This window comes from Pseudarthrobacter sp. NPDC092202 (assembly GCF_044755505.1).
Lineage (GTDB): Bacteria > Actinomycetota > Actinomycetes > Actinomycetales > Micrococcaceae > Arthrobacter.
On the sequence record NZ_JBIVRG010000006.1, the window covers coordinates 110,397 to 163,435 of the forward strand.

The following is a 53,039-nucleotide window of genomic DNA, read 5'->3' on the forward strand; positions in this document are numbered from 1 at the left end:
TGCCGGTCGCCTACGTGATCGGCTTGGCGATGCTGTCGATGAGCCTGGTGCTCATGGTCGGCGACATCGTCGTGCCGCTGAAGTCGGGGCTCTGACGGGACCCGCACCAGCCCTCGACGAGACCATCCACCGCCCAGTACCAGACCACACACCGATCAGAAGGGATGGAGACCCATGACCGACCACGACGAGACCCGGAAGAGTCCAGCAGGAGACCCGAACAAGACCAGTAAGAAGCCACAGAGCCTCGTCTCCCGGCTGCGGCAGATCTACGAGGACCGGCCGGTGGCTTTCGCCGTTGGCCTCATCGGCGTCTCGGCACTGCTGTTCCTGTGCGGCGGGATCCTCTCCGGTGACGTGCGCTTGCCCTTCAGCTCCGGCTGGTAGCCGGAGTATCCGGTCCGCTGGAGAAAGGAGTGACCAGAGAAAAAAAGAGACCCCGCCGCCGGAGCTGATGCTCCTGACAGTGGGGTCTCTGCTGTAGTGCTGGTTCTCTGGTTCAGGCACGGTCGGGCCTGCGGATCACTTTGACCGGCAGCACTGCTTCCATGGCCATGAATTTGAGGAAGGCCTTCACGCAATCGGGACAGAGGAAGAACCACGGCTGGATGTAGTGGAATTTCAATGTCCGCCATACGTGGGCGGCCGGGTCGTAGTTGTCTGAATTTTCATGGGCAACATCCGACTCCGTCTCAATTCCACAGCGATCACATGAGGTGAGAGTTACCTGCCTGCTTCCCATCAGGTTCCTTTCTGAATTTTGCGACATGCGGCATGCTGATCAGTCGATGCCATGCTCGGCCGACAGGGCTGCAAGATCGTGGCTGAGATCTTCCATCGCGGCGATGGCGGCCCTGGTGCACTGCTGGGTCGCAGGGCAGCAGAGCGAACGGCGCAGACCTGCTCCGACGATCTCGACGGCCGGCATGTACTTGAAGAGCATGCGGTACATGCGCGAATCCTGGCCGTGGCCGAGCTGGTGCCGGATCGAACCGGCGTTGTCCTTCAGGTCGCTGGCCTTGATGAGCAGCGCCCGGGAACCGGAGTTGGCAAGCCGCGTGAGGTGCTCCTCGTAGGAGGTGCTGCCGTTAGGGGTGGTCACCGCCCCAACGAGCACCGAGACGCGCCGGCCGTACAGCCGCGCCAGACAGCCCAGGGGATCCTCACCCGGCTGGCCGAAAGCAGCAAGCAGCTCTTTGCCGCAGTCCTCGACGACATCATGCAGCAGTGCTGCGGCAATCAGTTCAGCGTCGGTGACGCCCCAGCGCAGGAGGCGCAACGCCACGCGCAGCGGATGCTCGATGTACGGCACGCGAGGCATGTCTCCCCTGATGAAGCGGGTCTGCTTCCGGTGCAGGAACGAGGCCGTCGCAGCTGCGCGGGTCACGAGCTCCGTGTTCGTGGTGCCGGGCATGAGGTGTTGGATCTCCCGCTCGAGTTCGAACACGAGCATCGCAGGGTCCATTTGCTTGAGCGGGACACGCGTCGTGGTCAGGGTGGTCATGGCTCTTCCTTTGTTCGGGATGGTTCTCTTGCTGTTGCAAAACACCAGGCGCTGCCCCGCAGCGCGTGAACCCGCCTCAGAGACAGAGCGAGAGCCCCGGCCCCGCGCCGGAGCGCAGGAGCCGGGGCTCTGGTGGGATCAGGCAGGGCGACTGGTCATTGGTGCTGGCTGGGCTGGGTGTCGTTGTGACGGCGTAGCCGGGCAGCCCAGGTCTTCAGGCCCAGAAGTCCAGCAGCCCAGACAGCACCGGACAGGACCACGAGCACCACGCTCGCCGTCCAGTGGCCGGTCCAGGCGCTGGCTGCGATCGCGGGCAGCAGGGCGAGGACGTTCAGCACGATCCCCGTGACGAGGAGCGTCCTGCCGACACTCCGGAGGATCCGCTCGCGGCGGCCGGTGGTCTGCATCGTGTCAGGCATGGTGGTTCACGCTCCTTCGTCGTGGGATGTGTTCTCTCAGAGCTCGATCCGCTTGCCGCGGGCGAGCTCGGCAGCGGGGATGCTCAGCCGGTAGCCGCCGACCGGGTAGCTGGGGTGGTCGCTGGCGACGACCGCGCAGTTCCACCAACCAGCGTGGCGCTTGCGAGGACGGGGTTCTTCCTCGCCCTCGGTGCGGGCCTCGCCGCGGTATTCGATGGGCACCACGACGACGCGGTGGCCTGAGCCCCGCTCGGTGGCGTGCCAGGGCAGCTCGATGAGCAGGTCCTGGGGCCACTGCTCGATGGTGACCGGCAGCTTGGACAGTTCGTGGTTGGCCGAGCCCTCGGGCGACTGCGCGAGGCGCTGGGCCTCCTGCTCGGCGGTCTCGACGAATCCGATCTTCTCGAGGAAGGACATGGTGATCAGTGCTCCTGGTTCATGGGTTGGGAAGTCGACGGGTCAGCCTCAACGCTGGACTCGCCGCGGACGAGATCAGCCAGCGCCTGGGCGTAGGCGTCTTTGGCCCGTTCGATTGCAGCCTGCTCGTAGAGTGAGTGGATCTTCTCGCCGGCGGCGATGCGGTCCTCGACCTCGTCCATTGCTATGACGGCGGCGGCGAGCTGGACCCGGGCCTGAGCCTCGGCACGCCGCAGCTCCGGGTAGAAGGCCTTGCTCGTGGCGAGCCGGTGGACGGCTGCAACGCGTTGAGCTTCAGCGTCGAGGTCGGGCTCGGAAGTGGTGGCAGTGGACACGGTGATCCCCTCCTGTTTGATGAAGTCGTTTGTTCGATGCCGGACCTGGATCAGTTGCGCTGTTTCCTCAGCCCTCTGCCAGACGGCGGGCGGCCGCCTGGAAGTCCGCGAAGGTGGTCTGGGCGCGTTCTGCCCGTGTGCCGTCCGCCGTGAACGCCGTGCCGCACCATGCGGCGAAGTAGTGCTGGCACAGCTCGCAGTCGGTCTGGCGGGCCTGCTCGTCGTAGACGGGCGCGCTGACGACCAGCACATCAGAGCCGAAGTCGAACGGCAGCGCGTCCTGCATGGGTGCGGCGATGGTGCTCATGGCGGTTCTCCTCGGAATCCTGTGGGGCGCGGCGCTGCACTGCAGGCCGTCCTTCGTCGATGACTCCTCCGTGACAGCTCCGCTGTCACCACCACTGGCTGCACCTGAGAATCGAAGATGAAGAAGAACAACAAGAAGGTTCCGACCCCGCGCCGGCAAGGCGCGGATGATCCGCAGCATCGGCACAACCCCTTCACGCACCCTGGGATAGGCTTTCGGCGGAGTTCAAAATTCAACAAAGGGAGAGATTCGTGGCGGGAAGCGCGGTCTATGGCAAGGGCTACTACGCAGGCAAGCAGGATGCCCGTACAGAGGACCTGATCGCCGCGGGGGTCTTGGCGGCTGCAGGTCTGGTCATTGCAGGTGGCGTCAAGGTTTACCGGAAAGTCAAAGAGGCCCACGCAACCCGGCTGGAACAGCGGCTGAAGGACATCGACGACGGAGGTAACTCCGAAGATTCCGGTCAGCAGTAAACCACGGACACAAAAAAAGAGACCCCACCGCCGGAGCACGCGCTCTGACGGTGGGGTCTTCTTCAGGCGAACGTCCTGTCCGCAGCGAAGTGCTCGTGCACGGCCTCGCGGGCGGCGGGGTATTCGTCGTAGGGATCCGGGTAAGCGGCATCGAACCGGGCAGCGGTGGTGATGCCCTGGAATCGGAGCAATTCCAGGAGATCCGGCAGGTCCTGTGCACGACCGGAGAACTCCGCGGTGTCCGCGGCGATGATCTTGGCGCGGGTCAGCGTGGGGACACTGGCCAGCTGAAGCCTGATGCTCTCGTACGCTGTGTCGTCGTCGATCCAGCGCGCCTGGTATATCGAGGCCACCAGCTCAGCGTCGTCGCCGTCCATCACGTTGTCGTTGTTGATCCAGTCGCGCTCCAGGTTGAGTTCGTCGGCCACCTCATGGATTGCCGCCATGACCTCTGGCGCGAAATCACCGGTGACGCTGTCGATGTCGACGGTGAATGCCCGGTCCGCAGCACGGATGCCGTACTTCATGAGCGCGAAGCCGCCGATCGCACGGATCTGCACCGGGGCGTCCAGCCCCAGGCACTTCAGCTTTCCGTCGAGCACCTCGAGCGCCCGCTCCAGCTGGGCCTGGCTGCACTTGTGGTCGTCGTTGCTCATCGTGCTGCTCCTTCTGGTCGGGAAGGAGCGGGTGTCTCCTTCGAGTCCAGATCCGGATCGGCTGTGCCGATCTGACGAGCCGCCAGGAAAGAGACGAGCCCGGCACCAGGGGCTCTCCCCCGTGCCGGGCTCTTTTCAGGCTCAGTGCATGCGTTCGATGCGCGTGGATTCGGACCCGTCCTGCAGGCCGGTGGCGCAGTCGTACCAGAAGCCGTTGGGCAGGCGGACCAGCGTGTGCGCCTCACGTCCCGGCCAGTTGCCGGCAGCGGCGATCGCGGGCACTGCCCGCCGGTCCATCACGCTGCTCACCCCCAGCTCCTCCACGACCTGCGGGTCGCGGACGTACTTCGTGGTGGAGCCATTGCGGGGATCGCACGGGACCTGCTTCATCCAGGCGGGGTGGTCGAGGACCCTCTTGACGAGGACCTTGTCGCCGACCTGGAGTTCGTCCAGTTCAGAGGGTGCTGTAGGGATGGGCATGTGGTTCTCCTGGTTCGTAGTCTGTAAGTGCAGCGGCTCAGCCGCGGCCGATGGAGGAGCACTGTGAGTGCGCACCGGCATGCAGTGCCACGGCGTTGTCAGCCGCCGTGCGGTACTCGGGGATCCGCTGGGGCTCCGGCTCGCCCTTGGGGAACCAGGGCATGGCGTAGCCGTCGGTGACCTGCTGTCGCGCGGCGTCGTTGTGGGCCGGTGTGATGACGTAGGCGAGAGAACGGCCATAACGGTCAGTTCTGTCTGCCCCGGGGTCGAACTCGATGGTCACTGGCATGCTCTGCGGCAGGATGCCGCCAAGATGATCAGTGGCGGCCCTAGCGCCGCACTCGGGCTCGGCATCCTTGTGATAGTTCATTTCGGGCGCGTCGATGCCCAGGAGCCTGACTGTGTGCTCGGGGATCCCGATATGCTTATCGGTCGCCTCGAGCAGGCCGGCCACCGGCAGCACGGCGACGGTGTCGCCGTCGATGACACGGATGACTTTGGTCTCCACGCTCGCCGGTTTGCCAGAGGACATCTGTCCCGGGTCCTGGGCTGCCGCAGTGCTGGTGGACGGCGTACCCGGGACGCCGGGGGCCTTCGGCAGGTCCTCGCAGCCGGTCAGCGTGACGATACAGAGCACGGCGGCGATGAGGCCGCCGAAGACAGATCTGGAGGGGGTGCGCTTCATGGTGGGGTTCCTTGCTGGAGGGGTCGTCGGGCGCTCTGGCCGGGGTGGCAGGCGTGCTTCTCCACGGGCACGCCCGAGCCAGCTGTGCTGGCTGTTCCGGAAAGAGAAAGACAGGACCCCCGGCCCTGAGCGATGGGCTCGGTGCCAGGGGTCCAGTGAGAGAGATCAGTTGCCTGCCGCGACGGATCCGGAGTCGATGGGTTCGACGATGAAGACGCCGTCGGGCTCGCCCGTGAGCTCAGCAGCGAGCCGGCTCAGTGACTGGGCGTGGTCGAGCCTGGTACCGGCCCAGACACGCCGGCCAGCGTCGAAGTGCTCTGCGGCTTTCCTGGTCTCCTGTTCGGCACCGAGCGAGGCGATGTGTGCGAGCTTGCGGCGCACGTCCGGGCTGAGCTCGCGGATCAATGCGCTGCGTCCCTTGTGCGTCATGCCGAGCAGGATGCCGTTGCTGATGGGTCCGGTGTACATGGCGGTTTCCTTGCTGGTCAGGGTTGTTCAGGTCCGCGGGCGACGAGCACGAGGCGCGAGCCGCGGACGAGGTGGGCCTCACCGCCGACGGTGAGGATGTGGACAGTGCTGCCCACCGAGGGCCGCACCTGCTCGACGACGGCTGTGCCGCCATCCAGATCAGGGTTCAGGTCGCGCAGCGCGACCCGGTCGCCCCGGCGCAGCATCCGGGCGCTCTTGCCGCCGAGGATGCGGTGGCGCTCGGTCGAGCGCAACAGAACCTCCTGGACCGCAGGACCGCCGTCTTTGACGATGTCGAGGAAGGCGGGGGTGATGGTGTCGGTCATGGCAGTGCCCTTCTGGCTGGTGCAGCTGGTGCAGCTGATGGATCGCGCGGGCCTGTACGACCCTGGGTCTGTGGCGCTCACGGGGATCGAACCCGTGACCTCTCGTGCGTCGCCCTGCAACGGGCCTGTTGCCTGGGTCTGCCCGACCAGGGATTGATGCGGAATCGAACCGCGGGCAGTCAGAACGCCGAGTGCTCTTCCGCTGAGCTAGAGCGCCGTGGGCCGGTTCCGGGAAGGAGCCGGCGAGGGGTTGTGACGAAAGGGACGAGGAGCCGTTCGCCACTCACTTCCAGGTCGGTGCCCGCAGGGAGTCCGGAGCCGTGCAGCCGTCGCACGGCCTGGCCGCTGGCGCGAGGTGGTGCTCGACGAGATGGGACAGGAACCGGACTCCGACCTCGACGTCCGTCGTGAACGACTCGTCATCGGCCGTGCCGACGATCTGCGCGGAGGCGACCGTCGAGTCGATGTCCAGGTCGATGACCAGCTGCAGGGCGAGGCCCGGCGCGGGGCCGATCAGCTCGACGAGCACCTGGTAGTCCGGCTCGCACGAGTGCGAGACCCAGCCGACGTGGCGCTCGAGCTCGTCGGCGTCGTCGGCGGCGTTCAGCTTCTGGCAGACCGCTGTGACGGCGGACAGGAAGCCGGTGAGGGTGTGGTCGTGGTTGCGGTGATGACGGTGCTGCACGGAGGTCGACATGGCCCCTCCTCGGTTGATGGGCGGTGATCAGGGGATCTCGGAGTAGCCGCACTCCGGGCAGGTGTGGGTGCAGGCGCAACCGCGCCGGCCGGCCCGTTCGCGGGCCGTGGCGGTGGCGTCGGACTCCATCGGCGCGCCATCGTTGGGGCAGCTGAGACCAGACATGGCGGACCTCCAGTGAAGTGTGGCAGGACGGGGACGTTGTCCTTCGTCGTCAGATCCGGATCGGCTGTGCCGATCCCCTCCACACAGGCCACGAACGAAACCTGAACGAAAAGACAGCGCCCCGCCACGCCGCTGCTGCCGGGAGGGCAGGGCAGGGCGCGCGGGGCGCTGGTGGGGCCGGAGCCACGGAGGGATCGAACCGCTCTGTACGGAAGCTCTCAGCGCCGGATCCCGACGGCGGCCTTGCACCGCTTGGTGAGGACCAGGAACTGGAAGAAGGCGACGGCAGCCGACTCACCGAGGAAGTAGTGCACTTCTTCGATCGTCATCCCACTGGGGTCGAAGTCGACGATCTGGGGATATGCCTCGGCGAGGATCCGCGCCGCCGCGGGAAGCCCGGCAGCCGGCTGGACCTCGGCGGCGGGCTCGAGCTGCTGGACCAGGCTCATTCCGGGTCCTCCAGGTCCATCCGCCCGGTGACGGTGCGGAAGCGCTCCACGGGGCGGGCACCACCGTGATCGGCGACGAAGACCTGGCTGGCGTGAAGGCGCAGCTTCTGGATGACGGCGGTGACGACGTCGTCGACCATGGCCTCGACATCCGGTCCGGGGTGGTCGGTGATCACCGAGCCGACGACGGCGGTGAGCCCTGCGTGCAGGGCCTGGTCGTGATCGGTGGCCTCGACGGTCGCGTCGGCGACGATCTGCATGGCGGAACTCCTTCTCTTGGCTAATGACGTTGGGGGCAGGGCAGGACGGCGGCCAGCAAAAGCAGATCCCCGTCCGAGCAGCGCGAGGCTCCTCGGACGGGGACTGTCGGCGTGTGCGACCCGCCTATTCGGTTGTTATTCAGTTGTGGGTTGTGCTGGGTGCGGGGCGCGCTTCTCAGGAGAAGGGCAGCTCCTCGCTGTGGACGGCGCTGGCGACGGCCGGCTGCGGTGCGGCAGCGGCTGCGACGGGAGCCGGAGCCGGCTGGGTCTGCAGGGCCTGGTTCTGCGCCTCGGCGGCAGCGACGCGCTCGTTCACGCGGGCCTGGGTCACTGAGCGGGGCTCGAGGAACGTGATGTCCTCGACGACTGCCTTGAGCTCGAAGACCTCGACACCGTTCTTGGTGTAGCGGTCCTGGCGCAGCTTGAGGTTCACGGCCACGAGGTCACCCTTGTGGATGCTCGCGAACGGGCCGATGCCGTTGGTGGTCGCGCGCACGAAAGCCTCGACCGGCACAGCGTCAGCTCCGCGGTTGCCCTGGCTGTCGGTGTAGTTGTGATCGGCCATCAGGGTGAACGCGACCTTCTTGGAGCCGTCCTGGTTGTTGAAGACGACCGGGTCCTTGGTCAGGCGGCCGATGACGGTGGCGGAGTTGCGGGGGTTCGACATGAGTGTTTCTCCTCGTTGTGCACGAAACGCGCGGGCAGTGTCCCTGCTCCGCGCGCGATGGTGAGTTGAAGTGTTCGGTTGTCTCTCAGACCCCCATCCGGATCAGCTGTGCTGATCAGACGATGATCTTTCGAATGAAAACTCGGATCAGCTGTGCTGATCGAGCGCTCCTCAGTGCTCCTTCCGGATCAACTGCGTTGATCCCAGATGCCCTTGCATCACGGGTCCCGCATCAGCTGCGCTGATCGAACCCGGTACGTCCGGCCCCAGGCCAGCCTGGCGCTGCCCCCAGATCCCAGAGTTCAGCCTCGATCTGATCGGCCGCGGCTACGTCTCCGCTCTCGCAGGCCCGCCGGTAGTCCTCCTCCAGGTACGCGATCTGCCCGTCCCGGTTCGGGAACCGTCGCCGGAACAGCAACCAGCCCAGCCACGCGAGGCAGATCATGAAGGCAAGAGTGGCGATGAGGACTCCGCTGCTCTCGATGATGTTGTCCATGGCGTTTCTCCTGTCTGCTTCAGATTCGCAACCGCCGGCGGACCAGGTCCACGAGCGTCGGGTCCGGTGTATGCCCCTGGGCCTGCTGCAGCTGCAGCCAGGCGAGGACGTTCTGAGTGTCCTGGGCCTCGAGCTGGCGGCGCGCGACCTCCAGCTGTTCCTCGCCGAGGGCGAGCATCCGTCCCTGGAGCTGTTCGATCTTCTCGAGGTGGCCGGTGCTCAGCTTCAGGATGCTCAGCGCATGGGTGTCCGCGGCCATCAGAGCGTCACCTCGACTTCGTGGGCGGTGGAGGCGAACGGGCCGACGGTCACGGAGCGCATGATGCGCACGAGCCCCGCCTCCTGCAGGCGCTCGGCCAGGCCAGCGTGTTCCGACCAGTCCTTGATGAACACTCGCCCCGGGCCGGCTACGAGGCCATATGCCTCGAGGTTCACCGAGATGCGCTCGGGGGCCTCCTCGGTCAGGAGTACGAGGCTGCGCTGGGCGTCGGCGTGCTGAAGGGTGCCCGTGAGCTCGATGACGCCGAAGTCGACGGCGACGCTGTGCCTGATGACGGGCGGTGCGATGGTCTGGTCCATGGTTCTTCTCGCTTTCGATGCCTGCACGGGCAGGTGAATGGTTGTTGACCCCGGGCCGCCGTGGCTTCGTTGCCGGGCTGCGGCAGGAACGGTGTGTCCGGCGCTTCTCGCGACGGCCCGGGGCTGTTCGTGGTGCGGCGGTGGGCCGCATGAAGTCTTGACCCAGCCCCGCAGGAGGCCAGGGGCCGGAAGGGGTCTCTTTAGATTCCCCGGCGGGCCCAGTCGTAGACCTCGGCGGGACCGCGACGGGACCTCGCGGAGCCCTGGCCCTGCCCCTGGATGAGACGAAGGGTCGGGCGGGCGGTGGGTACAGGACTGGGAACGAGTGAGCTGTCTGCCTCCTCGTCCTGCGGCTGCTGTGCTGCCGCCTTGTCTGTATGTCTGCGCCGGAGCGCAGCCTCGGCCTCGGCGTAGAGCCAGATGAGCCCGAGCACAAAGACGGCGAGGAGCACGATGAGGGCCCAGCTCTGCAGTGGTGTCATGGGCATGAGCGGGACGCTCCTTCACTGGTCGATGGTTCAGTCGATGAGTCCCCCGGCGCAGCTGCGCTGCGTCGCTGCATCCCTGCCCGGGTCAGGAGGCCCGGCGGGCAACGGTGTGCCCACAGGCGAGGTGGGCGATGTCGTAGAGCGGGGCCGGGACCCAGGCGGCCTTCCAGTCCGCGGGCAGCGACAGCTGCTCTGTCGTGCGCAGGACGACGTCCTGCGGCATGCCAGGGATGCCGCCCTCGACGTCGGGGACCGGATCGTCCCCGGGGGTGCAGCCGCCGCACCATTCTTGTTCGGGCAGGAGCGCAGCGGCGGCCTGCAGTTGGATCTGCTGTGCGATGGCGTCCGACGGAGGTGCGTCGTCGATGACGTCATGGAGGGGGCGGGCGATCGTCATGATGGAGTCCTTCGGTCTGTGTGCGGTCAGTGGGATGAGCGGGATGGCAGCCACCTGCGCCAGGGCCGCCGGCTCAGCCCACGGCGAGCTGCGTGGCCCGCGACCAGCTCCCCATCCGGAACCGGATGGGGAGCTGGTCGCGGAACATGGGTCCGGCAGATGCCGTCGGTGCCGCCGGTGCGCCAGGCCTCGTAGGCGAGCACGGCGATGGAGCCGGTCTTGATCCAGCACTCGCGCAGGGCGTCGAGGATAATCTCCTCGGTCCACTTCGTGGTCGCGCCCTGGAAGTGCAGCGGCTGCTCGGTGGTGTTCAGCCCCGCTCTCTCGAGGGCTGCATTCCAGGAGCCGAACCGGCGCTCCAGCAGCGGCGCGGATGGTTCGTCGTCGTGTCTGCGGCGGATGTAGTCGTTGCGCGGGAGGCTGTCCCGGTCCGCGGCGCAGCGCAGGAGCGCGTCGACCATCTGCTGTTCGGTGTAGGCCTGGACAGGCCCTTGGAAGGCTCGGGCCGGCTCTGCGGGGTCGAATGCCGTGCAGGCGTAGCCGTTTCCGGCCAGCGCGTGGGAAATTGTGTGCTCCGAGATCCAGTGATCGTCCGTGTGCGGATCGGGGTTCTCGCACTGGACGCCGCCGCTCTCGTGGTGCTGGCACGGCAGGTGCTCCTGCACCTGCGGGTCCGCGATCTGGCAGCGCGGCATCAGGTCCGTCGGCACAGTCGTCCGGGTCATTGGCAGTCCCTCTCTCGCTCGGCGTCGTCCGGGCGCGGCAAGCCGTCCCGACCCGGCCCACTCAGGGACCGGTGACGCGCTCGGGACGCGTCGAGCACCCGTCCGGATCAACTCCGTTGATCCCTCCCAGCCCAGCTGCCCCTTGGCGATACCAGACATCGCCAGGGCCTGGCGCAGACCTTCTGTCAGCCGTCTTTTATGTCGCTCTTCGCGCATCATCCGATAGACCATTCGATTGGCCTATCGGATAAGATGTACTGGAAGACCAGTCGGATGCGGGCTCTGTGCCATCCGGCGCAGACATCGACCCGACAGGAGAGGCCATGGCGATGAAGACCCCGATGACGAGGAAGGCGGCATTGTCCGCCGCCGCACTGGCGGTGCTGGGCAGCCTGCTCGCCGGATGCTCCGCCGGCTCAGAGACGGCGCAGCCGTCGCCGAGCCCGAGCACCAGCGCGGCGAAGGTGACCAGCGAGGTCCTCGGTAAGGCGCTGGACCGGCTCGTGTTTCAGGGCACCGGGGCCAAGAGCACCGACGGCGGCGCGTGCCTGGTCCGCGCCGTCCAGGACAAGAAGCTCTCGGACGCCGCGCAGGCCTATATCGTGGGCAAGGGCAGCGACGACATCGCAGCGGTGGCAAATGGCTTGCGCGAGGTCAGCGCGATGGACGCCGCGATCATGCTCTCCCCCGAGCTGCGCGACAAGTTCGACGCTTGTGTCGACGCGGTGATCCCGCCGACCCCGGCCCCGGGTGCCACCACCAGCAAGGACGGCAAGGATCAGGTCTACGCGCCACCGAAGCAGGGACAGGAGCTCCCCCAGGCCCGGCAGCCGGATCTCACGCCGAAGTTCCCGGTGCCGCAGGGCACGAGCATCAACTCCTCCTCGCAGCTGGCCGCGGGGCTGGTCTCGATGTTCTCCTCCTTCGCCTTGAACGAGGACCAGAAGAAGACCTACGCGGCCTCGGGTGAGTGCCTGGCGGGCGTTGTCTTCCAGGCGGGGTTCTCGCAGGAGACGCTGCGCTTCCTCGCCGGCGGCGCATCAATAGGGGCCGGATCGATCTCGGACTTCCTGCCGAAGGACGAGGACAAGAAGATCTGGAAGTCGAAGGACTTCACCTCGGCACTCGTGGACTGCACGGCCAGCGCAAAGGTCTGAGGCTTATCCATCGCGGGTTTTCGTCCTGCCGTTGATTGGCTTCTACCGATCAAAAAGAAGAACCGGTGCATACTCGCACCGGTTCTTCTTTTCCTGTTCACAAGGCTGCCGAAGTCATCGCAAGCCCCAGATGGCAGCATTCCAGAGCCGAGGACCCTGTTGAGGCGTCGAGCCCGATGTGTCTGCGTCACAGCACTTCGATGGCGACGTCGGCACTAGAGCCGTTTTGGCTGCGCATTGCCGAGGTGCGCGCGCACCACGGCAATGTCCCTCTTCGGGTCGCGCCGGATCCGCTTCGACTTGACGATGAACGCGGACTTCTCGATCACAACGAGCGTCAATCCATGTTCGGGGATAAGAAGGCGCTTGCGTTCGTCGTAGAGGCGACGTTGCTCGCCGCGACCGACACCAGAGACGGTCTTCCGCCGATCGAAGAACGGCGACGGCTTCGAATGCTGCTCCTCCTGGAACTCGACGACGAGTTTGAGATCGGACCAAAAGCCGTCCACGGGTAGCTTGGTGCCGAGGGGTCGCAAAGAGGACGGGTCGCCGCGGAGCCATTCGAACGTCGCTTGGCGACAGCTGCTCATGCCGAGGACGCCATCGCAGAGGTCAAGCACGTAGTGCTCATCGGACGCAGTGCGGTCGGCCATGCCGTGATTCTTGCAGAGTTCAGCCGAGAGGCCCATGCTTCATGGTTCAAGAACGTCGTTTGGTCCGCTCTGAGAGCTTAGGATCTCGGAACCAGGGTGTTTCGGTCAGTGCCGGCGGCGGCCTGATACGGCCCGGTGCCAGTAAGCCGCTTCCGCGCTCGTCAGCATCTCGTAGATCTGCTCGACCACAAACTTCCCCAAATATGGGCGTTCCTCGGCGCTCAATGTTCCCAGGGAGACGAGGGCGGCAGCCAACAGCGCGTCGTCCTGAACCGAAGGCTCCACCCATTCCCGCACGCCATCGTCGGCAAGGTCTTCCCAGACATAAGGTGAGGTTGCTATGGCCTCCCTGACCGCGGCGAGTCGCACCCTTACGTCTCCGCTGCGGGACCGAGTGTAGAGACGGATCTGATATTCATCCGAGGCCGGGGGCGCAAGAGGTGCCCCGCCGGCTAACGGATGATGAGCAGCAATGACCTGGTAGCGGGCCCGGGCAGGGTGTCGGTCATGGAGGTCCTGGCGGATTTCCCTGATGCGGTGACCGGGGCGCAATGTTGCAATTCCAGGGATGCGGTTGTCCCGACTGTTCGCATTGTGTGGTGCCATGACCTGTCCCGACAAGCGGCCAATAGGTGTCCCCCTCCCTCATGATAGGTCCGGTTCAGACTGAGGTTGAAGGGCACCGGAAGAGGCAGCTGGCATACCGGAACGGGCTTGACGACCCTCCGGTTTTCCACATACGCCAGGACTCCCCTACCTGCAGTCGGCAACCGATGCTGCACTGGAGGCATGCTCAGCTACGAAGACATCATTCTGCTCGGCGAGGAACGGGTCCAGGTCATCCAGGAACACGAAGAGGGCCGTTGCTGGTGTGGCCAGACCTGGCAATGACCAACCTTGACGGGCGCTGTCTTGGTTGTATGGCTGGTGCTTCCTGATGCCGGACTGCTTGCTTCAGGCCGGACCAGGACCTTGCTGGGAATGCGCCAGGTGAATCCAGCAGGGTATCCGGGCGGAGGAGCATACTGAAACGGTTACACCTCACGGTCCGGAACGCGAATGATGATCATCCGGGATCCTTCCGGGATTTTGGCCTTCGCCGCGGCCAGGGTGGTGCCATAGTCGGGGCCCGTCGCGCTGACGCGCATCATTTCGCCCTGGGCATCTTCAATGGTCAATTCAACCTCCATAGCTCTGAGCATAGAGCCCTGCCCGGCCGTCCTCTGTCCGTTGGAGAAGAGAAAGTTGTCAAGTAACAGCATGCGCAGTGAGTAGCCTGCCTAAGCTGTGAAATGAGAGTCTCTGATCGGCGCGCCATCAAAGGTGTCGGACTACGGTCGGCAACTTGAATCGGACCGGAGTGAGACTGGGATTGCCGGTAAAGGATAGACTGCCCGAGTGCCCAATCATGATCAAGAAGGCCCGTTCGATCGGGCGCAGCCGCTCAATCCATCACGTCTTCGGCAGCCCAAGGACAAGTCAGTCCAGTCTGAGCCCAGTGAAGTGCGCAACCCTGAGGCCGCCGGAGCCTGCGAGCAGGATATGAGCCAGGGCCCGACCCGCTGGCAGCGGATCAAGGAGCATCCGGCTTTCAAGACAGGTCTCGCCGTTGGCGCTCTTGCGGCTGCTGGCGCGGTCACGTTGTTGACACTGAGGTCGCCCGAAGCATTCAAGCAGGTCAGCGCGGCGGTCTGGGAGAAAATCCCTGAGTTCACGGAGGCGGCTTTCGAGGGCATCGGCGAGGAGGCCAGCAGAAAGTCTCCGACCGAGCATAATGTCAGCGGGCACCAGCGCGTGCAGCACTACGGTCCCGGCGGCACCGAGACAAAGTTCGTCCAGGTATCGCCTTACTCGCGTGGAGGTAGTACCTAACAGGCGCATGCGATACTGACCGTGTCGAAGATTGCGGTTGTGCTTGTCGTCAGCGGTTTATCTCATATCAGAAACGGCTTCGGCGGGACGTATTGGGACGGTAGGGCCTTTGGGTATCTTTGATTTCCTTGCGAAGAAGGAAAAAAGCTGGGACGAGATCGATGTCTACGAGGGTGAAACGCCCCCGTGCCCCAACTGTGGGACGCCCCTGGTGAAAAAGTTTGTTTACTCCGAGATGTACTGCCTTGAGTGTCGCTACGGTCTAGATGACGATGACGATGACGATGACGACAGCGAGGCGCTGAGTGTTTACGATGCAGCTCAGATCTGGGCCTCACACGGTAAGGATGAGGATTACATGTTCGGGTATTCCTCGGAGGAACTCGAAGCCGCGCTTTAATGTGGCAGGTCGCTGCTCGAGTATGCTGCCGGCGCGGGTGCTGTTGAGGTCCTGCGTTTCCCTTACCCCGCTATGCCACAGCGACCGGCAGCTCGTCCCAGTGGGTCGTGCAGCGCTTCGAGAGCATGGCGCGCTTCATCTCCCATGCCGGCGGGGTCTTCATGCCGCCCAGGCCCACACCCACAGCCTGCGCGCCGAGCTTTCTCGTGATCTCGTCAAGTACCTTCCCTACTCCCCGATCTTCGAATTCGGATTGGAACACAGGTAAGAACTGAACGCCGTCACCCGCGCGCAGTCCCGTGAGCACAACTCCTGCACGGGCGTAGCGGATACCGGCGGTCGGAAACAGATCAGGCAGGATCGCACTGGCAGCTTTCGTAAGCGCGATCGGGTCATCGGTCGGCATAGCCAGCGGAACAGCCCGGTGGGCTGAATGCGGGACAGTTCCTTCGTCGGCCCAGCCGGTCGAAGCCCACACCGAGAGCACGCCGGCGACGGACCCCTGGGCCCGAAGACGTGCTGAGACCCGCTGGGCGTAGATCGACAGAACCTGATGCATCTCGTCAGGGTCCGTAAGCTTGCGCGAAAAGCTCCTGGAATAGATCAGCTGGTCCTTGGCAGCCGGCGGCTGGGTCTCCAGCTCGATGCATTTTTGCCCGCGCAGCTCCAGGATGGTTCTTTCCATGACGACGGAGAACCGTTTACGGAGCCATTTGGCATCAGCGTCGCGCAGTTCTCTGGCCGTGTGGATGCCGAGCGCAGCCAGGCGCTTGCCGTTACGCCCGGCGACGCCCCAGAGGTCAGTCACATGGAGGGAGTCAAGGATCCGGTCAAGCTGCTCGTCCGAAAACCGCCGGAGATCGAGAACTCCATTGAAAGCGGGGTTTTTCTTGATGCCGAGAGCCGCTACCTTGGCGAGGGTCTTCGTGGGACCGATCGCGACGCGGACAGGAATGCCGGTCAGCTGGAGGACAGTCCGTCGGATCTCCTGTCCTCGTGATTCGAGTTCTTCAGGACCGCCCCGCAGCTTCAGCCAGCTTTCGTCGATCGAATACACTTCCTGCCACGCACTGAAGCGGCCCAGAATGGTGGCAACCCGTGCACTCAGCGAGCCATAGAGCTCATAGTTCGATGACCTGGCTTCGACGCCCTTGGCCTGGCACCAGCCGCGGATCTTGAACCACGGCTTGCCCATGATGTCAGGATCGAGTTCCTTCACCAGCGGGCACGCGGCAACCACACAGCCGTCATTGTTCGAGAGGACAAGGGTCGGTCGGTCATGCAGCGTGGGGTCGAAGACACGCTCCGCGTTGGCGTAAAAGGAGACGCAGTCTACGAGAGCGATTTGATCGGGTGCTGGGGTCAGAGTCGTCATTGCCACGGCTGGAGACTATAGGCGGGGTCTGACACCACGTTTGATTTTCGCAGGAGACAGAATCCATGTGACCACGCCCCAGACTGACATCTCCGTGTGTCCGTGGAGAACGATGTCCGCATAGTCGAGGTTCTCTGCCACGAGAACGGTACGTCCTTGGATGACGTCCAGCCGCTTGACGGTGTATTCGCCGTCAACGACGGCGATCACGATCTTGCCCGGAACGGGATCGATCCCCCGGTCCACGAGCAGCAGGTCGCCGTCATTGATTCCGGCTCCGGTCATGGAATGGCCGGCTGCACGCCAGACGAATGTGCAGGTTGGGTCCCGGACCAGGTGCTGGACAAGATCAAGGTCCCCCGACCAATATCCCTCTGCAGGGCTGGGGAAGCCGCAGGCGACGGCTTCCGGCGCAAACGGGAGTATCAGCGGCTCGTCGAGCGCCAACGGTTCTGGCTGCGAGGCCTGCATGTCCACTTCCTTTTCGAACATATGTTCGATGGAATCGTACGCCCGGGCGGGAACGGCACGCAACGTGGAGCAAAATGCCGGGCGGACTGGACAGGCCTGGGCTCTGGGGCGGCAGCCAGGAATAAAGGCCCCGGTGCGCTTCATGTGCGTCGGGGCCTTCTCTTTTCCCCATGAACGGGAGGTGCGAACCAACGTCCACGGGAGGTGCGAACCAACGTCCAGCGACCCCGGTCTTGGGTCGAGGAACCGAGGCCGCCTGGGGCACGCGATCAGGCGCTGACCGGGTGACGCAGATGACTCTACCCCTCTGCCCGACCTCTCCGCAAAGATCTGTCACAAGTCATTGCCAAATCATTCGCGACAGGCATTCGAATGACGTTAGAATGGACTCGTACATCAGTCGAATATGACAGGAGAGGCCAGACATGACCGTCGTCGACGAGCCGAAGGCTGCGCCTCCCGCTGCGCAGGCTGCGACCAGGTCCGGTGGACCGAGCACCGACCAGAATGGCAGCGACCGCAGGGAGCGGGTCTTTACCCGCCTGTCCTCGGACGAGAAGCAGCGGGCGGAGTACTGGGCGCAGCGGCGCGGCTACCCCTCCGCCAACGAGTACTACGCCGAGGCGATCGCCGAGAAGATCCGGCGCGAGAATCTCGACTTCGACATCCCTGATCTGCTCACCGCGCGCATCAACCAGGTCGTCGACGAGCTCAAGGCGCTTTCGACGAACAACGCCAACCTCGAGCGGGTCGTGACCATGGGCTTCGATTCCCTGCTCGGGCTGACCAGGGGCGACAACTATCTGCTGGACGAGGAGAACGGGGAGCTGACGTGAGCCAGGGGCTGAACGAGATCATGCCGTCCACCGACGAGCTGATGGACGTCGACACGTCCTTCCTCGATGCGTACCGGACCGGCGGGAGCGAGGGCCTGAAGCGGGCCCAGGAACGGGCACAGCCGGCGGAGCAGGACACGCCGGAGAAGGATGAGGCCCCGCAGCAGAGCGCCGAGAACCTCGACCGGGACACCGGTGCCGGTCAGCGGGGAGGCGCGGGAGCAGGCAGCGCCACTCCCCCGGCCCAGAGCGACGCCGTCGCCATGGACACAGCAGCGACGCCGCAGGCGCACGACGACGCAGACGCCGAAGCGCACCCCGCGGCCCTCCCGGTGTCGCCGCCGGAAGATGCCAACCTCCTCCCGCCCGTCCCGCTCCAGCACACCGACCATCAGGAGGCCGTGCAGTCTGCGGCGGCCAGGGGCGGCTCCGGCGGAGGGGACGAGGGCAGCGAGTCGTTGCCCCAGAGCGGCTTCCGGCTCGACGGCGTGAAGAGCCAGCCTGCCGTCCGGGCCCTGCCCGAGGCCATCGTTGGCGCGCTGCGGGAGCAGCTGCGCTCAGCGGCCGTCCGTGAGCTCGGTGTCGGCGACACAGCAGCCCGCGAGTTCACCGAGCGGTTGAGCCAGGCAAGCCTGGTCACGGCCTTTCTGCTGGCTCAGCTCGACCTTGGACTGGCGACCGATGCCGCCACCCGACGTGCGGCGCAGCTGTTCCGCGCCCGTGATCCGCTGCTGGGCAGCATCGCGGCGCGAATGGAAGCCCTGGAGCGGAGGGGCCGTGAGCAGACCCAGAGCCTGGCCGCGCTGCACGGGCAGCTGGGTGAGGTAAAGGAGACCAGCGCGGCGATCGAGCAGGCAGTCGCGTACTCGATCGCGGACCGCACGAGCAACTTCCTGCGCGGCTCGCACGATGTCCACGACGCTCCGATCACGCACAAGGACGCGGTCTTCGTCCGCGACCGGGTGCGGGAGGCGACGAAGAAGCAGGCGAAGCTCGAGCGCGAGCGGGAAGGGCGGCCGATCCGGTGAGCACCGCCACGCACAGGAGTACAGCGACCGACGCCGAGCGGTTCTGGGAGAAGGTCGACAAGGAGGCGGGCAGGCTCGACGGCTCAGGCTGCTGGGTCTGGACCGCTTCGGGCCGCTTCGGCCTGTCGAACGGCCGGTCCTCGGTCACGCCGCGCCGATACATCTGGGAGGCCCTGCAGCAGGAGCTCGGGCTCGGGTCCCTGACGCAGGACGAGATCCTGCGGATGGCCTGTGGTCGCAGTGCCTGCGTAAACCCCGGGCACATGCAGAAGGGGGCCAAGCCGCTGCGCCGGCCGGGCAGCCGTACCTGTGCCCGCGGGCACACGATGGACGCCGACAACGGCTACTGGGCCAAGGACGGCACCTGGGTGTGCCGTCCCTGCAAGCGCGACCACTCCCGCCGGTACCGCCAGAACCCGCAGTTCCGGGCCGACCAGGCTGCTGCCAGCGCCAGGTACATCGCCGCGGACCCGCAGCGGGCCGAGCGCAAGAAGCAGCGGCAGCGGCAGCGGTACCGCGATGACCCCGACTACCGCGCCCGGATCCGGGCGGCGGCGCGCGAGAGGCGCGCCAGGAAGAAGGTGGAGGAGGGCCGCGACGACCGGTCCGGCAACGCAGAAATGAAGGAGGCCGGGCGTGGCTGAGGTGCTGTTCCCGAAGAGACAGCGGTGCAAGGGGTGTGGCAAGGGTCTGGGGCTGCGTCCCCAGGACCCGGTGCTGCTCGGGCTGTACTGCGCTCCCCGGTGCGCGGGGATGGCGAAGCCCGCCTCCCGGGCCGAGGACGCCCCGCGGGAGTGCACGACCACGCGCGAAGGGAAGAAGGTCTTCAAGCGCCGCTATCGATGCGAGGACGAGATCCCGCACCGGCTCAGCGAGGATCCCTCGATGAGCTCGTAAAGCTGTGGACACTGTGGCCACTGGCACCTGGGTCATACCCGCATGGGGACCGCCGAGAAGTTCCGCATGTTCGAGGACCTTGACGAGGACCTGCCGGACCTGTTGGTCAAGCTCCGGGGGAAGGCCTCCCACAAGCAGGTCGCTGAGGTCGCCGGGGTCCGTCCGATCCGGATCAGGGAGCTGGAGTCCGGTGTAGACCATCCGGAGAACCTGAAGACGCTCGGCAAGGTCCTGAAGGCCTACCGGGTTCGTCTGGGCGTCGCGCTGCCGACCTCCGGACGGTGATCAGCGCCGTTCAGCATCAGCGAGGCATGGACAGCCATCCTTGCTACTTTATGTCCATCACGATCAGCCCGTTGCCGCCAGGCGCGGGCTGATTTTCTTTTTCAGGGGGAGACTCGAGCTCTGGCGCGGCTGAGGCGGAGCTAGGACCGGACGGTGAGCCGGCCTTCCTTCATGTCGTCACGCAGCTGCGACAGCATGTACCAGTGCGCGCCCTTGGGCTTGAGTGAGATGTAGTGCTCGTGCTGCTTACCATCCTGCTCCCAATCCAGGACCATCTCCGGACGGCGCAGCAGGCCCTGGTATTCGTCGACGTCGGCGCGGATCTCCACGCGCACACGTTCGTCCGCAGGCGGCACCAGCAGCACCGCGACGTCGCCCTCGTAGCTCAGTGAGACCTCCTTGGCGAGGAGCCGTCGCACGTCGGCCGTGCAGATCTCTCCGCGGGCGACGTCGAAGACATTCTTGCCGTGCGTGGCGCTCTCCCAGGCGTCGATGCACTCGATCAGCATCGAGCACCCCTGGGCGATACGGATGATGTCCGCCTCGTCCGGCGGCCAGCTGCCCTCCTGCATCTCGATGAGCATGCTGCTGAAGTCCTGTGGTGTGCGCAGGAAAGCGTGGTCGAGGGCCATGGGATTCGTGCTCCTGGGTCGGGCGTGAGCGGGTGGCGACTCTATAGACGTTACCTCGATCCGGGGTCGCCGTGAATGATCCAGGCCCTCTCTGACGGGCGTGCCGGCGCGGGTCTCGCCGCTCCCACTCGACTCGCTATACGACTCGCTCAGACTCGCCATTCGACTCGTTCTATCGATAGACTTGTGACTGATTTATGAGTCGACTGGTTTATGAGTCACCGACGAAAGGGAGTCAAGATGGTTGTCGGGATCCTCACCGAGAAGCCGAGCGCGGCGCGGCACTTCGCTGCAGCCCTCGGCGGCATGAACGGCACGTACAACGGGGAGCAGTTCGTCATCGCCCACGCCCGGGGGCACCTGTACGAGTTCGTCGATCCGCACCGGATGGTGGCGGATCCGGACGTGGCCGGGAAGTACCGGACCTGGGACCTGGGCAACCTGCCCTGGGACCCTCAGCAGCTGGACTGGAGCCTGGAGGTGATCAAGAACGCGAGCTCTGTCGCCCAGGACGTGAAGCGGACCCTGGGCAAGTGCGACGAGATCGTGATCGCCACCGACGTCGACCCCACGGGCGAGGGCGGCATGATCGCGGTCAATGCCTTCCTCGAGTTGGGGCTGAAGCCGGGCAAGTGGTCGCGCATGTACTTCACTGATGAGGCTCCGGCCTCGCTGCAGAAGGCCTTCGCCGCGCGCAAGGTCATTCCGTCGCTCCTGGACTTCGACGAGTACCGCAAGGCGCGCTACCGCTCACAGTTCGACCTGCTCTCGATGCAGTTCACCCGCATCGCCACGAACATGGCGCGCCAGTCCGGGCAGGACACGGTGCTGCGCCAGGGCCGGCTGAAGTCGGCGATGGTGAAGCTTGTCGGCGACCAGTTGAAGGCGTACAACGACTACATCAAGAAGCCGTTCTTCCAGAACCGGTTCCGCGACGAGAACGACGTGATGTACACGAATCCGGAGGAGCCGCGCTTCGACCGGAAGGACCAGGTGCCGAACCAGTACGGCCCCTCCCCCGTTGTGCTCGACGGCAAGGCGACGAAGCAGACCGCGCCACCGAAGCTGCTGGACCTGGCGGCACTGTCCTCGCTCCTGGTGGGCAAGGGGATCAAGGCCCAGCTCGTGCTTTCGACCTACCAGTCCATGTACGAGGCCCAGGCCGTCAGCTACCCGCGCACTGCCGACGTGACGATCACGCCCGAGCAGTTCGACGAGCTCGCGCCCCTGGTGGACAAGATTGCCGGGGTCGTGGGTGTGGACGTGAAGCTCCTGACGCACCGCCAGCCGCGCAAGACGCACGTCAAGCCCCAGGGCGCGCACGGTGCGAACCGGCCGGGCCCGAAGGTGCCCGCTTCGCTGGACGATGTCGAGCAGCGCTTCGGCAAGGCCGGCCGCCTGATCTACGAGACGCTGGGCAAGAACTACCTGGCGATGATCGCCGAGGACTACATCTACGAGCAGCAGAAGGGCCACGTCAAGGACTACCCGGACTTCGTGGGCATCGCCAACGTTCCGCTGTCGGCGGGCTGGAAGGCGGTGTTCGATCCGGACGCCGGCGACGACTCCGCCGAGGGCGACGAGAATGAGTCGGCCAAGGGTCTGGGTACCAACGCTGAGCCCTTTGTCTTCGAGGGTGCGAACAAGCGCCCCGAGCACCCGAGCATGAAGTGGTTGATGAAGCAGCTGGAGAAGCGCGACGTGGGCACCGGTGCCACCCGGACTTCGACGTATTCCGAGGTGACGTCGACGAAGACCAAGTATCCGCTGCTGCTGGAAAAGGGCCGCAAGCTCACCCTCGCCGAGGCCGGGGACATGAGCTGGCGGCTCCTGCCGGGGACCCGGATCGGCGATCTGGCGCTGACCGAGAAGGTCTATGCCGATATGAAGGAGATTGCCGCGGGCACCGGCCCGAGCGCAGAGGACCGCCTCGCGGTCGTGGCCGACTGGGTGCGCGAGGACATCGTGACCATGCAGAAGAACGCCGCGACGATGCGCTCCGCACTGGGGCTCAAGGAGGAGGCCGTCACCCGGAAGGAGCGGGCGCAGGGCACCTGGGCCAAGACGGGCAAGGATGTGGTGTTCGCGCGTGAGTGGGGCGGCCACCGCTTCACCGACGACGAGGTCGCCCGGCTGCTGGCCGGGGAGACGATCGAGTTTTCGGCGAAGAGCACCACGGGCAAGGCCTACGAGGTCTTCGGCGAGCTTGACGAGGGCACCTTCAAGGGCCGGAAGTTCGTCGGGTTCCAGAAGCTAGGCTTCGGCCGGCGCGATGCCAGCGGCAACGCGCTGCCGCCGGCGTCCTGGTGCCACTACACCTTTACGCCCGAGGAGATCGACCGCCTCATGGCTGGCGAGGGCGTCGAGTCCAGCGACTTCGTCTCAAAGAAGGGCAACCGCTTCCAGTGCAAGGTCTTCTTCCGCGAGGAGAAGAAGGGTGAGGGTAAGAAGATCGTGCCTGACTTCGAGGCCTCACTGGACTCCCCGCCGAAGAGCTGGTGCGGGGTTGCCTTCACCGACGATCAGCTCGCGGCACTGGCCGCGGGCAAGACGATCAAGGGTACGGGCTTCACCTCGAGCAAGGGAAAGAAGTTCGACGCGACCTTGGCCTGGAAGGACGAGGGCGGCAAGAGGAAGCTCGTCCCCTCCTTCGGCTGAGGTTGCGCAGACTCGCTCCTGAATGATTATTCGGAGGTCAGTCCGATAGACTGCCCGTCCATGTACATCAGCACGCCACGGCACCGCCCGACGGCATCGGATCGCATGTCCGAGTCCGTTGGGCGGTGCCATTCTTGCGTCAGTCACGCTCGATTCGATAGGTCTATCTAAGGTAGAGTAGTCATGTATCCCTCGTCTATGAGGGCATTCGGACAGGCGCAGACAAATCAGTGGTGGCAGCAGGGAGAGATTCATGGCGAAGATGTCGTACAAGGTGCCGACGAGCCTCAACAGGTCGTTCCTCGACCACGAGATCACGCTCAGCAAGGGCGGCTGGGCGGCCAAGCCCTCCCCCATCAAGCAGCTGTTCTTCTTCGGCGGGGGCGCGCTGGCGCTGCTGTGGGCGGTGACGCAGACCTTCGTGGCGAGCTCGGGACCGGTGTTCATCACGCTCTTCGTCATCTGGGGCCTGGCACTGATCGTCTACTTCGGCGGCATGACCAAGACCAAGGAGCTGCGGGCGATGAACGTGCCCGCCCTGCTGGCGTACGCCCCGTCCCGGGCACGCAACGTCTTCACCCGCCGCAGCTCGGACCCGAGCGACTTCTACTCGATCGTCGGCATCGACGGCATCGAGGAGGACGGCCGGATCCACTTCTCCGACGGCGGTGAGGGGCAGGTCTACCTGGTCGTCGGCTCAGCGTCGTACCTGCTCTTCGACGAGGACCGCATCGGCATCCTGGACCGGGTCGACGCCTTCTGGCGCAAGATCGACACGAACTGCGAGTGGTCCTTCGTCACCACGAAGGAGCCGCAGCGGATTTACCACCAGGTGGCCTCGCTCGAGCACCGCAACCACGCCCTCGAGGTCCGCGACCCTGACCTGATCGAGCTGCAGAACGAGCAGTATGACATCCTCACGCAGCACGTCGGTGGCAAGTTCACCTCGATCCACCAGTACCTGCTGCTCAAGGGCAAGAGCGCTGACGCTCTGCGCCGGGCGCACATGGTGCTGCAGTCCGAGGTCGAGGGGTCCGCGCTGATGATCAAGGAGACTACGGTCCTCGACCGCGAGGAGACCGAGCCCATGCTGCGGGTCTTCTACCAGGGCATCGAGGACGACCTGCACTCTCTCAAGGCCTCACTGAACTGACCGGGCCGAGCTGGACGAACAAAGGAAGGACGAAGGGTGACATGGCGCTGATGACGAAGGCCCGCGCGCAGCTGGGCATTCCGGGGAAGAAGCCCCGGGGCGGGGACGCGACGGCCGTGCCGGGCGTGGATGAACTGGAGGTCGCTCTCGACGGCGATCCCGCCATGGGCGGGACGGTGGAGACGTCCGAGGTGACCGCGCCGGCGGTCGCCGCTGAGCCGGCCGAGGTGGTCGAGCCGAAGAAGAACTGGTGGCAGCGCCGCCAGGAGATGAAGAAGCTGGAGGGGCGGTTCGACTCGTATCCGCACCTGCTGGCGCTCAAGCCTCGGGAGAAGTACGTCTTCCGCTCCGACTACTTCGAGGTCGACGGTTCCGTGGCGTGCGTGCTCGCGTTCTTCCACGACGACGCCGCCCACGACAACTTCGCCGCGTTCTGGGGCATCGACCGGATCCCGGACGGGCTCGACGAGCGCGTCACCGCGGTCGTCCTGGAGCAGGTGCGCCGGATGGACGAGAAGTGGGTGGATTCGTTCACCAAGCAGTCGGAGAAGCTCGACCGCCTTGACGCGAACGAGCAGGAGGAGACCGGCACGACCTCCTCCAAGCGCAAGGCCGCCAAGATCTCCTCCGACCTGGAGGTCACCATCGGCGAGATCCAGGACGGCGCGAGCTACCTGTCGGTGCACAACCGCCTGTTTCTCAAGGCTCCGGACCTCGAGACGCTGGACGACTCGGTCGACCGCGTCACGCGCCTGTACATCGACCGCTTCGGCACGCTGAAGGCCGCGGCGTACGCCGGCGAGCAGCGCCAGGAACTCTCGGGCCTGTTCAAGAACAACGAGAAGAAGCGCGGCAAGGGCTTCCACTTCACCTCGACCGAGCTCGCGGGTTCGTACTCGCTGGTGACTAACGGCCTGAACGACCGGGGCGGCGAGTACGTCGGCTACATGGTCGGCGACGTCAACAACTCGGCCGTACTCATGGACGTGAACCGGTACGAGCACCACGTTGTCGTGGCAGACGCGACCCTGAGCGAGTACCTGGACCGCCAGCGTGTGTCGAACATGTGGTGCTCGAAGATCTCGCAGGCCTGCATGCTCGGCAACGGCTCGGTGGTCCACCTCGTGCTGGACGGGGCGGACCTGGACAAGCTGGGCCCGAACTTCGAGCGGCTGACCTCGCGCGTGGACCTGAACCGCGGTGACGTCAATCCCTTCGAGCTGTTCGGCGACGAGGACGACGAACTGACGGTCTTCGCCGCGCAGATGGAGAAGCTCAAGCTGATGTTTGAGCAGCTCTACGAGACCACGGACGGGGCAATCGGCTCGATCATCCGCTCTGCGCTGGAGGACACGGCGACCGACTTTTACGTCGAGCAGGGCATGTGGCGGCACAACGCCAAGGACCAGCGGCACCGTCTGCGCGTGGTCAACATCCCGCACCAGCAGGTGCCGCGGCTGCAGATGTTCGTCTCGTACCTCGACACCGCGCACAAGGCCCTGCTGAACTCAAGCAAGACCGACCCCGACCAGCTGCGCGCGTACAACGTGCTGCGCGGCATCGCGAACACGATGCTCAGCACGAACGGCGACCTGTTCAACAACCACACGGCATCGGCCGTGGACGGGGTCCGGGATGCCCGGCGCGTGGTCTACGACTTCTCGCGGCTGATGCGCCGCGGCAAGGGCGTGGCCATGGCCCAGCTGGTCAACATCGTCGGCTTCGCCGTCGGCAAGCTCGGGCTCGGGGACACCGTGGTGATCCACGGCACCGAGCAGATTGACGACCGCGTCAAAAAGTACCTGCGCGACCAGTTCGACCATATGCACGAGCGCGGCGGCCGCGTGGTCTACAGCTACAACGACGTCGACAAGATGCTCGCGGACTCGGACTTCAACAAGTTCGACGCCGCGGACTACACGCTCTTCGGGCCGATGCGCGACCGCACGGTGGCGGAGTACCAGAAGCAGCTGCACCAGCAGATCCCGCCGGACCTCGCCCAGCTCATCACGACCAAGGGCGAGAACCTTACCTACCTTCGCCGGGACGTGTCGAACGTGGTCTTCCACCTCGACCTCGCGCTGGGGATCAACCCCTTCCGCGAGGCCCAGCGCAGGCAGGTTCGCCTGGAGGCCGCCAAGGCCGACGAGGCGGCCCGGATGGACCAACTGATGAAGGACAAGCCGGCACCCGGCGCGAAGCTCACCAGCGCCCGCCAGAGCGTCGAGTCCGAGGAGGACCGCTCTGAGGACCAGGTGGGGCGGGCCGACCGCAGGAAGGCCATGAAGAAGGCCGGGACCGCCCCGCGGAAGCTGGGCAAGTCATGACGGCCATCACGGACACGACAGACAGGAAGGGAAAGATGAACGGGACCATCACGCTCGCGGCGCGGGCCCGGGCAGCGGCGACTGCCCGGGGCGGGCTGGTGCGCGTCCTGGCTCTGTCGCTGCTCGTGGCACTGGTTGTGCCGCTGCTGATGACGGTGTTCGCGCCATCGGCGCACGCTGCCGACGACGAGGACCGCGACAATTACTCGCTGTACCAGCTGGCGTCGAATGCCTCGACGTACTTCAGTCAGGAGAACTCCCCCGAAGGCAAGGACAAGCCCGAGGATCGGATGAACGAGGACTGGCGGGCGATCACCGCCGACCCGGCGACGGGCGGCGACATGCTCGGCTACGCCGACTCCGAATTCAGCCTCTTCAACGTAGTCGGCTGGCTCTTCGCCGAGGCGACGGGCTCCACGCAGACCATCGGGTACGACACGCTGAATGCGACAGCCAGCGGCAGCGGCAAGAACGTCTACTCCGGCATGGTGGACTACGCCCACTTCGGCGCGGCCAACGCCGACCTCGGCCTGGACACGATGTCCTCGGGCATCGGTGGACAGATCCTGTCGCTCATCGGCGGCGGCGCGATCTGGCTGCTCTACGCGATGGCGCTGGCCGTGGGCACGCTGTTCTATCTCATCATCCAGCTGCTGAAGGTGCTGAACCCGTTCATGTGGTTCTACCAGGCGGTCGCCGGCGTCGCGGACTCCGGCGGCAATACGAACAGCGCGCACCAGCAGGACCTCGCCGACGGGATGACCGGTGGCCAGGCCAGCGGCGGTGCCCTGGCGGGCCTGCAGCACTGGATCGCAAGCTGGTACGGCCTGCTGCAGTCGATCGCCTGGGAGGCGCTGGTCCCGCTCTTCATCGGGTTCCTGATTATTGGCCTGGTGCTGTTCAAGAAGATGGACCGCGGCTCGGCGATCAAGAAGCTCGTCGTGCGCGTCGTCTTCATTGGCGTGGGCCTTCCGCTGATGGGTTCGATGTACACCGGCGTCCTGGACAAGTTCGATGACTCGCTGCTGGGCCAGCACGCCGGCCCGACCCGTGTGGTGCTCTCCACGTACGTGGACTTCGAGGCCTGGATGATGAACGACCGTCTCGGCGTTCCCGATGAGGCCGTTATCGCCTGGGACAACGACCAGGCCAGCAACAACGCGATGATGTCGGTGCGCACGACGGCACTGGCGATCAACAAGCAGGCGCACGGTTCGACCTTCCGCGACATCAGCGTGGGCCCCGGTGCGACCAATGCCGAGACGGCCTGGAAGAACAGCCTGGTCGGCATGGAGGGCAGCCCGGCGGGTGACTTCAACGCCGTGGGCGAGACCTTCGGCATGCTCAACAGCTACATCTCGGGCCAGATTACATCGGCGTCGGACTTCGAGTCGGGCATCAAGAGCGCGATTACCAACCTGCCGGTCAACAGCGACGTGAAGAAGGAGTGGTTCATCGACAAGAAGTCCTACGGTGACAGCGACAACTTCGGCGGGCACGGCGAGTCGGACTACATCCCGACCAACCACCCGGTGCTGGCGGCCGGCGGCAAGGGCCTGACCTCCTCGAACCCGGGCGGGAACACGACGAGCTTCTCGACCCAGGGCACCAAGCACGGCTGTGGGTTCTCGGTCTGGGCGGACAACGCCCCGGTCTCCTGCAACATGTCGGCGCTGTCGGCGTACAACTACCTGAACACCGGCTTCGGCCCCGACTCGATGACGATGTACAGCTCGAACAACGTCACCAGCGGCCTGACCCGCGAGGACCACATGGCGGTCAGCCAGGTCGGCACGGGCCCGGCGAAGTTCATGTACTGGCAGAACGCCGGCGTCGTGTTGGGCAGCATGGTCCTGCTCGGCTTCTGGTACGCCATCGGCATGCTGGTGGGCGCGGTCAAGCGCACCTTCAGCCTCGTAGCCGCGGTGCCGTTCGCCACGCTGGGCGCGATCGCCGCGATCAGCAAGGTGATCGTCTACTCGGTCGCGTTGATCCTCGAGGTGCTGGTGACGCTTTTCATCTACCAGTTCGTCTCGGAGCTGCTGATCTCCATCCCGGACATCATCTCCGGGCCGGTGTCGGCCTGGATGTCCCAGGACGGCCTGTGGGGCTCAGGCATGCTGGGCGGGATCATCGTGGTCATCCTGACCCTGATCTCCTCGCTGCTGATCATCGGCATCACCTTGGCGCTCCTGCGGGTGCGCAAGGTCGTGCTGCAGGCGATGGACGAGGTGTTCACCAAGTTGGTGGACAAGTTCCTCGAGACCAACACCGCACCGAAGCCGGACAAGAGCGGCATGCTCCCCGCGCTGGCTGCGGGAGCCGGGGCCGGAGCGGGCATGGCCATGGGTAACAAGCTCGCCTCCGGCGTCGGCGGCAAGCTCGGCGGCAGCGGGGCCACGAAGCCCGGCGGCACCCCCGGTGGCAGCAAGGGCTCGTCGACCAACGCCGGCGGCCTGAACGGTGAGCAGAAGTCGCTTGCTGCCGGGAAGGGCGCACTGGCCCTAGCCGCCGGTCCGAACGACGGTCCGGGAGCCGGCCCCGACGGCGGCAGCCCCGCCGGTCCCGGTCCGGTTCCCGGCGGTGGTGGTGACAGCGGCGGCCGCGGCCCGTCCGCTGGTGGTCCCGAGAGTCCCGGCGACAAGGGCGGTCCTCTGCAGCTCACGGGAGGCAAGGCGGGGAGCTCCCGCTCCGACAAGGAGACTGCTCAGACCCTGAGCGGCAAGGGCGGCCTGTCGAACCTCGGCTACAGCACCGGCCAGGGTCCCTCCTCGCGGGGCGGCCATGGGCTCGGCGGCGCGCAGGGTGCTCCTGGTACCGGGCAGCCGGGCCATGGCCAGGGTCGGAAGCGGGACGGGCTCACGGGCGGCACCGATAGCGGTGCGCACACCAGCGGTGTCCGCAAGGCGGACGCCGGCCAGTCGGCACCGACGCAGTTCGGCACCGGACAGCAGGCGGCTCCGGCCTCCTCGGGCCAGGGCCCGCGCTTCACCGCTGGTACCGGCGGGCCCGCGCAGGTGAACCCCGTCGTCGCAGCGGTCCCGGGGATTCCGGGCACCCGGGCGTCGCGGGCCGCCGAAGGCCAGCAGCCGCAGGCCAACGCGGGTTCCGGCTCCCGTGCTGTGCAGGCGGGACCGGGTATCCCGCAGGCCAGCGGCAGTCAGCGCCGCAGCCCGCAAGCTCCGGTCCAGGCTCCGACCGGCCAGGGCAGTGTCCACCGGGCTCCGATCCTGCCCCGCACCGGCGCTCCGGCGCAGGCGCAGGGCCAGTCCGGTCAGCGTCCGCAGGCCCCGGCTCCTGCTCCTGCTCCTGCTCCTATCCAGCCCCGTGTCGGTGGCCGGGTTACCGGAGGCGCTCGGGGCAGCCAGGGTGTCCAGCCGACTCCACGCAGCGGACGTCGATCGGCACCGGCGGCTCAGGCTCCGAAGGCTTCGGCTCCCACCCCGGCTCCGAAGGCCCCGGCCCCGAAGCCGTCGCAGCCGGCTCCGGCCCAGCCGCGGCGGACGGCGGATCCGGCTCCGAAGCGCACGGACGGTCCCGTGTCGCGGAGGAAGCCGGCTGAGGACCCGAACAACTGATCGTTGGTGATGAGGGCGGCGCACTCCGACAAGGGGTGCGCCGCCCTTTGCCTGCCACGGGGGAAAGGATGGAACGGATGAATCTGCGAGGCAAGGCGCGCGACGAGTTTCCGCTGGGCTGGTGGCACTCGGGGCGCTGGTGGCTCGAGGGAGCGCGCGAGCTGGCGGTGAACTGCCTGGCCGCGTTGGCTGCTGTGTTCTTCCTGCGCGAGGCGCTGCGGCTGGTCCGCCATCGCGACAGCCCCGCTGATCTGGCGCGCCGGCGGGTGCCGACGGAGGGTTGGGTGGCCGGGCTCCTGCTTGGGTGCATGGCTTTGGGTGGCCAGGCGGCGGTCCTCATCGCCATCTTGTGGTGGCTGGCCAACGTGGTCGTTTCAGTAACCGCGCTTGCGGTGCTGGCCAGGTCGCGGGTCCGGCACCGGGACACCTGGGCCGAGATCGATTTCGTCGAGACACATGCACCAAAGTACGGACGGCCGCCGGAGACGATCGAGGAGTACCGGGCGCTGCGCCTGAAGGGCGGACGGCTGTAGGGCTCATACGGGACTGCCAGCCAGTCAGACACAAGAAGACCCCGTGGACGTGATGTCCACGGGGTCTTCCTTTCCCGTCGGGCGGCAGTCGTACTGCAGCACCGGCCTCAATCCCTCCGGGGGCCCTTGTCGAAGATCCGCGAGATGCGGTCGATTCCCTCGGCGCTGAAGATGTCCGAGACGGCACCGGCGGTCCCGCTGCGCGGCAGCTCCGAGCGCAGGGTGAGCTTGGCGTACCCCCTGGTCGGCCGGGACTCGATGACGTAGACGATCTCGTGCGAAACGAAGGCCGAAGTGGCCGAGTCCGGCTTCTTCTGGTGGGTGAGCACCCGGAAGCCGGCCCGGGTGCCGATGTAGTCGAAGAAGCGTGTGAGTTTCTCCTCCTCGAGCTGCCGCCGCTCCCCCGCGTTGCGGCCGGAGACTTCGATCAGCTGGATGTGCGTGCAGTCCACATCGTCCGTCGGCCGGCGGATGTCGTCGAAATCCCAGGTGGCTCTTGCTGCGCGCAGCTGCTCGTCGCAGGGGTACGCCACCCGCCCCTTGTAGTACCTGATCGGTCCGATGAGCGTCATGCCCGACCTCCTGCATCCTGTCTGGCGCACGGGCGCGTCCCGGGAGAGAAAAGGCAGAGCCCCGCGGACGCGTGGTCCACGGGGCTCCGGTACTGCAGGTCGATCGGGGCAGTCAAGGGGTCAGCCTCCTCAGCCGCAGTACTTGGTCTTGACGGCCTTGCCCTGCTCGCTGTCGACTGGCACGAGCACGACGTCGTTGACGCCGTTGGAGAAGACGAACTCCATGGTCGACTTGTCCTTGCCGAAGCTGATCGAGCCGGTCTCGGTGGTGCTGCGGCCAGCCTCGGTCCAGTCCACGGAGGACTTGGACTCGTTGATCTTGCCGGTGCCGCGGACGGTGTAGGCGTCCTTGAGCTCGCCCTTCGCCGCGGCCGCCTTCGGGTCGTCGAGGACGGAGTTGATGGAGTGGCAGGCGAGGTCCTGGCGGCTGGCGGTGTCGAAGTAGGTGATCTGGTCACCGTCCACGACGACGATGTCGCCGTTCTGTCCTTCCGAGGTGGCGAAGTACCGCCCGTCCCCGCCGGAGCTGCTGCAGCCGCTGAGCACGAGCGCGGCGCATGCCAGGGCTGCAGCGGTCGCGGCCAGCTTCGTCCGCGTCACGTGTGCGGTCCTGGTGATGTCCATGGTCTTCTCGTCCTTCTGGTCGGTCCTGTCGTCCTGGCTCTGTGTCCAGGCAATGAGTGTTCGGAAGGTCCAGCGTCTCGGCTCCACAGTTCAGAACTGTTTCCCCGAGCCCCCGTTCCCAGGCCATGCCCGGGAGCCGAAGCTGGACTATCCGCGCCCGCCTGGACGGACGATCTGCTCAGCCGGGGGCTGAGCAGGATTTCCACTCGTATACCTGTTTTCTCTACCAGTATGGCAGACCACGTACCACCTGTACCACCTTGCACATGTCAGTCAGGAGATGACAAGCACAACTCCAGACACAGAGAGCAGCACGCGGATCCCTGCGCGGAGAACGCCTGCAGGACCCCGGCGTCGTGTCCGGTGTGCCACTCGGACCCGTCGGGGCCGGGGGTTACACCGCACGCGGGGAGGAGGTGACCGGGTGTGGAGTAGAGGTGGTGGACGGTGCAGGGGGCAGAAGCAGCTGGCATGTCCCCATTGTCGGACACTGCGCGGTTTTGTGCCGAGCCGGCAGCGGACCAGGATCAGTCCGTTCCGGACGTTGTCGGAGCCCTTTTATAGCTTGGTGCCCAGGGGATCGAAAAACAGGACCAACGGTGATTCCCGGGAGCGAGGCGGCCGGCCGTAGCCGCCATCTTTGTGGGTCGCCTATTCGAATATGTGTTCTAAGGTTGTGTTATGTCCTCCGAAGAGTTCGCCGCTGCACTGCAAGCGCAGTATGCGCGGCGGGCCAGCCCGATCGGGCTGACCGTGGAAGAGCTCGACTTCGAACACTTCCCGGCCAAGAACGGGTATCCCGGAATCCCCGTCAAGGCATGGATCCGGTTCCCGAACTGCGCAGAACTGGTGGACGGCGAGGTCTTCGCCTGGACAGCGAAAGCGGTCGAAGTGACATGGAAGGACGGGCCGGTGACGTACCGGACCTGGGTGTGGAGTTCGGCGGTTACCCGCCGGGAAGAAATGATGAACAGGAATCTTGGAGAGCGGACCCGTGGCAGCAACAGCATCAAATAGCAAACCTCTGGACGCTCCAGTGGAGGTGCGCTTCACGGCGAAGGGGGTTCCCCTGGCCGTCAGGCATGACGGCAGGATCTGGGCCGTGGCCGCGGAACCTGTGCACTGGTTCACCCGTGCCGACTGGTGGAACACCGCCAAGCGGGCACCGGTGGGCAGCGGCGACCTGATCAGCGTCGAACACTGGCAGGTTCAGGTCCGGTTGACGTCCACTTCGGCGCTGCGAACCTTCGAGCTGCGCCGCGACCCCTTGTCCGAGCAGTGGCTGCTGGCCGGGATCAGCGACACCGGGGCTGCCGCGGCCTGAGCCCGCTCCATCTCGTCGACTCATCCCCGAGTGTGACGATTCGACTCGTATCAGATTCCATTCGATTGATCCTCTGACTCATTAGTTGATAGAGTGCCGATAGGCATTCAAGGCACAGCTATCTGAGGCAGGCAGTCATGGCAGGACAGGTCACCACCGCTGAACGCGGTGTGGCTTCGTCTGCATCTGCCTCCCCGCGCAGGCCAGTGCAGATCTCGGCGGCTGCTGCAGCCGCGATCGCCGTCCGCCCGATCCCGGTGGAGGCCATCAAGGCCGGAGCCGCCGTGGCGGCCTCGGTGGCCATCCGGCGGGCGGAGGCAGCTGAGGCTGCCAAGCCTGCGCGCTTGGGTCGCCGTCGGGCCGCCTAGTCCCCGAGAGTCAGCTCCAGGACTGGCGTGAGCCCTTGACCCCGTGCTTGTTGCGGCGGTGGCTGGGCAGCCCGGGCAAAGGGAATTCCTCGCCGCACTCAGGACACGGCACTGGCTGCGGGTGCGCGTAGTTCATGTGGTGGCGCAGGTTGTTCCGGTAGCGGAACGTCCGGGGTTCTTCGCACTTGGGGCACTGGTAGCTGCCGTTCGAAGGCATGAGCGAGTACCCGCCCCCGCGGCGCGGCTCCTGGTCGTCAGCTTCGCCGAGATACCAGAAGCCGATCCGGCTCAGGTTCGTGCCCTGGGAGCCGAACATCCCCTTGACCGACCCGCGCTTTCCGTCGTCGGCGTAGACCACGACCTTGCGGAGGAAGGCCCTGATGATGGACTTCTGCTCCGTCTCGGAGAGCTCGAGGAACTCGGCCCCGCTGATGTCGGGGATCGCCCTCGGTCGCCCCTCGGTCTTCTCCGAGATCCGCATCTCGATCTGCCCCTTGAAGGCCTCCTCCTCACCGATGCGGTTCAGCAGTGCCGACATCGCGCTGGCCGGCGCGGTGTTGATCTGGGCCCGCAGGATCAGGATGGAGTCCCCCAGGGCATCAGCCTGTTCGTGGAGCTCGGACAACTCCGAGCTCGCGCTCCCTTCCGCGGCCTGGTTCAGCCTCTCGGCCTGCAGCTCCATCACCTCGGGGCTGTCGAGCGATCCGGCGACGACGTCGCGGATGAAGCGCTCCAGGGCTTCCCTGTTGATTGCAACGCCGGGGCAGTCAGCGCCGCGCATCCGTCCGTTGCACACGTACGATCCCGACTCACCCATCGACCTGTTGCTGGTCATCTTGGTGCCGCAGCCGGCACAGTAGACGAGGCCGACCAGGGGAAGGCCTCCGGCGCGGGCCCGGGTCCGCTTGAGCGGTTGGGGCTTCATCAGCAGGCGCAGGGTTTCCCACTCGGCCTCCGTGCAGACCGCCTCATGACTCTTGACCGGACGCCCATCCTTGTCGATGACGATCTTGCGCGTGTCGCGGAAGTCCGGACCTGGGCCGCCGCTGCGTCCATCGGCCTTGGCAGTCAGGGAATTGTATCCGGCCAGGAGCGGATGGCGCAGTAGCGAGGCGACGGCGCGGTATTGGAACGGCCGGCCCTCGCGGTTGGTCAGGCCCTGCTGGTTGAGCTCCCGGACGATCTCGGCGACGGAGAGTCCGTCGAGCCGCCATTCGACGATGCGGCGGACGGTCTTGCTCTCCTCCGGGTGCAGTTTCAGCGTCTTCACGCCGTCGGCGTTGCGCTGCTCGGGCCGCATCCAGCCGTACGGCGCAGGGCCGTTCCAGCCGCCCTTCTGGCGGATGTTCTCAGCGGTGCGCTTCAGCCGCTTGCTCGTGGTCGCCGCCTCGGTCTCCGCCAGGCCGCCGAGGACGGAGATCAGCAGGATGGTGTCGGGCGATCGAGGGGCGAACACGCGGTCATGGGTGTAGATCGTGACGTTGTGGCGGTTGCAGGTGTCGACGATGCGGGCGGTGTCCATCAACCGCCGTGCCAGCCGGTCAAGGTCCCGGACGTAGAGCGCCTTGACGTCGCCTTCGGCGAGGACCCCTTCGAGGCGGTCGCGCTCGGGGCGGTGCCGGTCGCGGTAGGCACTGACGACTTCTTCGAAGATGTCGTGCTTGGCGACCGTGTGGTGGTGCTTCCGGCTTTCCGCCATAATCCAGGCACGCTGGTCGACGAGCGACGCGTTGCCCTCGGTGGGATCTTTGGATCTGCGGATATAGGCAACGGCTCGCACCCGTAAAGCATACATTTTTAAGGGTGGCGACCCGCGTGGTCTGCGTATCGTTGTGATGATGGCCTCTGCAAGTGCTGCATTCCGCAAGGCTCGGCTTGGCCGACCACGAAGGTCGGACTCGTCAGCCGGCCAAAAAATCGCGAAGCGTAGAACGTGCGCCTCGGAACATGGAAGGCATCCTTGTCCCTAACTATCGGCGAGTTTCATCGTTCCTTTGCAGGTCGGGTACCCGGCGCAGCCGAAGAACCGGCCGTAGCGCCCTTTGCGTTCCCTCATCGTGTGTTTCTTGCATTTCGGGCAGACCACTGGGGTGATGTCGTCGCCTGTCGCGGATCGGATCTTGACGACACGATCTCCGACCAGCTCGAGGAGGAACGCTGATTCCCTACCGGCGCGCGTCACCAAGAGCGCTGAGCGCTTGGCACGGGTCAGTGCGACATAGAACAGGCGTCGTTCTTCTGCGTGTGGGTAGGAGTCGGGGGCGGCCATGGCCAGTTGCAGGAGAGCATCATCCTCGACAATGCTGGGGAATCCGTTCCTCTCAAGGCCGAGCACAACGACGTAGTCTGCCTCCTTTCCTTTCGAGGCGTGCACGGTGTTGAACTCGATGGTCAGGTTGGCGTATCTGGCTTCCAGCGCCGAGGTGACATCGTCCTTGGACCGGGAGTACCGGCCGAGCAGCAGCACAGTGGCTGGCTCAGTGAGCTCTGAGTCAAGGGTTGCCAGGTACTGCCGAACGGCCGATCCGTAGTGGCTGCGCTCCCGTACACTGACAGCGCATACGGTCTCGTCAGCCTCCGGCGCTGAAGATCGGACGTTCTTGGAGATTTGATTGGGGTTTTTCATCACGAACCCACCGGCGACATCGCACAGGGACTGCGGGGACCGGAAGGTGCGGTCCAGCCAGATGGTGGACGCTGTCCCGAACCAATTATCGAAGCGGGTCATCACACTGAGGTCTGAGCCCGCGAACCTGTTGATGGACTGCCAGTCGTCGCCGACCGCGTACAGGTAGTTTCCAGGAGTCTTCATCAGCGCCCGAACCAACACCGCGCGTGCGGCGCTGGTGTCCTGCATCTCGTCGACCATGACGAGCCGGTATGGACTCGTCCACCGGCCCGACTCGACGTGATCGGTTGCGAGATTCAGCATGTCCTCGAAATCGATCTGGCCCGCGGCTCGGAGCTGACGGTCCCATTCGGCGAGGATGACGTCGTACAGGCGTGTGAAGAGCCTGGCCCGCAAGGTTCGGCCGGCCCGCTGCGTCAGCACGTCGGGAGTGAGGCGGTTGCCCTTCGCGTGTGTCATGAAGGACCGCATCAGCGCCACCATCGCCTGGTCGCTGATCGGCGGTTCCCCGAGTGCCTCCCTGTAGGGGTCTTCCTCGAGCTGGATTCCGTGTCGGCGGAGCTCCTGTTCGAGGTGCTCGAACCCGGACCCGTCCCGGATGGTTGCCGAGGTTGTCTCGATAAGTCTTGTGCTGTATCGATTGTGGGTCTGACGCCGCCACGCCATACTCTCGGCATACCCGTCAAAATGTGGCGGCGGGTTGCCGTCTGAACCGAGCGCCCAGTGCTCATGCCAGACGTCGATGTCCGGATAGTAGAAGTCCGGCTGATACTGACGGTGGTGCGCGTCCGCAACGTCGTGCGCGTAGGGTCGCTCGTATTCATATCGGACGCCGTTGAGGAAGAGCCAGTTGGCGATCATCACCTCTTCCTGGCTCTTGACGACCTCTCCAGCGAGAGTGCCGAAGCCGTTAATACCTGTGTTCCTGTCCGACTTCTCAGGATCGGCTTCATCCCCGAGATCCGGCAGCTGCCTGCCGAACACGAGCCTGAAAAGGTCCCAGTCCCGCCGGAAGGCCGGGTCACGGTCGCGCAGGCCATCCACGATCCCCGCAAGCCGCCCCATCCCATTGTCCCTGGGGAGGTCATCGGGGACGGCGGGTTTGCGCCCGGTCGCCTCACCAACGATGCGCAACCCGAAGGCATGGAAAGTGCTTGATGCTACCGAAGCGCCGTCATCGCCGAGGCGGGAGACGAGCCGCTCCGAAAGCTCACCGGCTGCCTTTTTGTTGAATGCGAGGGCGAGAATCTCCGTCGGCTGGGCGATGCCACGCCGGATCGCATACCCGGCGCGGGCTACCATCGTCGACGTCTTCCCGGAGCCCGCGGCCGCGATAACACGCACCCGGTTGTCGAAGCAGACCGTCGCCCTCGTCTGCTCTTCCGTCAACGGCGACTTCTCGACCTTGCGGAAGAAGTCCGTCAACTCGTTTTTCTCCCACTCCAGGAACGCCCCGTTCCGCTGGGCAGCCCACCTTGACAAGTCAGTGGTGCGGCAGGCGTCGACTGCGGCACGCTGGTCCTCACGTTTACCCTTGGGAAGCCCGGAGAGCCTCGGATCGCTGTCGGCAGCCAGCCACGCTGCGACATCTGGACGAGAGCCCTCGAGTGCGGCGATCGTGTCCTGGTCCGCCCACCGGGGTCGGTTCATCACCTCTTGCACCCGGGACCACCACAGGCGCGCCGTCTCGCCCTGCTCCTCAGCCTTTGAGAGCAGGGCGGCGAGATGCCGTCGCTCATCGAGCTCGGAGTGGTACGCCGCGGCGACCTCACGCACTGCGCGACGAGACAGCCCATTGAGCACCGTCTCCGTCCCGTGGACGAGAGTGACGATGAGCTGCCCTGAGCCTGCATCGACTGCGAGTCCGAGGACGTCGATGACATCAGCGTCCACCTCCTGGGGGATTCCGCAGACGCGCAGGCGGCCCTCACGGATCGACAGCACCCATGACCCGGCACCTCTGAACGCGCGTGCCCACCAACCCGGCTTCCACTCCGTCATGCTTCCCCCGACTCACACATGTTCAAAAGGAGACCATTTGCCCTCTTTCCACGGTATCAGCGAGGAATTGTGTGTCGTCGAGTGCGTTCACCGGGTTCGTGCTGATCTGCAGCCTACAGGCAACACGACCAAACCGGGCGGGACGGGGGCAATCCTTCGCACCAGGTCTCTTCCCGCCGGGCCCGTCTCCACCAGACATGGTTTCGGCCGCTGTCAAGGCAGGGAGTTTCTCGGCTTAGGGTTGTCGTTGAACCATTGGGGTCAGATCATATGACCATGGGGAGAATCCTGGACGGCGCAGCCGATGATGTCCGACGTCGACTTGAGGCTCTGGGTGTGCCTCCTGCGATTGCTATCGCTATGGGACAGGTAGCCTACTTGCCTCGTAACAGCAGGATCCCCGGTATTCCCCAACCGATAGTTGGAAGAGCAGAAGCGGCCTGGTTGATCAGCAAGTACGAGGAGCAACTCAAGAACGACCAGGATCCCTTCGCCAGGGCAGCTCTCGTCCAGGAGATGTGTGATCGGGTATTCGGCGCGGCCGGCGGCGCTGTATTCGATGCTGGGTATCCGGCAGGAACAGCGGAGCGCGAAGTAAAAGCGATGGAGGAAGGAGCGGACCGCTACTTCGAGACAGTCGACCTGTCCTTCCTCGGGGATCGAGTAATGCTCCCTGCTACCTACGTATCTGGGGAAGGGGCAGAAGAGCGGCGATGGGATGGCTGGATCATTACAAAGGACGGTGTAATCGGATTCTTCGAGGAAAGCGACCTCTTGGCGGATGACCCTGCCGAAGGGAGCCCCATACTTGCTCAGCTTGGAGAACTCAACGCCTGCTCCATATTGATGCCCGCCTCGTCCGCTCCGGCGCTCAGCCATATCGACTATCAAGGGCCTTCGAACAATCTCATTGCCTCGCTCCGGTTCCGTGACGGCAATCGAATGCGCATCGCGGTCTGGCTGGAAGGGCTCCCACCAAACCTCTACGGCGAGGCGATGGAGGGTATATCCGAGCTACTTCGGATTATTGATAAAGCCCTGACTCCCAGCCTGGACAATACGTCAACGGACCACATACCGCTGCGCCCGGAGCCCAAACATATCCAGGATTCAAGGCCTGCCGTCCGAATACCTGACCTTGCGGATGCGCGGTCTCTGCCAGCCTTTGACGCCGCCATGGAAGAGCTGTCGTTTAGGTACTTTGAAAACGGCAACAACCCCCGGATGCTGTGGCCGCTTATGGAGCAGTACCTTCAACCCATGCTCTACCGGTACTCCTTGAGGACCTACATGACCAATGACGAAGTGGATGGTCAATGGCTCATTGGGAAGTACATTTCATACGCGGGACAAAGCCTGTGCTTGCTTCAACACAGTAATCATCACCAGCAGCAGGGTGATCTGGGCGCATCCGAACACGCGGCCCTAAAGGACTTCATCCTCGACTCCACACAGGAGATGTACGGTCTGGTCGTTTGTGCCATTCAGAATGCGGGCAGAGAACGACCGATTTCCTTTGAGGGGTCGCCACTGGAGTGGAACCGCGAGCTTCTCGCATACCTAACAGCGAAGCTTAATGAAATTGTGTCGGCCCAGGACCCCAACGATCCGATTCGTTTGGCGCAGCAAATGATGAAAGGCGATGGAGCTCTATAGTCAGCAGACCTTGGCCGGCTACGAACTTGGCGCGGGCGCTGGCCCGCTATGCGACCAGGTTCCTCGTGGCATCGCTGACACTGGCGGGATTCAGGTGATTCCGAGTTTGCCGGATCGCCCGCCCTTGATGCCATGGTCCTTGCCGTAGCGCCACAGGATGGCGTCGATGATGCGCAGTTCGGAAATGGGTGTCTGGACCATAGAAAGCTTGTGAATGCGCCCCAATCGTCCAGCAAGGTCGGGGTCTTCCATGAAGAGGTTGTGCCAATTCAGCCATTGGCCTTCAGAGGTGTCTTTGCCCACGACTGCCCCGATGACTTTGTCCCAGATGGGGATGAGATGCGGTCGCTTCCTCGCCATGATCTTGCTGGCTGTGGTGGCCCCGACATCCCAGCGCGTTTTTGGGTGTGCGTCTCAGCTCCTGCCAGAGCAGCCATGAGGGGCTGCCCTCCCCGAGAGTGGCTTCTGCTTCCGCGACCGTGAGGTCGCTCATCTTCACGTCGGTGGGTATATCAGCCAGGAGATCCCGTATATTCGCCGCCAACAGCTTCTCCTGCAGTCCGATGATGGCCTGGGCCGGCACTTTGACGCTGAGCATGGACACGGCGACAGCGTCGCTGTCGGTGATCCTGTCCCTCACCTCCGGGTTGTCGCCGCGGTTCGCCCATTCATCAAAGTAACTGCCGGTACTGAGCAGCCCCGTCTTTGTGGACGGTTCAAGGTAGTAGCGCCGGAGCAGTTCGGCTGCGGCTTCGACGTTCTCTTCTTTCAGGATGGCTGGTAGTTCCATGAATCCCCCTATGGCTTCAATGCGCGGACTATGACCCTGACTGACCCTGCGACGTCGCTGGGTGGTCAGTCTGTATGGCGAACCTCAATCCCGGGGTGGTTCTCCATGACCCAAGCGGCCATCCGACGGTTCCGTGCCGAGATGAACTCCAGCGTGGCCTCCCGGTACGTTACGTACTCGTCTTTTGTGGCCGGCATCCCGGAACGCTTGAAGTTGTCGAAGGGCAGGTAGAACCGAACCTCTTCGTAGTCAGGTGTCACGAGGTCTTGAAAGTGGAAGAACTCCACAAACTCCTTGAACCCGTCGAAGAGCGCAAAGAAGTCCGCGTACGCGTTGATGACATCGGCCAGTGGGCTCTCCGGTTCTCCTGCGTAATGACGCCGGATGCACTCCAGGGTCAGATCCATCCGGTCGGCGATGAGCGACCTGAGCCCCCTCGCCTGGTTCATCGTGGGTCGGTCCTTCTTCCTGACGGGCCAGATCATCGCACTGCCGATGGTGTACGGCGGCTTCAGGTAGCGGGCCCGCTGCTCCTCATTCAGCGAGGCGATGGCGTTCGCCAGAGACGCCGTACGTGCCCGGCCGGTGTAGGAGTGGGTGATGGCGTCACTGCCGTACCAATGCATCGCTCTGGAGGGGCCGGTGAAGATGAGGTAGCCGTCCGTACGCTTCGGCGGCGCGGTCGGTTCGAACAGGACGCCGGAGTTCAGCTCCTTGGTCCACAGCAGCTCGTGGTCCGCCCGGAGATTCGGACTGCCACTGTCCGGGTCAGTCCCTGGAGGGGTGTCGGTCGTGTAATTGAACGAAGTATCGAAGACGCGCGGCTGTTGCTGCTGCGGGTATTCCGGATCACTCAAGTTTCCCCCAAAGACCAGAGTTATAAGACGCACGAACCGGTGGTTGGTTCCGCAAATGTCGCGGCCATCGGCTCTGTCCCAGACTAGGTGTCACTTCCTGATATTGAAACCCCAGGTGCCCCACTGACCGTCGGCAATGCCCATGTTCCCTGGGGTTCTGATTGTGTGCCCATGCAGCCGCTTTTCTATGGAATTCTTCCCGTGTCCTGTACGTTGCATGGTCGGTAATCCCCATCAACAGAGAAGAGATGCACCTCCGTGGCAACCGATTACGATGAACTGCGCACCGACGTCAAGGAATCCCAGGAAAACTCCCTGGAGGCCCTGAAGTCCGCCAAAGCCCCGGATGCGAAATCCGTGGTTCAGGAGCTCGACGAGGCTGACGCCCTGGACGGCCTGACCCCTGGCGGGGAGTTCATTGCCGAAGAGCTGGTCGTCCACGTCATCCCGCAGGCTGACGATGAGTTCACCTGCTGGTCCTGCTTCCTGGTCCGCCACCGTTCCCAGAAGGCCCGCGAGAAGGACGGCCATGCTTACTGCGTCGAATGTGAAGGCTGAGCGGTTTTGGCCGGCTGTCCCGGAGCATATCTGGAACAGCATCCGCGAAGAATTCACCCTGCCGACAGCGGCAGACCTGGAGACGCATTTCCAATCCCTCGGCGACCCGGAGGCCATGCGCCGGGCAGTTCGGGTATTCATCGGCGAAGGAACCTTCTGCCCGGGCTTCCAGCTCAAAGATGGGCTCTTCCACGAACCTGTGCTGCGCCTCTTTGACCAGGCGATGAGCCTGAAGATTCCTCATAACGTGTTCGCCGCCTGGATGGTCAGCCCACTGCCGGCAGAAACCCGTTCCCGGCCAGTGGACATACTGGGCAGCATGACGCTGCTCCAGAGCTCCTTGGTCGCCTTTGGTGACAGGTACCGGCCGGCCGAAAAGCCCAACTAGCGGCTTGGCTCTGCCGTATCCGAAGTCAGATGGCTTCGTGGAAGGCATGGATAAATGGCTGCACATGTACCCGACCTAGCGGGCATCCTGCCCGCGGTCCAGAATCTGACGAACCTCGCGAAAAGCTTCGAAACGGCGGTTGGCACGGGCTTCCCGAACTGTCGGATCAGGGTCTCTGAGTGCCGTCCTGCCGGGGTGGTAGGTTTCCACTGCTGCATATCGGGCAGCGACACGGGGGTGTTTGCGAGCGAACCGCTTCCACAGGGTCTGCGCTTCGCCGCCTTGGAGGAGTACAACTTCGAGCTTTGGCATCAAGTCGATCAACCGGGCCAAAGGGTTCAGCCCTTCCGTGATCTGCGGGCTCCTCAGACCGCTGGACTGATCGTGGCGGTACCACGGGTAGGCGTTCCAAGGGGTCAGGTCAGCAGGCGTCAGGTCCACCGAGGCGAGCAGTTGGCATTGGAGGGCTGCGGAATCGTCGTCGTTCTCCACGCACAGCATTCCGGAGCCCATGGTCTCGTGGGTCATCGGCCCGGGATCACGCAAAATGCTCAGGATCCGGGCCTCCGAGCCCCCATGAAGAGGCGCGACGTACGGCACCCACCCCCGGCCGGTCGAAGGCTCAGGCTCCCGGAGGGACTCGACCAGCTGGTTCACTGCAGTGACGTGTGGAAGGTGCACACCGGCGAACTGCTCAGCTTTGAAGGCCGCGTCCCTCATCTGTTTGACCATCCTTGGATACTAGCCGTCGTCCCGTCCCGGTCCGTCGTGCGGTGTGATGTGGTCATCGCTACGTCGTGAAGATTGGCTCATGTTCAACGTCGTCGTCCCAGTAGTTGAAGCGGTCGCCCAGGAGTCCGAGGAACGATCGTGGGTCCACACGGTTGAGGCGCACCTCCAGTCCCCACCGACGTACGGTCGTGAGCGCGGCGTTCGAGAGGTGAAACCACATCTTGTCTTCGGTGAAAATCTTCAGCGGCGGCTCCGGGTCCTCCTCCCGTTCCTCCTCCTGCGTGAGCAAACCGACTCGTTCGACGTCGGCCTTGGTAATCGAGGTTGTCATGTTCAGGCCGCGCTGCGCTGCGCGTCCATTGACCACAATGTTGACGACCGCGAGGAGAAGGTGCCAATCCTTCCACCCTTCGGCACGCAGCGATGTCACAAGTTTGAGGAAGTCCGGGTCCCCAGCAAGCCGCGGGAGCGTCAGCCGCACCGGTGGCAGCATTTTCTCGTATCGTGCGGCGATCGCATCAATGGACGCGGCACGGTCGTAGGCCGATGCATGTTCCGGAAGCTTCCTGCGCAGTCCGGTGGCGGGCTTTGGCGACCGCGGCCTGTCGGCTCCGATGAGACCCCCTGACAATCCGCTGATCCCGTCGTAGAACGAGTCTTTGTGAACGTCGACGAGGTCGTCGTAGGGACGCACGCAGGTCAGCATGTGCGGAAGCCCGCGTTCGAAGGTCCGCTCCATCACGGCGATGAATGCCGGCTGCCCGAGGAGCGACTGGGTGACGATCGCCTGGAGCACAGCGGAGGTGACCTCGAGCTGGTCCGCTTCGGGTGCCAAGGCTCCCGAACGGGAGAGGATCACCCGATGCCCGACTGTGCCACGGTCGCGCTCCGACTCCGCGGTGAACACCGATCCGGGCTCCACGGGCCGGTCCGAGACTTCGACCTCGACGCGGATCTCACCTGGCACGAGAAGGAGGTCCTCGCCGGCGAGGTCAGCGAGGGTGATCTGCATAGCCGCCGCGAATCTCTCGGCCGCGAGCACGTGGGCCCGCTCGTTCGGGGCGGTCACGACCCATACGTTGCCGAGCGCGGCCCAGCTGTACTCGCGCACCGGGCCTGCATCGGAGAAGGGCCGCCCAAGGCCCCCGCGGTCCGCCGCGTCTGCGGTCTCATCCTCTCCGGGGGGCTCAATGTGTGCGACCGAGGCCAGCATCGGAGCAACGAGTTCGTCGAGCTGGGTGGACTGGACCACGCTTTCGATGGCACGCAACAGCCCGGGGCGAAGGGAAGACGCGGCCCGCAGGATGTGGCACTGGTCGATCAGCATGTCCCTGAAATACGGATAGCGCTCGAAGCTCCACGGATCACCCGCCAGTTGTGCCTGTGCCCAGATCCCGATTCTGAACGTTTCGGTGGCGGTTAGCCACTGGCCGGCCTGGTGCTCGTACGTCGCAGTCAGGATGATGCCCCGGGCCACGAGTACGGCGAGATGGGGGCCGCCGCTCATTCTTGCGACCGATACCGCGCTCATCGCGTACTGCTTCGCGGCCAGCGGAAGTCCGAGATCGCTGTATACGGCCGACGCGAGCAGCATCATGATGGCCGCGCCCTCGGCAGCGTCGCCGTTGAGCCAGCTGAACTTCGCGGAATGAATCTCACGAAGGGCGTCCAAGGCCCGGCCTCCTTGGAGCAGAGCCATGGCGCGGCTTTGCGCCCGATCTCCTGCCGAAGCCCGCCCCGAGCGCTCGATCGTTACATCGTCCAGCGCTTGGCGCACCTTGAGATAGTCAGGGTGGTCGATCAGGGCAGGCGATGTGAAATCGAAGATCGACATGAGTTCATCCAGGGGTACCATCGGAGCCTCCGGCAGGGTCTCCACGAGGTCGACCAAATGCCTCATGCCTGCTTCGAGGTCGCGCAGCTCCGCGTCGGACGGCACACCCGGAAGCCCGCGTCCTTCCCGCTTGGCGGCGCTCAGTTTCTGGTGGATCGCCGACATCAACGGACCAGGTCCGGAGACTTCGTCGAGCTCCTCCGGCGTGAAGCCCCGGGGACCGAGAGCGAGGATCGCGCCGGCTGCCAGCAGGCCCGCCTTCGCATTCATCCCCGGCGCTGCACGCAGCTCGGCTTCAAGCACCCTCTCCAAGTCCTCGGTCCATGCTTCCGCTTCATCCGATGTGATGGTGGTCCCGCCTCGCGTCAACGTCGCCTGCACGAGGCGCAGCAGGGTGATGGCGTCGACCAGCACGCCGGAGTCGGATGCTTGGGAGGTTAACCGCCCGAAGTAGCCGCGGAGGATCCCGTCGACCGGCTTCAGTGTGTTGAGCCCGAACCCGGTTGCGAGGACGATTTCGTAGTCGATGCGGTTGAGAACACCGTTTTTTCTATGTGCCTCATCTCTCAGTGCCCGCGCCGAAGCGAGCCAGTCGGGCAGGTCGGCACGCGCCTCCGGATTCAGGCTGGAGAACCGAAGGCCTTCCCGCAAGTCGACGAACTCCCCCATCGAGCCCGAGCGGTCTGAAGGTGTTCGCCAGCGATTGCGTTCCTCGATATACCAGTCAGGGAGCTCATCACGGGACTCTTCACGCGCGGGCGCGAGGGAGGATGGCAGATGGAGGAAGTCGACGGCGAGGTAGAACAGGTCCGCACTGGCGATCTCGTTCGCGATCGCCTGCGCATCCCAGATCTGCAGTGCAATCGAATGCAGTTCGCGCGCGTGTGCCTGGAGCTCATGCCTCTTCGCCGTGTCGACAGGCGCGACGGTGAAATAGATGACACGGTCGACCGGCTCCCCCTTGCCGCAGATCTTCGCAAGATCAGACCGGATCTTGGACGGAACGTTCTCGCGCTGCGCAGTTACTGCGAGAACGACTGCATCCTCAGTCGCAAGAGCGGTGAAGAGTGACGTGTCCGGCAGCTCCTTGGCCACCATGCTCCAGAAGCTCTCGGCGTCACGTCCTCCGTCGCCGCCGGCTGAGACCGGGCCCGTCGCAGGCAAGACGTTGCTGACGATGCGACGGCGGGTCAGACCGAGACACAGCTGCTCGAACGGGTGATGCGCGTTGGTCTCGCCAAGGGTCTCGAGGTAGAAGCGGATCATCGTGGCGAGCTGGGCTGGCGAGGTCATGGTGGAGGGCTTCCGGATAGGTGAGGACTTCATCGTGGCATCTCATGATGGGAATTGATCGCCACTCCAAGGGCAGTCGTCTGGCCGCTCATGCTCGTCGGCGGCCGACCCATGCCAGATGCCGGTCTGCCACCACACTCCCACACAGTCGACGGCCGCGCAGGATGCCCACACGGGTGCGCCCTTCGACAAGCTGAAGACTGAAATCTCCCGGGTTGACTAGGTCCCGGTCCAGCACGATCGGCCACCGCTTCCAGGTGCCGTGGACTTCCCAACAGAGCCCCACACCCATGTGTACGCCGTACCTGCGAACGGCGACCCAGTGGTCCGGATTCTCTGCGAAATCCTCTATGGCTCCTCGGTCGGACGGTCCTGTCGGCATCACCATGAAATCGTCGACGGGCAACACTTCGACCTGCCAATCGATCTGAGCGAGATCGACCTCCCCGTAGTCATTCAGGAACGAGACATTCTCGGCGTGGTCAAATACCCATTGCTCCAGAACATCATCCGGCCAACCAAGCTGGTGGACCCTCTCCAGCTGCCGGAACTCGGTGAATCCGTACCCGCTCTCACGGCATTGCCGGGCGAGCTGAGAGAAATCCCCTAGGCGCATGCGGCGATCGTTCATATGGCTCCATGCACATCAGGAGTCCAGCCGTGAACATCACCGCTCAGGGCATTCGCAGTGCCTCGGCTCATTTGGTGCAGCGCGGCGCGATGTCCGTCGCCGATTATCGGTGTCATGTGGAGGTTCTCCTGGATCTCGAGTGCACGCTTCGAATGTGGTCAGCAATTGCTATAAAGATACTGTCCGGCACCGACACAGCATGCGAACCTTGGTGCTACCGACTCGGAGACCGTAACTCATGGCGTAGAAAGCGACAGCGGAAGATAGTCCGACGGCGAGGCGGCCGATGCTTCATCATGGGATCCTGGGCAGGCGGCCGGACTGAAATTCACTACCCATCGATGCCTGACTTCCTTCCCGTAAGCTGTCCCCTCGGTGTGGTTCCGAGCGGCCTGGAACGTGGGCACCTGACTCAAGCAGGCTTAAACCGCGAGGCAACCGTCTCACGCATCCTCGCCACGTCAACGTCGCCGGCTGGCTCTTCTACAAGCACTTTGGCCAGCCGTTTCGGCCAGAGTACATGAATGCCATGGGTCGAGAATGCGCCTCCGATCAAGGGCCAGTCGGCTTCAACAAAGCACAGCGCCCCGGTGACCGGAACATCCCCGACGAGGTCTCGCACGACGTCGACCTGTTTGAGCACCCCATCGACCAGTTTGGTGCAATCCCGTCGGCCGACGAGGAGCTTCTCGACTCGGGGGCGAAGGATACCACCCTCGATCTTCAGTTCAGGCCGTCCCTTGTAGCGTTTGGCGTCGATGACCCAGATTCCACTGGGAGTGATGGCGATGTGGTCGATGTTGGCTTTCGAGCCGGGAATGCGTCGGTCGTGAAGGACGGCCAGGCCATCGGCGGCCAGGGCATCCAGCCGAGCGCCGAGGCGTTCCTCGCCAATCGCGCCTCGATCCCAGGACTTGGTGCTTTGGCGTTCGTCAGAGAGGGCGACAGCGATGCCGCCGAATGGACCCCACTTCTCGCGGAGCTTTTCCTCATCTTTCGCTTTGCGACGCTCATACTCGCGTCGGGCTGACGACCCAGCGATTCCGGACTCAGTGGACAACGAGTTATCACCAAATCGTTCCAGGTGGGGGGTTGTTTCCGGGGTCTCGGTGGCACACTCCAAGCATCGGACGGTCTTCGTCTCGCTCTCGTAGATCGCTTCCGTCCCGGCCGGAAGAGATGCACCGCACAGCCGACACGCCCCGGCGTACCGGAGCCTCATCTTCTTCATGGGGACACAGGGTGGAGCATCGAACGGACCCAATCTGCTTGTAGATCACGGCGATTAAACCGCGGATACGTTTTCCATGGCTCAATCCTCGCCCACGGCATGTCAATCCCCCGCAAACCGTCCAGGAGCTGAGTGAAAATGTCGACCGCCGGGCTTCCGGTGAGCTGTAGTGACCTACGGGCGAACGCCCGTAGGTCACTATGTTGTCTGCTGGCTGTCTGTATCCGGGAATTCACGGAGTGTGGCCGCTATGGCTCTGACTGCCGCCGGGTCGTCCGTCCAGTGCCGGGCCGTACTTGTGCATGCGTGGAAGTTTTTCACTTTCGATGCTTTGGCGGCCTCAGTTAGCTCTGCCCACGCTTCCCGCAGTTCCGCTTGGAGCTCAGGTGTCGTGGCTGCCGGAACGCGTCCTGCCGCCACGACTGGACTTATGGGTGCCGCGGTTGCGCCTTTTCGCCGAAAAAGACTTCTGAAACCCATTTCTGTTTCCCCTTTCCCCCTCTGCCCAGAGTATCAATGTCCCCTCAAAGCGTCCGGGACACTACGACCGAGCGCCCAGCTCCCGGCCACGCGGATAGCCGCAGCTGAATAGTGCACTCTTCCTTGCGGCGGGCGGCGTTTTCAACGCCGGAAACAACCCCTATCCGTGCCCCAGGAAACGAGAAGAACAACAACTTGTCACTCCTTCGTTTGACCCCTTAGTCCAGTCGATGTTCCATGTGCGCTGCTGTAGCGTGGCGTGCTGAAGGCCTGCCGGTCCCCCATCGGTGGGCCTTCTTTTCCCTCGCATGCGGGGCACGATGGCAAATTCTTGGTCGAAGTTGCCCCTGAAGTCGCTAAGAGACTGACGAAGCAACCGCTGGATATCAGTCCGCGAGGGTACGGAGCTTGGCGGCGCTGAATTCCTCGTCAGAGAGTGCACCCTTCGCATGGAGTTCTGCAAGGAGAGCCAGTTCTGCCGCCAGGGACCTTCTGCCCCGCATGTTGCCAAGCAACATCCGATGCCCGCCCCTGCGGGCTTGGGCTGCTGCTGGTTCCTGCATCTGCCGTCGTGATGATCCTTTGATGGCAAGTGCGATGAGTAGGGTTATCGCGAGGACGCCCAGCGCGATTCCCAAGGGGGCTCGGAACGGCTCCGTTGCGTTTGCCACGACGGCCATAACCACCGCAGCAACTGCACACGTCCCAGCTATCCGAAGCCACCCTCGGCTGAGGCTGAACGCAAATATGTATTGGCCTGGTTCGGTCGGTACTGCATGTTGGTTCATCTGCCGAGGATAGCCCTACGAATACTCATAGAACATCCCCTGATGTGAACGCGATGAACTGCCGAACGCTGAACTCGTCATAGGCGTCCTTGGTCCGCTTCCCGTTCCCATCGGGGTGTAGTTCTTGCGACCCTTCCCAAAATACGAAGTCAAGATCGCGTCGTTGTGAATTCAAGCGTTGCCTGGGTTGTCGAGTTGCTTGCGCAGCCGCTGGACTTCAGCCTCCGCCGCGGCGAGTCGAGCCTCGATCTTCTCCCGATCGAGGTTCGTCGACGAGGCCGGAGCCGGAGGCGTTTTCGAAACGAGCCAGCCGATCCGCTGATAGCCGGTGATTCGCCGTACCTGCTTACACGTGAAGCAGTCCCTCTCGGGCCCGGGGCGCGCCCAGCTCAGATCGATCACCTTCCGGATTTGGTCTCACTCAAACTCGCCACTGTCCGGGATGCAGGCCAACAGAACCCAGACGGATGAAAACGGCCATGAGCGACAGTCCGGACTATTACCCGGCAAGAGCGCATGACGAGCTGTGGGATAAGGCATGAAAGCCAAGTGTTCGGACAATGACATCGCTCAGCCAGGAAACTCAGGCTTCGGCAGCCTCACAGCTGGCGTTGCCTTCGAGGGGATCCGCATCTGACCTCATGCTGGTCTTGGGGCCCGCACCTTGCTCCGCTTCAGCCAGCACGCGACGCCCAGCTCGGCTGCCTTCTCCTGGTCCGTGCATACTCCGGCGGCGGTGAACGCGGTGGCCGGAACACTGTCTGCGGTCGGTTCCGGGACTTCACGCAGGAGCCACCCCGTGTGACGGCTCGTGTCGAGGCTAAAACCCTCGGTGAACGACATCCGTTCCATGTGCGTATGCCGCGGCTCGGCCAGCAACCATTTCTTCTTCTGGTTCGCAGTCGTTTGGGCTCCCCCGTCGTGAATGATCCTCCCGGCCATCGCAGCTGCCTGAGTGAGGTCGTGGTGGCCCCAGAAGACCATGGCAAGCTGATCAGGGTCCTCATGAGTGGGTATTCCCCCGGACATTGCGGGGGAAGCGAAATGCCATTTGCTGCCTTGGATAAAGTCCAACGGTGTTGGTCGGAGACCACCATCAATGCCGGTCTGCCGTGCCGCTTCCTCCACGGTTCGCGCTAAGGTTTCGATGCCGGAGATCGTCGCGGACAGATCCAGCCACTCGAAAGGTCGTTCCTCCCAATAATCATCGACTGCCCAATACCATCGCTGTTCGCGGCGATCAGAAGGGGACGGACCTTTCGGGTGTTCTGCGGGCCAGACACCGACGCGGCTTCCAACCTTCTTTGTCGCCACCAGATCGGTGGCCTCCAGCTGGTCCACCATCCTGGTTACCCCTTTGGTGTCCCTGTCTGTGACCACTTCCGTCAGGTCCACCTGGAGGACGCCGGGACGTTGGCGCACCGCACTCAGGATGGCTGCGAAGCGTTCGTAATCGGCCTTGTGCTCGAGGGCTTGCTCCAGCCGACTGTCATGTGTTTCCACGGCGAAGGCCGCGTTGCGGTCGTACCGGATGCGGCCCGTTTCCCCCTCTGCTCCGTCATAGGGCCTTTTTGCCTCATCCAGCGCGAACCGTTCAAGGGCTATTACCCGATCGATAACGTCCAACCGCCCGAAAATCGAGGCCAGGTAAAGGGGAACCCTGTCCGGTGCAGACACATTGACGTGGCTGCTGCCGAACATCGTCTTGCGGACGGCGTAACGCTCTGCTTCTTCGTCCAACGCCTGCGCGGCTATGTCCAGCGCACGCTGGTAGTTTTTGGCCCGGACAGCCTCTTGAAAGAGACCCCATCTGAACCTGGGCAAATCACCCAAAATCCGCGCCCGGAAGAAGCGGAGCATCTCATCACGTCTTGCCGGTACATACACGGTGGTGCGCCTTCCGCCGAGGTCAAGTTGCATCATGTGGTCTGATTCGATTAATTATCGTTGCACTTCTCGGATCTCAACTCACGATGCCACACCAAACAAGTTGACCGGGCTCATGTCTCCCTGCATGATCAACAGGGTGAATCCTGACGAGAAGCGCATTGCCTTGCTCATTGATGCCGATAACGCACCAGCGTCGAAGATTGATCTCGTCCTTGCCGAAGTTGCACGTCACGGCGTGGCCAACGTGCGGCGGGCCTATGGGGACTGGAAGAGCCCCTACCTGCAGCAATGGCAAGCTGCTCTCCATCCGTACGCGATACGGCCCATGCAGCAATTCGCGTACAGCACTGGAAAAAACGCGGCCGACATGGCGATGGTGATCGATGCTATGGACCTGCTTACGGCAGGCTCGGTGGATGGGCTCGCCCTTTTTTCGAGCGACGCCGACTTCACCCCGTTGGTGATGCGCATCTTGGCGGATGGTCTAAAGGTGTATGGATTTGGAGAGAGAAAAACGCCGGAGCCGTTCGTTAACGCTTGCTCGCTGTTCACTTATGTCGAGGGACTGGGGCAACCCCACACCATCCCTGATAAGTCTTCAGACGGGCTTGGTGGAACGAAGGAGATGCGCGGCGACGCCAGACTCGTGCTTCTGGTACGCAACGCTGTCGAAGCTGCTAGTGGAGATGATGGCTGGGCGCACCTCTCCGCAGTTGGAAATCAAATAGGTAACCAAGCATCGCTGGACCCCCGCAACTATGGCTATCAGAAGCTGAGTGACCTCATTGAGGGAATAGGCCTGTTCGAACTCAAGCGGGGGAATCAGCAAGTTCTCGTTCGGGATAAGCGAACCTTGAGATAGAGCACTTCCGGGTGGGGACCCATCCAACATCGGCTCGCTGCGATGGCTTGCAACCTGAATGCACATCCCTGTCCTGCTCGCACCTTGGGTGCTTGGCAGCGACCACTAACCCCAACCGTCAATGATCTTCTGTTCCTCACGAGTCGGACGAGGAGCTGCGGGCACGTGCTTGGGCCACCACCGTTTGACCACATGGACGGGTGCATCGTGCTGGCCTTCCCACCTTCGCGGCGTCCAGAACCGAAATAGGGATTCGTCCGAATTGGATACGTCGATCAGCTGAGACCGGATGCTGACCGGCTGCGAGGGAAGGTATAGCCTCTCCGCAATGCTGTCTCCCGCGCGAGCGATCGCGAAGCTATGCGCATTCGCGAGGATCGAACTGTTGAGGTCGATCGTTTCGCTCGTCGTTAGCATCGAGCCAGGCTCCAAGGGAGGCTCCAGATCACGTCGGTACAAAGCAAGCACTGCATGGGGGCCCAAAGGGAAGGCCAAAATCGGAGCGCCCCACACCCCACCTCCTATCGCGGGATTGGCCATGTACTCATGTAGCTCGATGACAGGCTCATCACAAGTAATTAGCGCCCTTCGAGTCCTATAGAGGGTCACATGGCGTGTCATGAGGATGCCGGCGACATGTGTCGCTGTTTTTGCTGAAGACTCCAGGTCTTCTTTCCGTGGGA

At 64.3% G+C, this 53,039-nt stretch carries 66 protein-coding genes, 1 tRNA gene and 1 pseudogene (2 of these 68 cut by a window edge); 23 read left to right on the plus strand and 45 right to left on the minus strand.

Annotated features, from left to right (window positions below):
* Positions 1-95 carry the 3' portion of a M50 family metallopeptidase gene (locus ACIQF4_RS11580; protein ID WP_400514760.1) on the plus strand. It extends 1,360 nt beyond the left edge of the window, so the window shows 95 of its 1,455 coding nt (coding positions 1,361-1,455); the start codon falls outside the window, past its left edge; it ends in the stop codon at positions 93-95.
* A 79-nt stretch (positions 96-174) separates the two neighbouring features.
* Positions 175-387, plus strand: a complete 213-nt coding sequence (locus ACIQF4_RS11585) for a hypothetical protein (RefSeq protein ID WP_142938850.1) — start codon at positions 175-177, stop codon at positions 385-387.
* A 112-nt stretch (positions 388-499) separates the two neighbouring features.
* Here the strand turns inward: ACIQF4_RS11585 and ACIQF4_RS11590 are convergent, their stop codons facing one another.
* From ACIQF4_RS11590 to ACIQF4_RS11615, 6 genes are all read right to left on the minus strand, one after another.
* The gene (locus ACIQF4_RS11590) at positions 500-742 is read right to left on the minus strand and encodes a hypothetical protein (RefSeq protein ID WP_142938849.1); all 243 of its coding nucleotides are present in this window, start codon (positions 740-742) and stop codon (positions 500-502) included.
* A 39-nt stretch (positions 743-781) separates the two neighbouring features.
* Positions 782-1,504 carry a hypothetical protein gene (locus ACIQF4_RS11595; protein WP_400514762.1) on the minus strand — a complete coding sequence of 241 codons (723 nt, stop codon included), beginning with the start codon at positions 1,502-1,504 and terminating at the stop codon, positions 782-784.
* A 155-nt stretch (positions 1,505-1,659) separates the two neighbouring features.
* A complete protein-coding gene (locus ACIQF4_RS11600) occupies positions 1,660-1,923 on the minus strand; it encodes a hypothetical protein (RefSeq protein ID WP_256248769.1) in 264 nt (87 codons plus the stop codon).
* Positions 1,924-1,959: 36 nt separating this feature from the next.
* Positions 1,960-2,340, minus strand: a complete 381-nt coding sequence (locus tag ACIQF4_RS11605) for a hypothetical protein (RefSeq protein WP_021473549.1) — start codon at positions 2,338-2,340, stop codon at positions 1,960-1,962.
* A 5-nt stretch (positions 2,341-2,345) separates the two neighbouring features.
* Positions 2,346-2,675, minus strand: coding sequence for a hypothetical protein (locus tag ACIQF4_RS11610; protein WP_071416403.1), 330 nt, complete (start codon positions 2,673-2,675; stop codon positions 2,346-2,348).
* Between the two features lie 67 nt (positions 2,676-2,742).
* Complete coding sequence (locus ACIQF4_RS11615; protein WP_400514765.1) at positions 2,743-2,982, minus strand: hypothetical protein; 240 nt, start codon at positions 2,980-2,982, stop codon at positions 2,743-2,745.
* Positions 2,983-3,233: 251 nt separating this feature from the next.
* On the opposite strand from ACIQF4_RS11615, the gene ACIQF4_RS11620 reads away from it, so the two are divergent.
* Entirely contained in the window at positions 3,234-3,455 is a 222-nt protein-coding gene (locus tag ACIQF4_RS11620) for a hypothetical protein (protein ID WP_142938845.1), read from the plus strand.
* Positions 3,456-3,517: 62 nt separating this feature from the next.
* On the opposite strand, the gene ACIQF4_RS11625 is transcribed toward ACIQF4_RS11620, so the two are convergent.
* From ACIQF4_RS11625 to ACIQF4_RS11705, 17 genes are all read right to left on the minus strand, one after another.
* Positions 3,518-4,111 carry a hypothetical protein gene (locus tag ACIQF4_RS11625; protein ID WP_400514767.1) on the minus strand — a complete coding sequence of 198 codons (594 nt, stop codon included), beginning with the start codon at positions 4,109-4,111 and terminating at the stop codon, positions 3,518-3,520.
* A gap of 141 nt (positions 4,112-4,252) precedes the next feature.
* Positions 4,253-4,591: a hypothetical protein gene (locus tag ACIQF4_RS11630; RefSeq protein ID WP_400514769.1), complete on the minus strand. Its 339-nt coding sequence runs from the start codon at positions 4,589-4,591 to the stop codon at positions 4,253-4,255.
* Positions 4,592-4,628: 37 nt separating this feature from the next.
* Positions 4,629-5,276: a thermonuclease family protein gene (locus ACIQF4_RS11635; RefSeq protein ID WP_400514771.1), complete on the minus strand. Its 648-nt coding sequence runs from the start codon at positions 5,274-5,276 to the stop codon at positions 4,629-4,631.
* A gap of 165 nt (positions 5,277-5,441) precedes the next feature.
* Entirely contained in the window at positions 5,442-5,744 is a 303-nt protein-coding gene (locus tag ACIQF4_RS11640; protein WP_400514773.1) for a hypothetical protein, read from the minus strand.
* Between the two features lie 17 nt (positions 5,745-5,761).
* On the minus strand, positions 5,762-6,070 hold the full coding sequence (locus ACIQF4_RS11645) for a hypothetical protein (protein ID WP_142938841.1): 309 nt from the start codon (positions 6,068-6,070) through the stop codon (positions 5,762-5,764).
* Positions 6,071-6,141: 71 nt separating this feature from the next.
* Positions 6,142-6,287 (minus strand) — tRNA-OTHER (locus tag ACIQF4_RS11650).
* A 66-nt stretch (positions 6,288-6,353) separates the two neighbouring features.
* Entirely contained in the window at positions 6,354-6,767 is a 414-nt protein-coding gene (locus tag ACIQF4_RS11655; protein ID WP_400514775.1) for a hypothetical protein, read from the minus strand.
* A gap of 27 nt (positions 6,768-6,794) precedes the next feature.
* On the minus strand, positions 6,795-6,932 hold the full coding sequence (locus ACIQF4_RS11660) for a hypothetical protein (protein ID WP_400514777.1): 138 nt from the start codon (positions 6,930-6,932) through the stop codon (positions 6,795-6,797).
* A 218-nt stretch (positions 6,933-7,150) separates the two neighbouring features.
* Positions 7,151-7,381 carry a hypothetical protein gene (locus ACIQF4_RS11665; RefSeq protein ID WP_330194419.1) on the minus strand — a complete coding sequence of 77 codons (231 nt, stop codon included), beginning with the start codon at positions 7,379-7,381 and terminating at the stop codon, positions 7,151-7,153.
* On the minus strand, positions 7,378-7,641 hold the full coding sequence (locus ACIQF4_RS11670) for a hypothetical protein (RefSeq protein ID WP_142938838.1): 264 nt from the start codon (positions 7,639-7,641) through the stop codon (positions 7,378-7,380). Before ACIQF4_RS11670 ends, ACIQF4_RS11665 begins: the two co-directional genes overlap by 4 nt.
* Before the next feature lie 175 nt (positions 7,642-7,816).
* The gene (locus ACIQF4_RS11675; protein WP_021473537.1) at positions 7,817-8,308 is read right to left on the minus strand and encodes a single-stranded DNA-binding protein; all 492 of its coding nucleotides are present in this window, start codon (positions 8,306-8,308) and stop codon (positions 7,817-7,819) included.
* A gap of 232 nt (positions 8,309-8,540) precedes the next feature.
* The gene (locus ACIQF4_RS11680; RefSeq protein ID WP_142938837.1) at positions 8,541-8,804 is read right to left on the minus strand and encodes a hypothetical protein; all 264 of its coding nucleotides are present in this window, start codon (positions 8,802-8,804) and stop codon (positions 8,541-8,543) included.
* A 19-nt stretch (positions 8,805-8,823) separates the two neighbouring features.
* A complete protein-coding gene (locus tag ACIQF4_RS11685; RefSeq protein WP_071416392.1) occupies positions 8,824-9,063 on the minus strand; it encodes a hypothetical protein in 240 nt (79 codons plus the stop codon).
* Positions 9,063-9,410: a hypothetical protein gene (locus ACIQF4_RS11690; RefSeq protein WP_142938835.1), complete on the minus strand. Its 348-nt coding sequence runs from the start codon at positions 9,408-9,410 to the stop codon at positions 9,063-9,065. Before ACIQF4_RS11690 ends, ACIQF4_RS11685 begins: the two co-directional genes overlap by 1 nt.
* A 173-nt stretch (positions 9,411-9,583) precedes the next feature.
* A complete protein-coding gene (locus tag ACIQF4_RS11695; protein WP_256248758.1) occupies positions 9,584-9,871 on the minus strand; it encodes a hypothetical protein in 288 nt (95 codons plus the stop codon).
* 85 nt (positions 9,872-9,956) lie between these two features.
* Positions 9,957-10,268: a hypothetical protein gene (locus tag ACIQF4_RS11700; protein WP_400514780.1), complete on the minus strand. Its 312-nt coding sequence runs from the start codon at positions 10,266-10,268 to the stop codon at positions 9,957-9,959.
* A gap of 26 nt (positions 10,269-10,294) precedes the next feature.
* Entirely contained in the window at positions 10,295-10,993 is a 699-nt protein-coding gene (locus ACIQF4_RS11705; protein ID WP_400514782.1) for a homing endonuclease associated repeat-containing protein, read from the minus strand.
* Between the two features lie 341 nt (positions 10,994-11,334).
* On the opposite strand from ACIQF4_RS11705, the gene ACIQF4_RS11710 reads away from it, so the two are divergent.
* On the plus strand, positions 11,335-12,150 hold the full coding sequence (locus ACIQF4_RS11710; RefSeq protein ID WP_400579963.1) for a hypothetical protein: 816 nt from the start codon (positions 11,335-11,337) through the stop codon (positions 12,148-12,150).
* A 215-nt stretch (positions 12,151-12,365) separates the two neighbouring features.
* Here the strand turns inward: ACIQF4_RS11710 and ACIQF4_RS11715 are convergent, their stop codons facing one another.
* The 4 genes from ACIQF4_RS11715 to ACIQF4_RS11730 form a co-directional block, all read right to left on the minus strand.
* Positions 12,366-12,803 (minus strand): hypothetical protein, encoded by a 438-nt coding sequence (locus ACIQF4_RS11715; RefSeq protein WP_256248756.1) that lies wholly within the window; start codon positions 12,801-12,803, stop codon positions 12,366-12,368.
* Positions 12,804-12,908: 105 nt separating this feature from the next.
* On the minus strand, positions 12,909-13,172 hold the full coding sequence (locus tag ACIQF4_RS11720; RefSeq protein WP_256248755.1) for a hypothetical protein: 264 nt from the start codon (positions 13,170-13,172) through the stop codon (positions 12,909-12,911).
* A 384-nt stretch (positions 13,173-13,556) separates the two neighbouring features.
* A complete protein-coding gene (locus ACIQF4_RS11725) occupies positions 13,557-13,691 on the minus strand; it encodes a hypothetical protein (RefSeq protein WP_256248754.1) in 135 nt (44 codons plus the stop codon).
* A 146-nt stretch (positions 13,692-13,837) separates the two neighbouring features.
* Positions 13,838-13,993: a hypothetical protein gene (locus ACIQF4_RS11730; RefSeq protein ID WP_284975261.1), complete on the minus strand. Its 156-nt coding sequence runs from the start codon at positions 13,991-13,993 to the stop codon at positions 13,838-13,840.
* Positions 13,994-14,201: 208 nt separating this feature from the next.
* Here ACIQF4_RS11730 and ACIQF4_RS11735 point away from each other — a divergent pair, with 208 nt between their 5' ends.
* Both ACIQF4_RS11735 and ACIQF4_RS11740 read left to right on the plus strand, forming a co-directional pair.
* Positions 14,202-14,675, plus strand: a complete 474-nt coding sequence (locus ACIQF4_RS11735; RefSeq protein WP_256248753.1) for a hypothetical protein — start codon at positions 14,202-14,204, stop codon at positions 14,673-14,675.
* Between the two features lie 109 nt (positions 14,676-14,784).
* Positions 14,785-15,075, plus strand: a complete 291-nt coding sequence (locus ACIQF4_RS11740; RefSeq protein WP_056387658.1) for a hypothetical protein — start codon at positions 14,785-14,787, stop codon at positions 15,073-15,075.
* 70 nt (positions 15,076-15,145) lie between these two features.
* Here ACIQF4_RS11740 and ACIQF4_RS11745 read toward each other — a convergent pair whose 3' ends face one another.
* Complete coding sequence (locus ACIQF4_RS11745) at positions 15,146-16,450, minus strand: Y-family DNA polymerase (protein ID WP_400579976.1); 1,305 nt, start codon at positions 16,448-16,450, stop codon at positions 15,146-15,148.
* Between the two features lie 15 nt (positions 16,451-16,465).
* Positions 16,466-16,942 carry a LexA family protein gene (locus ACIQF4_RS11750; RefSeq protein WP_400579965.1) on the minus strand — a complete coding sequence of 159 codons (477 nt, stop codon included), beginning with the start codon at positions 16,940-16,942 and terminating at the stop codon, positions 16,466-16,468.
* A 404-nt stretch (positions 16,943-17,346) separates the two neighbouring features.
* On the opposite strand from ACIQF4_RS11750, the gene ACIQF4_RS11755 reads away from it, so the two are divergent.
* From ACIQF4_RS11755 to ACIQF4_RS11775, 5 genes are read left to right on the plus strand one after another with little or no spacing between them, the layout of a single operon-like run.
* Positions 17,347-17,757: a hypothetical protein gene (locus ACIQF4_RS11755; RefSeq protein ID WP_256248751.1), complete on the plus strand. Its 411-nt coding sequence runs from the start codon at positions 17,347-17,349 to the stop codon at positions 17,755-17,757.
* Positions 17,754-18,785 (plus strand): hypothetical protein, encoded by a 1,032-nt coding sequence (locus ACIQF4_RS11760; protein ID WP_400517143.1) that lies wholly within the window; start codon positions 17,754-17,756, stop codon positions 18,783-18,785. The genes ACIQF4_RS11755 and ACIQF4_RS11760 overlap by 4 nt, the downstream gene beginning before the upstream one ends.
* A complete protein-coding gene (locus ACIQF4_RS11765; protein ID WP_400517142.1) occupies positions 18,782-19,429 on the plus strand; it encodes a hypothetical protein in 648 nt (215 codons plus the stop codon). Before ACIQF4_RS11760 ends, ACIQF4_RS11765 begins: the two co-directional genes overlap by 4 nt.
* Positions 19,422-19,682 (plus strand): hypothetical protein, encoded by a 261-nt coding sequence (locus ACIQF4_RS11770; protein ID WP_400517141.1) that lies wholly within the window; start codon positions 19,422-19,424, stop codon positions 19,680-19,682. The genes ACIQF4_RS11765 and ACIQF4_RS11770 overlap by 8 nt, the downstream gene beginning before the upstream one ends.
* A 42-nt stretch (positions 19,683-19,724) precedes the next feature.
* Positions 19,725-19,967, plus strand: coding sequence for a helix-turn-helix domain-containing protein (locus ACIQF4_RS11775; protein ID WP_400517140.1), 243 nt, complete (start codon positions 19,725-19,727; stop codon positions 19,965-19,967).
* Positions 19,968-20,107: 140 nt separating this feature from the next.
* Here the strand turns inward: ACIQF4_RS11775 and ACIQF4_RS11780 are convergent, their stop codons facing one another.
* Positions 20,108-20,599 (minus strand): hypothetical protein, encoded by a 492-nt coding sequence (locus ACIQF4_RS11780; protein ID WP_256248746.1) that lies wholly within the window; start codon positions 20,597-20,599, stop codon positions 20,108-20,110.
* A 240-nt stretch (positions 20,600-20,839) separates the two neighbouring features.
* Between ACIQF4_RS11780 and ACIQF4_RS11785 the strand changes: the two genes are divergently transcribed.
* The 5 genes from ACIQF4_RS11785 to ACIQF4_RS11805 all read left to right on the plus strand — a co-directional run bounded on the left by ACIQF4_RS11785 (position 20,840) and on the right by ACIQF4_RS11805 (position 30,848).
* Positions 20,840-23,257: a DNA topoisomerase gene (locus tag ACIQF4_RS11785; protein ID WP_400517139.1), complete on the plus strand. Its 2,418-nt coding sequence runs from the start codon at positions 20,840-20,842 to the stop codon at positions 23,255-23,257.
* A gap of 253 nt (positions 23,258-23,510) precedes the next feature.
* Positions 23,511-24,410 carry a hypothetical protein gene (locus ACIQF4_RS11790; RefSeq protein WP_400517138.1) on the plus strand — a complete coding sequence of 300 codons (900 nt, stop codon included), beginning with the start codon at positions 23,511-23,513 and terminating at the stop codon, positions 24,408-24,410.
* A gap of 50 nt (positions 24,411-24,460) precedes the next feature.
* Positions 24,461-26,737: a hypothetical protein gene (locus ACIQF4_RS11795; RefSeq protein ID WP_400517137.1), complete on the plus strand. Its 2,277-nt coding sequence runs from the start codon at positions 24,461-24,463 to the stop codon at positions 26,735-26,737.
* Between the two features lie 35 nt (positions 26,738-26,772).
* A complete protein-coding gene (locus ACIQF4_RS11800) occupies positions 26,773-30,315 on the plus strand; it encodes a hypothetical protein (protein ID WP_400517136.1) in 3,543 nt (1,180 codons plus the stop codon).
* Between the two features lie 77 nt (positions 30,316-30,392).
* The gene (locus tag ACIQF4_RS11805) at positions 30,393-30,848 is read left to right on the plus strand and encodes a hypothetical protein (protein ID WP_400517135.1); all 456 of its coding nucleotides are present in this window, start codon (positions 30,393-30,395) and stop codon (positions 30,846-30,848) included.
* 107 nt (positions 30,849-30,955) lie between these two features.
* Here ACIQF4_RS11805 and ACIQF4_RS11810 read toward each other — a convergent pair whose 3' ends face one another.
* Positions 30,956-31,420, minus strand: coding sequence for a hypothetical protein (locus ACIQF4_RS11810; protein WP_400517134.1), 465 nt, complete (start codon positions 31,418-31,420; stop codon positions 30,956-30,958).
* Between the two features lie 129 nt (positions 31,421-31,549).
* The gene (locus ACIQF4_RS11815; protein WP_071416348.1) at positions 31,550-32,131 is read right to left on the minus strand and encodes a hypothetical protein; all 582 of its coding nucleotides are present in this window, start codon (positions 32,129-32,131) and stop codon (positions 31,550-31,552) included.
* Between the two features lie 594 nt (positions 32,132-32,725).
* Between ACIQF4_RS11815 and ACIQF4_RS11820 the strand changes: the two genes are divergently transcribed.
* The 3 genes from ACIQF4_RS11820 to ACIQF4_RS11830 all read left to right on the plus strand — a co-directional run bounded on the left by ACIQF4_RS11820 (position 32,726) and on the right by ACIQF4_RS11830 (position 33,736).
* Complete coding sequence (locus ACIQF4_RS11820; protein WP_400517133.1) at positions 32,726-33,061, plus strand: hypothetical protein; 336 nt, start codon at positions 32,726-32,728, stop codon at positions 33,059-33,061.
* Between the two features lie 19 nt (positions 33,062-33,080).
* The gene (locus ACIQF4_RS11825) at positions 33,081-33,368 is read left to right on the plus strand and encodes a hypothetical protein (RefSeq protein ID WP_056387699.1); all 288 of its coding nucleotides are present in this window, start codon (positions 33,081-33,083) and stop codon (positions 33,366-33,368) included.
* A gap of 137 nt (positions 33,369-33,505) precedes the next feature.
* Entirely contained in the window at positions 33,506-33,736 is a 231-nt protein-coding gene (locus ACIQF4_RS11830) for a hypothetical protein (RefSeq protein WP_142938820.1), read from the plus strand.
* 10 nt (positions 33,737-33,746) lie between these two features.
* Here the strand turns inward: ACIQF4_RS11830 and ACIQF4_RS11835 are convergent, their stop codons facing one another.
* Together ACIQF4_RS11835 and ACIQF4_RS11840 are read right to left on the minus strand one after the other, a co-directional pair.
* On the minus strand, positions 33,747-35,516 hold the full coding sequence (locus ACIQF4_RS11835; protein WP_400517132.1) for a recombinase family protein: 1,770 nt from the start codon (positions 35,514-35,516) through the stop codon (positions 33,747-33,749).
* A gap of 186 nt (positions 35,517-35,702) precedes the next feature.
* On the minus strand, positions 35,703-38,366 hold the full coding sequence (locus ACIQF4_RS11840) for a UvrD-helicase domain-containing protein (RefSeq protein WP_400517131.1): 2,664 nt from the start codon (positions 38,364-38,366) through the stop codon (positions 35,703-35,705).
* A gap of 444 nt (positions 38,367-38,810) precedes the next feature.
* Between ACIQF4_RS11840 and ACIQF4_RS11845 the strand changes: the two genes are divergently transcribed.
* A complete protein-coding gene (locus ACIQF4_RS11845; protein ID WP_400517130.1) occupies positions 38,811-40,022 on the plus strand; it encodes a hypothetical protein in 1,212 nt (403 codons plus the stop codon).
* Between the two features lie 201 nt (positions 40,023-40,223).
* Here ACIQF4_RS11845 and ACIQF4_RS11850 read toward each other — a convergent pair.
* The 3 genes and pseudogenes from ACIQF4_RS11850 to ACIQF4_RS11860 form a co-directional block, all read right to left on the minus strand.
* Positions 40,224-40,382 (minus strand): annotated as a pseudogene (locus tag ACIQF4_RS11850) (DUF6308 family protein); the annotation flags it as partial.
* Entirely contained in the window at positions 40,306-40,812 is a 507-nt protein-coding gene (locus ACIQF4_RS11855; RefSeq protein ID WP_400517129.1) for a DUF6308 family protein, read from the minus strand. The gene ACIQF4_RS11855 and the pseudogene ACIQF4_RS11850, both read right to left, overlap by 77 nt.
* Before the next feature lie 65 nt (positions 40,813-40,877).
* Positions 40,878-41,669 (minus strand): DUF6994 family protein, encoded by a 792-nt coding sequence (locus ACIQF4_RS11860; RefSeq protein WP_400517128.1) that lies wholly within the window; start codon positions 41,667-41,669, stop codon positions 40,878-40,880.
* Between the two features lie 258 nt (positions 41,670-41,927).
* Here ACIQF4_RS11860 and ACIQF4_RS11865 point away from each other — a divergent pair, with 258 nt between their 5' ends.
* Both ACIQF4_RS11865 and ACIQF4_RS11870 read left to right on the plus strand, forming a co-directional pair.
* Positions 41,928-42,227 (plus strand): DUF4193 domain-containing protein, encoded by a 300-nt coding sequence (locus ACIQF4_RS11865; RefSeq protein WP_400517127.1) that lies wholly within the window; start codon positions 41,928-41,930, stop codon positions 42,225-42,227.
* Positions 42,199-42,615 (plus strand): hypothetical protein, encoded by a 417-nt coding sequence (locus tag ACIQF4_RS11870; protein ID WP_400517126.1) that lies wholly within the window; start codon positions 42,199-42,201, stop codon positions 42,613-42,615. Before ACIQF4_RS11865 ends, ACIQF4_RS11870 begins: the two co-directional genes overlap by 29 nt.
* A 75-nt stretch (positions 42,616-42,690) precedes the next feature.
* Here ACIQF4_RS11870 and ACIQF4_RS11875 read toward each other — a convergent pair whose 3' ends face one another.
* From ACIQF4_RS11875 to ACIQF4_RS11905, 7 genes are all read right to left on the minus strand, one after another.
* Positions 42,691-43,347: a uracil-DNA glycosylase gene (locus tag ACIQF4_RS11875; protein WP_133830808.1), complete on the minus strand. Its 657-nt coding sequence runs from the start codon at positions 43,345-43,347 to the stop codon at positions 42,691-42,693.
* A gap of 58 nt (positions 43,348-43,405) precedes the next feature.
* Positions 43,406-46,474 (minus strand): hypothetical protein, encoded by a 3,069-nt coding sequence (locus ACIQF4_RS11880; RefSeq protein WP_400517124.1) that lies wholly within the window; start codon positions 46,472-46,474, stop codon positions 43,406-43,408.
* Between the two features lie 88 nt (positions 46,475-46,562).
* Positions 46,563-47,105 carry a hypothetical protein gene (locus ACIQF4_RS11885; RefSeq protein WP_400517123.1) on the minus strand — a complete coding sequence of 181 codons (543 nt, stop codon included), beginning with the start codon at positions 47,103-47,105 and terminating at the stop codon, positions 46,563-46,565.
* 412 nt (positions 47,106-47,517) lie between these two features.
* Entirely contained in the window at positions 47,518-48,336 is an 819-nt protein-coding gene (locus ACIQF4_RS11890; RefSeq protein WP_400517122.1) for a nuclease-related domain-containing protein, read from the minus strand.
* 866 nt (positions 48,337-49,202) lie between these two features.
* On the minus strand, positions 49,203-49,319 hold the full coding sequence (locus ACIQF4_RS11895; protein ID WP_267217940.1) for an SHOCT domain-containing protein: 117 nt from the start codon (positions 49,317-49,319) through the stop codon (positions 49,203-49,205).
* A 456-nt stretch (positions 49,320-49,775) separates the two neighbouring features.
* Positions 49,776-50,006 carry a hypothetical protein gene (locus ACIQF4_RS11900; protein WP_400517120.1) on the minus strand — a complete coding sequence of 77 codons (231 nt, stop codon included), beginning with the start codon at positions 50,004-50,006 and terminating at the stop codon, positions 49,776-49,778.
* Between the two features lie 237 nt (positions 50,007-50,243).
* Entirely contained in the window at positions 50,244-51,527 is a 1,284-nt protein-coding gene (locus ACIQF4_RS11905; RefSeq protein ID WP_400517119.1) for a hypothetical protein, read from the minus strand.
* A gap of 91 nt (positions 51,528-51,618) precedes the next feature.
* On the opposite strand from ACIQF4_RS11905, the gene ACIQF4_RS11910 reads away from it, so the two are divergent.
* A complete protein-coding gene (locus ACIQF4_RS11910; RefSeq protein ID WP_400517118.1) occupies positions 51,619-52,356 on the plus strand; it encodes an NYN domain-containing protein in 738 nt (245 codons plus the stop codon).
* Between the two features lie 105 nt (positions 52,357-52,461).
* Here the strand turns inward: ACIQF4_RS11910 and ACIQF4_RS11915 are convergent, their stop codons facing one another.
* Positions 52,462-53,039 carry the final stretch of a DUF4238 domain-containing protein gene (locus ACIQF4_RS11915; protein WP_400579968.1) on the minus strand. Its footprint extends 580 nt past the window's final position, so only the last 578 of its 1,158 coding nucleotides appear in the window; its start codon lies off the right edge, out of view; its stop codon occupies positions 52,462-52,464.

Excerpts from the sequence above, each read along its gene's own strand:
- ACIQF4_RS11705 (WP_400514782.1), bottom strand. The coding sequence starts at position 10,993 with ATGACCCGGACGACTGTGCCGACGGACCTGATGCCGCGCTGCCAGATC.
- ACIQF4_RS11745 (WP_400579976.1), bottom strand. The coding sequence starts at position 16,450 with ATGACGACTCTGACCCCAGCACCCGATCAAATCGCTCTCGTAGACTGC.
- ACIQF4_RS11605 (WP_021473549.1), bottom strand. The coding sequence starts at position 2,340 with ATGTCCTTCCTCGAGAAGATCGGATTCGTCGAGACCGCCGAGCAGGAG.
- ACIQF4_RS11820 (WP_400517133.1), top strand. The coding sequence starts at position 32,726 with ATGTCCTCCGAAGAGTTCGCCGCTGCACTGCAAGCGCAGTATGCGCGG.
- ACIQF4_RS11645 (WP_142938841.1), bottom strand. The coding sequence starts at position 6,070 with ATGACCGACACCATCACCCCCGCCTTCCTCGACATCGTCAAAGACGGC.
- ACIQF4_RS11590 (WP_142938849.1), bottom strand. The coding sequence starts at position 742 with ATGGGAAGCAGGCAGGTAACTCTCACCTCATGTGATCGCTGTGGAATT.
- ACIQF4_RS11785 (WP_400517139.1), top strand. The coding sequence starts at position 20,840 with ATGGTTGTCGGGATCCTCACCGAGAAGCCGAGCGCGGCGCGGCACTTC.
- ACIQF4_RS11595 (WP_400514762.1), bottom strand. The coding sequence starts at position 1,504 with ATGACCACCCTGACCACGACGCGTGTCCCGCTCAAGCAAATGGACCCT.
- ACIQF4_RS11805 (WP_400517135.1), top strand. The coding sequence starts at position 30,393 with ATGAATCTGCGAGGCAAGGCGCGCGACGAGTTTCCGCTGGGCTGGTGG.
- ACIQF4_RS11700 (WP_400514780.1), bottom strand. The coding sequence starts at position 10,268 with ATGACGATCGCCCGCCCCCTCCATGACGTCATCGACGACGCACCTCCG.
- ACIQF4_RS11905 (WP_400517119.1), bottom strand. The coding sequence starts at position 51,527 with ATGATGCAACTTGACCTCGGCGGAAGGCGCACCACCGTGTATGTACCG.
- ACIQF4_RS11600 (WP_256248769.1), bottom strand. The coding sequence starts at position 1,923 with ATGCCTGACACGATGCAGACCACCGGCCGCCGCGAGCGGATCCTCCGG.
- ACIQF4_RS11895 (WP_267217940.1), bottom strand. The coding sequence starts at position 49,319 with ATGCGGGGCAGAAGGTCCCTGGCGGCAGAACTGGCTCTCCTTGCAGAA.
- ACIQF4_RS11655 (WP_400514775.1), bottom strand. The coding sequence starts at position 6,767 with ATGTCGACCTCCGTGCAGCACCGTCATCACCGCAACCACGACCACACC.
- ACIQF4_RS11640 (WP_400514773.1), bottom strand. The coding sequence starts at position 5,744 with ATGTACACCGGACCCATCAGCAACGGCATCCTGCTCGGCATGACGCAC.
- ACIQF4_RS11680 (WP_142938837.1), bottom strand. The coding sequence starts at position 8,804 with ATGGACAACATCATCGAGAGCAGCGGAGTCCTCATCGCCACTCTTGCC.
- ACIQF4_RS11665 (WP_330194419.1), bottom strand. The coding sequence starts at position 7,381 with ATGAGCCTGGTCCAGCAGCTCGAGCCCGCCGCCGAGGTCCAGCCGGCT.
- ACIQF4_RS11870 (WP_400517126.1), top strand. The coding sequence starts at position 42,199 with ATGCTTACTGCGTCGAATGTGAAGGCTGAGCGGTTTTGGCCGGCTGTC.
- ACIQF4_RS11675 (WP_021473537.1), bottom strand. The coding sequence starts at position 8,308 with ATGTCGAACCCCCGCAACTCCGCCACCGTCATCGGCCGCCTGACCAAG.
- ACIQF4_RS11685 (WP_071416392.1), bottom strand. The coding sequence starts at position 9,063 with ATGGCCGCGGACACCCATGCGCTGAGCATCCTGAAGCTGAGCACCGGC.
- ACIQF4_RS11710 (WP_400579963.1), top strand. The coding sequence starts at position 11,335 with ATGACGAGGAAGGCGGCATTGTCCGCCGCCGCACTGGCGGTGCTGGGC.
- ACIQF4_RS11715 (WP_256248756.1), bottom strand. The coding sequence starts at position 12,803 with ATGGCCGACCGCACTGCGTCCGATGAGCACTACGTGCTTGACCTCTGC.
- ACIQF4_RS11630 (WP_400514769.1), bottom strand. The coding sequence starts at position 4,591 with ATGCCCATCCCTACAGCACCCTCTGAACTGGACGAACTCCAGGTCGGC.
- ACIQF4_RS11795 (WP_400517137.1), top strand. The coding sequence starts at position 24,461 with ATGACGAAGGCCCGCGCGCAGCTGGGCATTCCGGGGAAGAAGCCCCGG.
- ACIQF4_RS11810 (WP_400517134.1), bottom strand. The coding sequence starts at position 31,420 with ATGACGCTCATCGGACCGATCAGGTACTACAAGGGGCGGGTGGCGTAC.
- ACIQF4_RS11880 (WP_400517124.1), bottom strand. The coding sequence starts at position 46,474 with ATGACCTCGCCAGCCCAGCTCGCCACGATGATCCGCTTCTACCTCGAG.
- ACIQF4_RS11615 (WP_400514765.1), bottom strand. The coding sequence starts at position 2,982 with ATGAGCACCATCGCCGCACCCATGCAGGACGCGCTGCCGTTCGACTTC.
- ACIQF4_RS11695 (WP_256248758.1), bottom strand. The coding sequence starts at position 9,871 with ATGCCCATGACACCACTGCAGAGCTGGGCCCTCATCGTGCTCCTCGCC.
- ACIQF4_RS11750 (WP_400579965.1), bottom strand. The coding sequence starts at position 16,942 with ATGTTCGAAAAGGAAGTGGACATGCAGGCCTCGCAGCCAGAACCGTTG.
- ACIQF4_RS11585 (WP_142938850.1), top strand. The coding sequence starts at position 175 with ATGACCGACCACGACGAGACCCGGAAGAGTCCAGCAGGAGACCCGAAC.
- ACIQF4_RS11855 (WP_400517129.1), bottom strand. The coding sequence starts at position 40,812 with ATGGAACTACCAGCCATCCTGAAAGAAGAGAACGTCGAAGCCGCAGCC.
- ACIQF4_RS11730 (WP_284975261.1), bottom strand. The coding sequence starts at position 13,993 with ATGGAGGTTGAATTGACCATTGAAGATGCCCAGGGCGAAATGATGCGC.
- ACIQF4_RS11875 (WP_133830808.1), bottom strand. The coding sequence starts at position 43,347 with ATGGTCAAACAGATGAGGGACGCGGCCTTCAAAGCTGAGCAGTTCGCC.
- ACIQF4_RS11910 (WP_400517118.1), top strand. The coding sequence starts at position 51,619 with ATGATCAACAGGGTGAATCCTGACGAGAAGCGCATTGCCTTGCTCATT.
- ACIQF4_RS11660 (WP_400514777.1), bottom strand. The coding sequence starts at position 6,932 with ATGTCTGGTCTCAGCTGCCCCAACGATGGCGCGCCGATGGAGTCCGAC.
- ACIQF4_RS11830 (WP_142938820.1), top strand. The coding sequence starts at position 33,506 with ATGGCAGGACAGGTCACCACCGCTGAACGCGGTGTGGCTTCGTCTGCA.
- ACIQF4_RS11625 (WP_400514767.1), bottom strand. The coding sequence starts at position 4,111 with ATGAGCAACGACGACCACAAGTGCAGCCAGGCCCAGCTGGAGCGGGCG.
- ACIQF4_RS11885 (WP_400517123.1), bottom strand. The coding sequence starts at position 47,105 with ATGAACGATCGCCGCATGCGCCTAGGGGATTTCTCTCAGCTCGCCCGG.
- ACIQF4_RS11840 (WP_400517131.1), bottom strand. The coding sequence starts at position 38,366 with ATGACGGAGTGGAAGCCGGGTTGGTGGGCACGCGCGTTCAGAGGTGCC.
- ACIQF4_RS11780 (WP_256248746.1), bottom strand. The coding sequence starts at position 20,599 with ATGGCCCTCGACCACGCTTTCCTGCGCACACCACAGGACTTCAGCAGC.
- ACIQF4_RS11670 (WP_142938838.1), bottom strand. The coding sequence starts at position 7,641 with ATGCAGATCGTCGCCGACGCGACCGTCGAGGCCACCGATCACGACCAG.
- ACIQF4_RS11890 (WP_400517122.1), bottom strand. The coding sequence starts at position 48,336 with ATGAAGAAGATGAGGCTCCGGTACGCCGGGGCGTGTCGGCTGTGCGGT.
- ACIQF4_RS11775 (WP_400517140.1), top strand. The coding sequence starts at position 19,725 with ATGGGGACCGCCGAGAAGTTCCGCATGTTCGAGGACCTTGACGAGGAC.
- ACIQF4_RS11790 (WP_400517138.1), top strand. The coding sequence starts at position 23,511 with ATGGCGAAGATGTCGTACAAGGTGCCGACGAGCCTCAACAGGTCGTTC.
- ACIQF4_RS11755 (WP_256248751.1), top strand. The coding sequence starts at position 17,347 with ATGACCGTCGTCGACGAGCCGAAGGCTGCGCCTCCCGCTGCGCAGGCT.
- ACIQF4_RS11800 (WP_400517136.1), top strand. The coding sequence starts at position 26,773 with ATGAACGGGACCATCACGCTCGCGGCGCGGGCCCGGGCAGCGGCGACT.
- ACIQF4_RS11635 (WP_400514771.1), bottom strand. The coding sequence starts at position 5,276 with ATGAAGCGCACCCCCTCCAGATCTGTCTTCGGCGGCCTCATCGCCGCC.